At 68.2% G+C, this 56271-nt stretch carries 57 protein-coding genes and 2 pseudogenes (2 of these 59 running past the window's edge); 32 read left to right on the top strand and 27 right to left on the bottom strand.

Annotated elements, in window-relative coordinates; all coding sequences use genetic code 11:
• Positions 1 to 414 carry the 3' end of a polyprenyl synthetase family protein gene (locus M8H82_RS18660; RefSeq protein ID WP_250075492.1) on the top strand. The gene continues 675 nt to the left of window position 1, outside the view, so only the last 414 of its 1089 coding nucleotides appear in the window; its start codon lies off the left edge, out of view; the stop codon is at positions 412 to 414.
• Here the strand turns inward: M8H82_RS18660 and M8H82_RS18665 are convergent, their stop codons facing one another.
• The 5 genes from M8H82_RS18665 to M8H82_RS18685 form a co-directional block, all read right to left on the bottom strand.
• Positions 415 to 729, bottom strand: a complete 315-nt coding sequence (locus M8H82_RS18665) for a hypothetical protein (RefSeq protein WP_250075493.1) — start codon at positions 727 to 729, stop codon at positions 415 to 417.
• Positions 730 to 796: 67 nt separating this feature from the next.
• On the bottom strand, positions 797 to 1747 hold the full coding sequence (locus M8H82_RS18670; protein WP_250075495.1) for a wax ester/triacylglycerol synthase domain-containing protein: 951 nt from the start codon (positions 1745 to 1747) through the stop codon (positions 797 to 799).
• A complete protein-coding gene (locus M8H82_RS18675; protein WP_250075497.1) occupies positions 1744 to 2409 on the bottom strand; it encodes a hypothetical protein in 666 nt (221 codons plus the stop codon). The genes M8H82_RS18670 and M8H82_RS18675 overlap by 4 nt, the downstream gene beginning before the upstream one ends.
• A gap of 72 nt (positions 2410 to 2481) precedes the next feature.
• Entirely contained in the window at positions 2482 to 3255 is a 774-nt protein-coding gene (locus tag M8H82_RS18680) for an ABC transporter permease (RefSeq protein WP_250075500.1), read from the bottom strand.
• A gap of 29 nt (positions 3256 to 3284) precedes the next feature.
• Positions 3285 to 3923 carry an ABC transporter ATP-binding protein gene (locus M8H82_RS18685; RefSeq protein ID WP_250075501.1) on the bottom strand — a complete coding sequence of 213 codons (639 nt, stop codon included), beginning with the start codon at positions 3921 to 3923 and terminating at the stop codon, positions 3285 to 3287.
• Positions 3924 to 4352: 429 nt separating this feature from the next.
• Between M8H82_RS18685 and M8H82_RS18690 the strand changes: the two genes are divergently transcribed.
• Together M8H82_RS18690 and M8H82_RS18695 are read left to right on the top strand one after the other, a co-directional pair.
• Positions 4353 to 5099: a hypothetical protein gene (locus M8H82_RS18690; RefSeq protein WP_250075503.1), complete on the top strand. Its 747-nt coding sequence runs from the start codon at positions 4353 to 4355 to the stop codon at positions 5097 to 5099.
• Positions 5100 to 5292: 193 nt separating this feature from the next.
• A complete protein-coding gene (locus M8H82_RS18695; protein WP_250075506.1) occupies positions 5293 to 6063 on the top strand; it encodes a hypothetical protein in 771 nt (256 codons plus the stop codon).
• Positions 6064 to 6322: 259 nt separating this feature from the next.
• On the opposite strand, the gene M8H82_RS18700 is transcribed toward M8H82_RS18695, so the two are convergent.
• Together M8H82_RS18700 and M8H82_RS18705 are read right to left on the bottom strand one after the other, a co-directional pair.
• Positions 6323 to 7426 carry a nitronate monooxygenase gene (locus tag M8H82_RS18700; RefSeq protein WP_250075508.1) on the bottom strand — a complete coding sequence of 368 codons (1104 nt, stop codon included), beginning with the start codon at positions 7424 to 7426 and terminating at the stop codon, positions 6323 to 6325.
• The gene (locus M8H82_RS18705; RefSeq protein WP_250075510.1) at positions 7423 to 8037 is read right to left on the bottom strand and encodes a flavodoxin family protein; all 615 of its coding nucleotides are present in this window, start codon (positions 8035 to 8037) and stop codon (positions 7423 to 7425) included. The genes M8H82_RS18700 and M8H82_RS18705 overlap by 4 nt, the downstream gene beginning before the upstream one ends.
• Positions 8038 to 8157: 120 nt before the next feature.
• On the opposite strand from M8H82_RS18705, the gene M8H82_RS18710 reads away from it, so the two are divergent.
• On the top strand, positions 8158 to 8757 hold the full coding sequence (locus tag M8H82_RS18710) for a TetR/AcrR family transcriptional regulator (protein WP_250075512.1): 600 nt from the start codon (positions 8158 to 8160) through the stop codon (positions 8755 to 8757).
• 55 nt (positions 8758 to 8812) lie between these two features.
• On the opposite strand, the gene M8H82_RS18715 is transcribed toward M8H82_RS18710, so the two are convergent.
• Positions 8813 to 9781: a hypothetical protein gene (locus M8H82_RS18715; protein WP_250075732.1), complete on the bottom strand. Its 969-nt coding sequence runs from the start codon at positions 9779 to 9781 to the stop codon at positions 8813 to 8815.
• Between the two features lie 127 nt (positions 9782 to 9908).
• Between M8H82_RS18715 and M8H82_RS18720 the strand changes: the two genes are divergently transcribed.
• The gene (locus M8H82_RS18720; protein ID WP_250075515.1) at positions 9909 to 10202 is read left to right on the top strand and encodes a hypothetical protein; all 294 of its coding nucleotides are present in this window, start codon (positions 9909 to 9911) and stop codon (positions 10200 to 10202) included.
• A gap of 292 nt (positions 10203 to 10494) precedes the next feature.
• Entirely contained in the window at positions 10495 to 10623 is a 129-nt protein-coding gene (locus M8H82_RS36465; RefSeq protein WP_284049096.1) for a hypothetical protein, read from the top strand.
• Positions 10624 to 10705: 82 nt separating this feature from the next.
• On the opposite strand, the pseudogene M8H82_RS36470 reads toward M8H82_RS36465, so the two are convergent.
• Positions 10706 to 11120 (bottom strand): annotated as a pseudogene (locus tag M8H82_RS36470) (DUF6207 family protein); the annotation flags it as partial.
• A complete protein-coding gene (locus tag M8H82_RS18725; RefSeq protein WP_250075517.1) occupies positions 11008 to 11280 on the bottom strand; it encodes a hypothetical protein in 273 nt (90 codons plus the stop codon). The gene M8H82_RS18725 and the pseudogene M8H82_RS36470, both read right to left, overlap by 113 nt.
• A 148-nt stretch (positions 11281 to 11428) precedes the next feature.
• Here M8H82_RS18725 and M8H82_RS18730 point away from each other — a divergent pair, with 148 nt between their 5' ends.
• Together M8H82_RS18730 and M8H82_RS18735 are read left to right on the top strand one after the other, a co-directional pair.
• Entirely contained in the window at positions 11429 to 11584 is a 156-nt protein-coding gene (locus tag M8H82_RS18730) for a hypothetical protein (RefSeq protein WP_250075520.1), read from the top strand.
• Between the two features lie 89 nt (positions 11585 to 11673).
• Entirely contained in the window at positions 11674 to 12909 is a 1236-nt protein-coding gene (locus M8H82_RS18735; protein WP_374211675.1) for a PP2C family protein-serine/threonine phosphatase, read from the top strand.
• 139 nt (positions 12910 to 13048) lie between these two features.
• Here the strand turns inward: M8H82_RS18735 and M8H82_RS18740 are convergent, their stop codons facing one another.
• From M8H82_RS18740 to M8H82_RS18755, 4 genes are all read right to left on the bottom strand, one after another.
• Entirely contained in the window at positions 13049 to 13468 is a 420-nt protein-coding gene (locus tag M8H82_RS18740; protein ID WP_250075521.1) for a hypothetical protein, read from the bottom strand.
• Positions 13469 to 13798: 330 nt separating this feature from the next.
• A complete protein-coding gene (locus M8H82_RS18745) occupies positions 13799 to 14002 on the bottom strand; it encodes a cold-shock protein (protein ID WP_055711351.1) in 204 nt (67 codons plus the stop codon).
• Between the two features lie 152 nt (positions 14003 to 14154).
• Positions 14155 to 15171, bottom strand: coding sequence for a hemolysin family protein (locus tag M8H82_RS18750; RefSeq protein WP_250075523.1), 1017 nt, complete (start codon positions 15169 to 15171; stop codon positions 14155 to 14157).
• Positions 15168 to 16502, bottom strand: a complete 1335-nt coding sequence (locus tag M8H82_RS18755) for a hemolysin family protein (protein ID WP_250075525.1) — start codon at positions 16500 to 16502, stop codon at positions 15168 to 15170. The genes M8H82_RS18750 and M8H82_RS18755 overlap by 4 nt, the downstream gene beginning before the upstream one ends.
• 812 nt (positions 16503 to 17314) lie before the next feature.
• On the opposite strand from M8H82_RS18755, the gene M8H82_RS18760 reads away from it, so the two are divergent.
• The 12 genes and pseudogenes from M8H82_RS18760 (at position 17315) to M8H82_RS18815 (ending at position 31329) form a co-directional block, all read left to right on the top strand.
• Complete coding sequence (locus M8H82_RS18760; protein ID WP_250075527.1) at positions 17315 to 17743, top strand: META domain-containing protein; 429 nt, start codon at positions 17315 to 17317, stop codon at positions 17741 to 17743.
• A gap of 200 nt (positions 17744 to 17943) precedes the next feature.
• Positions 17944 to 18150, top strand: a pseudogene (locus M8H82_RS18765) (FAD-dependent oxidoreductase); the annotation flags it as partial.
• A gap of 966 nt (positions 18151 to 19116) precedes the next feature.
• A complete protein-coding gene (locus tag M8H82_RS18770; RefSeq protein WP_250075529.1) occupies positions 19117 to 19650 on the top strand; it encodes a hypothetical protein in 534 nt (177 codons plus the stop codon).
• A 22-nt stretch (positions 19651 to 19672) separates the two neighbouring features.
• Positions 19673 to 20584, top strand: coding sequence for a hypothetical protein (locus M8H82_RS18775; protein WP_250075531.1), 912 nt, complete (start codon positions 19673 to 19675; stop codon positions 20582 to 20584).
• 71 nt (positions 20585 to 20655) lie between these two features.
• Positions 20656 to 22140: a peptidoglycan-binding protein gene (locus M8H82_RS18780; protein ID WP_250075532.1), complete on the top strand. Its 1485-nt coding sequence runs from the start codon at positions 20656 to 20658 to the stop codon at positions 22138 to 22140.
• Positions 22137 to 22961 (top strand): ABC transporter ATP-binding protein, encoded by an 825-nt coding sequence (locus M8H82_RS18785; RefSeq protein ID WP_250075534.1) that lies wholly within the window; start codon positions 22137 to 22139, stop codon positions 22959 to 22961. The genes M8H82_RS18780 and M8H82_RS18785 overlap by 4 nt, the downstream gene beginning before the upstream one ends.
• The gene (locus tag M8H82_RS18790) at positions 22958 to 24229 is read left to right on the top strand and encodes an ABC transporter permease (RefSeq protein WP_250075535.1); all 1272 of its coding nucleotides are present in this window, start codon (positions 22958 to 22960) and stop codon (positions 24227 to 24229) included. Before M8H82_RS18785 ends, M8H82_RS18790 begins: the two co-directional genes overlap by 4 nt.
• Before the next feature lie 159 nt (positions 24230 to 24388).
• Positions 24389 to 24811, top strand: a complete 423-nt coding sequence (locus tag M8H82_RS18795; RefSeq protein ID WP_250075537.1) for a hypothetical protein — start codon at positions 24389 to 24391, stop codon at positions 24809 to 24811.
• Between the two features lie 125 nt (positions 24812 to 24936).
• The gene (locus tag M8H82_RS18800; RefSeq protein ID WP_250075539.1) at positions 24937 to 25929 is read left to right on the top strand and encodes a hypothetical protein; all 993 of its coding nucleotides are present in this window, start codon (positions 24937 to 24939) and stop codon (positions 25927 to 25929) included.
• Between the two features lie 387 nt (positions 25930 to 26316).
• On the top strand, positions 26317 to 26460 hold the full coding sequence (locus M8H82_RS18805) for a hypothetical protein (protein WP_250075541.1): 144 nt from the start codon (positions 26317 to 26319) through the stop codon (positions 26458 to 26460).
• A gap of 152 nt (positions 26461 to 26612) precedes the next feature.
• Positions 26613 to 26852: a hypothetical protein gene (locus tag M8H82_RS18810; RefSeq protein WP_250075542.1), complete on the top strand. Its 240-nt coding sequence runs from the start codon at positions 26613 to 26615 to the stop codon at positions 26850 to 26852.
• Positions 26853 to 26883: 31 nt separating this feature from the next.
• Positions 26884 to 31329 carry a hypothetical protein gene (locus tag M8H82_RS18815; protein WP_250075544.1) on the top strand — a complete coding sequence of 1482 codons (4446 nt, stop codon included), beginning with the start codon at positions 26884 to 26886 and terminating at the stop codon, positions 31327 to 31329.
• A 57-nt stretch (positions 31330 to 31386) separates the two neighbouring features.
• Here M8H82_RS18815 and M8H82_RS18820 read toward each other — a convergent pair whose 3' ends face one another.
• Positions 31387 to 32004, bottom strand: a complete 618-nt coding sequence (locus tag M8H82_RS18820) for an SMI1/KNR4 family protein (RefSeq protein ID WP_250075546.1) — start codon at positions 32002 to 32004, stop codon at positions 31387 to 31389.
• A gap of 552 nt (positions 32005 to 32556) precedes the next feature.
• On the bottom strand, positions 32557 to 33660 hold the full coding sequence (locus M8H82_RS18825; RefSeq protein ID WP_250075548.1) for a M48 family metallopeptidase: 1104 nt from the start codon (positions 33658 to 33660) through the stop codon (positions 32557 to 32559).
• A 398-nt stretch (positions 33661 to 34058) separates the two neighbouring features.
• Between M8H82_RS18825 and M8H82_RS18830 the strand changes: the two genes are divergently transcribed.
• Complete coding sequence (locus tag M8H82_RS18830) at positions 34059 to 34472, top strand: VOC family protein (protein ID WP_250075736.1); 414 nt, start codon at positions 34059 to 34061, stop codon at positions 34470 to 34472.
• A gap of 263 nt (positions 34473 to 34735) precedes the next feature.
• Here the strand turns inward: M8H82_RS18830 and M8H82_RS18835 are convergent, their stop codons facing one another.
• The 3 genes from M8H82_RS18835 to M8H82_RS18845 all read right to left on the bottom strand — a co-directional run bounded on the left by M8H82_RS18835 (position 34736) and on the right by M8H82_RS18845 (position 38184).
• Positions 34736 to 34879: a hypothetical protein gene (locus M8H82_RS18835; RefSeq protein WP_250075550.1), complete on the bottom strand. Its 144-nt coding sequence runs from the start codon at positions 34877 to 34879 to the stop codon at positions 34736 to 34738.
• Positions 34880 to 34947: 68 nt separating this feature from the next.
• Positions 34948 to 36936 (bottom strand): amino acid transporter, encoded by a 1989-nt coding sequence (locus M8H82_RS18840; protein ID WP_250075551.1) that lies wholly within the window; start codon positions 36934 to 36936, stop codon positions 34948 to 34950.
• Positions 36937 to 37803: 867 nt separating this feature from the next.
• Entirely contained in the window at positions 37804 to 38184 is a 381-nt protein-coding gene (locus M8H82_RS18845) for a hypothetical protein (RefSeq protein WP_250075553.1), read from the bottom strand.
• A gap of 245 nt (positions 38185 to 38429) precedes the next feature.
• Here M8H82_RS18845 and M8H82_RS18850 point away from each other — a divergent pair, with 245 nt between their 5' ends.
• Together M8H82_RS18850 and M8H82_RS18855 are read left to right on the top strand one after the other, a co-directional pair.
• The gene (locus M8H82_RS18850; protein ID WP_250075555.1) at positions 38430 to 38879 is read left to right on the top strand and encodes a hypothetical protein; all 450 of its coding nucleotides are present in this window, start codon (positions 38430 to 38432) and stop codon (positions 38877 to 38879) included.
• Positions 38880 to 39411: 532 nt separating this feature from the next.
• A complete protein-coding gene (locus tag M8H82_RS18855) occupies positions 39412 to 40509 on the top strand; it encodes a MerR family transcriptional regulator (RefSeq protein ID WP_250075738.1) in 1098 nt (365 codons plus the stop codon).
• Between the two features lie 417 nt (positions 40510 to 40926).
• On the opposite strand, the gene M8H82_RS18860 is transcribed toward M8H82_RS18855, so the two are convergent.
• Positions 40927 to 41310, bottom strand: a complete 384-nt coding sequence (locus M8H82_RS18860) for a hypothetical protein (protein ID WP_250075557.1) — start codon at positions 41308 to 41310, stop codon at positions 40927 to 40929.
• A gap of 232 nt (positions 41311 to 41542) precedes the next feature.
• On the opposite strand from M8H82_RS18860, the gene M8H82_RS18865 reads away from it, so the two are divergent.
• The 4 genes from M8H82_RS18865 (at position 41543) to M8H82_RS18880 (ending at position 46659) form a co-directional block, all read left to right on the top strand.
• A complete protein-coding gene (locus M8H82_RS18865; protein WP_250075559.1) occupies positions 41543 to 42529 on the top strand; it encodes a helix-turn-helix transcriptional regulator in 987 nt (328 codons plus the stop codon).
• Between the two features lie 1336 nt (positions 42530 to 43865).
• On the top strand, positions 43866 to 45116 hold the full coding sequence (locus M8H82_RS18870; RefSeq protein WP_250075740.1) for a PP2C family protein-serine/threonine phosphatase: 1251 nt from the start codon (positions 43866 to 43868) through the stop codon (positions 45114 to 45116).
• Positions 45117 to 45393: 277 nt separating this feature from the next.
• On the top strand, positions 45394 to 45570 hold the full coding sequence (locus M8H82_RS18875; protein ID WP_250075561.1) for a hypothetical protein: 177 nt from the start codon (positions 45394 to 45396) through the stop codon (positions 45568 to 45570).
• A 159-nt stretch (positions 45571 to 45729) separates the two neighbouring features.
• A complete protein-coding gene (locus M8H82_RS18880; RefSeq protein ID WP_250075563.1) occupies positions 45730 to 46659 on the top strand; it encodes an ADP-ribosylglycohydrolase family protein in 930 nt (309 codons plus the stop codon).
• 55 nt (positions 46660 to 46714) lie between these two features.
• Here the strand turns inward: M8H82_RS18880 and M8H82_RS18885 are convergent, their stop codons facing one another.
• Together M8H82_RS18885 and M8H82_RS18890 are read right to left on the bottom strand one after the other, a co-directional pair.
• Positions 46715 to 47149 carry a hypothetical protein gene (locus M8H82_RS18885; RefSeq protein WP_250075742.1) on the bottom strand — a complete coding sequence of 145 codons (435 nt, stop codon included), beginning with the start codon at positions 47147 to 47149 and terminating at the stop codon, positions 46715 to 46717.
• 163 nt (positions 47150 to 47312) lie between these two features.
• Positions 47313 to 47906 carry a DUF4291 domain-containing protein gene (locus M8H82_RS18890; RefSeq protein WP_250075565.1) on the bottom strand — a complete coding sequence of 198 codons (594 nt, stop codon included), beginning with the start codon at positions 47904 to 47906 and terminating at the stop codon, positions 47313 to 47315.
• 166 nt (positions 47907 to 48072) lie between these two features.
• Between M8H82_RS18890 and M8H82_RS18895 the strand changes: the two genes are divergently transcribed.
• Positions 48073 to 48408 carry a metalloregulator ArsR/SmtB family transcription factor gene (locus M8H82_RS18895; protein WP_250075567.1) on the top strand — a complete coding sequence of 112 codons (336 nt, stop codon included), beginning with the start codon at positions 48073 to 48075 and terminating at the stop codon, positions 48406 to 48408.
• Positions 48408 to 49127, top strand: a complete 720-nt coding sequence (locus M8H82_RS18900) for a cation transporter (protein WP_250075569.1) — start codon at positions 48408 to 48410, stop codon at positions 49125 to 49127. The genes M8H82_RS18895 and M8H82_RS18900 overlap by 1 nt, the downstream gene beginning before the upstream one ends.
• Before the next feature lie 170 nt (positions 49128 to 49297).
• Here the strand turns inward: M8H82_RS18900 and M8H82_RS18905 are convergent, their stop codons facing one another.
• On the bottom strand, positions 49298 to 50017 hold the full coding sequence (locus tag M8H82_RS18905; RefSeq protein WP_250075571.1) for a hypothetical protein: 720 nt from the start codon (positions 50015 to 50017) through the stop codon (positions 49298 to 49300).
• A gap of 819 nt (positions 50018 to 50836) precedes the next feature.
• Between M8H82_RS18905 and M8H82_RS18910 the strand changes: the two genes are divergently transcribed.
• Entirely contained in the window at positions 50837 to 51277 is a 441-nt protein-coding gene (locus M8H82_RS18910; protein ID WP_250075573.1) for a nuclear transport factor 2 family protein, read from the top strand.
• Positions 51278 to 51347: 70 nt separating this feature from the next.
• Here the strand turns inward: M8H82_RS18910 and M8H82_RS18915 are convergent, their stop codons facing one another.
• A complete protein-coding gene (locus M8H82_RS18915) occupies positions 51348 to 51797 on the bottom strand; it encodes a hypothetical protein (protein WP_250075575.1) in 450 nt (149 codons plus the stop codon).
• 195 nt (positions 51798 to 51992) lie between these two features.
• Positions 51993 to 52463 carry a hypothetical protein gene (locus tag M8H82_RS18920; RefSeq protein WP_250075576.1) on the bottom strand — a complete coding sequence of 157 codons (471 nt, stop codon included), beginning with the start codon at positions 52461 to 52463 and terminating at the stop codon, positions 51993 to 51995.
• A 180-nt stretch (positions 52464 to 52643) separates the two neighbouring features.
• On the opposite strand from M8H82_RS18920, the gene M8H82_RS18925 reads away from it, so the two are divergent.
• Positions 52644 to 53249 (top strand): dihydrofolate reductase family protein, encoded by a 606-nt coding sequence (locus tag M8H82_RS18925; RefSeq protein WP_250075578.1) that lies wholly within the window; start codon positions 52644 to 52646, stop codon positions 53247 to 53249.
• A 300-nt stretch (positions 53250 to 53549) separates the two neighbouring features.
• Here M8H82_RS18925 and M8H82_RS18930 read toward each other — a convergent pair whose 3' ends face one another.
• Both M8H82_RS18930 and M8H82_RS18935 read right to left on the bottom strand, forming a co-directional pair.
• The gene (locus M8H82_RS18930) at positions 53550 to 54668 is read right to left on the bottom strand and encodes an acyl-CoA desaturase (protein WP_250075580.1); all 1119 of its coding nucleotides are present in this window, start codon (positions 54666 to 54668) and stop codon (positions 53550 to 53552) included.
• A 7-nt stretch (positions 54669 to 54675) separates the two neighbouring features.
• Positions 54676 to 55731 carry a ferredoxin reductase gene (locus M8H82_RS18935; protein WP_250075581.1) on the bottom strand — a complete coding sequence of 352 codons (1056 nt, stop codon included), beginning with the start codon at positions 55729 to 55731 and terminating at the stop codon, positions 54676 to 54678.
• A gap of 87 nt (positions 55732 to 55818) precedes the next feature.
• Between M8H82_RS18935 and M8H82_RS18940 the strand changes: the two genes are divergently transcribed.
• Positions 55819 to 56271, top strand: partial view of a helix-turn-helix domain-containing protein gene (locus M8H82_RS18940; RefSeq protein WP_250075583.1) — the 5' portion only. Its footprint extends 687 nt past the window's final position; only the first 453 of its 1140 coding nucleotides appear in the window; the start codon lies at positions 55819 to 55821; the stop codon falls past the right edge of the window.

Genomic DNA, 56271 nt, shown 5'->3' on the forward strand with positions numbered 1-56271 from the left:
CGCTTCGATGCGGAACTGCGTCGCTACGCATGGCTCGTTGGCATTTACGAGACGATGCGAGACGACTACCTCGATCTGTTCGGCGATGCGCAGACCATGGGCAAAACCATCGGCCGCGACCTGCGCGACGGCAAGCGCAGCTACACCGTCAGCGCGCTGCTGCAAGCCGTGAGCGGCCCGGAGCAGGCGGTGGTGGATGCCGCCTTCGGTGACTCCTGCTGCACCCCGGAAACGGTGGCCGCCGTCCGGGAGATCGCCACGCGGCACGGCGTCGAGCAAAAGCTGCGGGCGGACATGCAGCGTTATGCGGAGCTGGCCTCGGCGGAAGCAGCCGGCTGGCGGCCGCGCTGGCGCGAGGAAGCCGTCACCCTCTTCGAGCACCTGCCGCTGTGGAGCGTGGAACGGGCTCTGTGATCATTTTGCGGACGGCCCTGGGGCGGCTGCGGCCGCTGGCGGTCCGGCCGACGGCCGGTCGCCGGCTGCCGTGAGGTCTTCCAGAGCCTGCTGCCACCGTGTGGGCAGGCTCTCGGCGCCGGGCAGAGCTTCGTCGATGCGGAAGCAGGCGCTCACATGGTCCGCGTAGACGACCACGGCGACCGCCAGGGGCGCGCCGGGCGGGCAGCACATGAGGGGATCGATCCGGTCCACGACAGCGTCGCCGTAGCCAAGACGGGAGCGCATGACCAGATACGAAGCGGCGAGAGTGAGCCGGCCCGGGGCGGTACTCACGGCCACGAGGTACTGAAGAAGCCCGACAGGCAGTCGGGTAAGAGCCGCGCGGAGTACAGCTCGGTGTTCAGGGGACTTCAAAACCGCGGTGACCGTACGGGTACGGGCAAGCCGCTGGGTGAGGGGGAGGCAGTCGGCCGGGAGGTCGACGCGGGTCAGGAAGAGGCGGTTTCCGGGGTCCCCGACTTCGTCGGGTGTGCGCAGACTGACGGGGATCATGACGGGGATCGGAGCCTCGGCGGCGCGGCCAGGCGGTGCTCGCCCATTGCGTGATCGCGTGGCCCAGGGCAGTGAGGAAGACGTCGTTCATGCTGGCGCCGCTGGCACGGGCCGCCACCCTCGGCACCGCCGCGGGCACTTGGGCCCACAACGTACGGCGGCGGCTCGACAACGGCTGCGAAGGCGAGGTCCACAGATGGTGTTTCCTGAGGTGCCGCACCAGCACGGCGGTGCTACGAAGCACCTGCAGCAGCCGGGGTCGTGGCCCGGCAGGAATGCTCCGCAGCACCGTCGTCGACGGCTCGGCCGGCCTGTCCGGCCCGAAGAGAGCTTCCAGGACCATGGCGACGGTGCCGCCGTCCTGGACGGCGTGATGGGTCAGGTACAGCAGCGCGAACCCGTCGGCAACGTGCCCGTGCAGCAGAACCAGGCGCCAGGCCGGGACGTTCTCGAGCCAGGGCTCTCGCGCCAGCTCAAGCACCGCGGTCTCAAGAGCTTGTGGACCCTTGCCCACGCGACGTGCGCTGACATGATGCGCTGGGTCGGGAACAGCGTGCACCCACTGCGCCTGCTTGCCATCACCGTGCAGGAGGTGCTCCATGCAGGGAAGGCGGAACAGGCGGGCGGCCACATGCTGTTGGAGATCCGACAGCTGGGGCACGGCGCCGGTCACATGTAGCACGGCACCGATGGTCGAGGAGGCATCGGGGTGCTCCGCGCGCCGCTCGATGTCGCGCAGGAAGACATCGGCGGCGCTGGGCGCCTTGAGAAGCGTTCGCGGCTCCGGCATCTCTGTCATCGCAGGAGATCGAACGTCGTGCCGGCGACGACCGCGCCCACGCCCGCCCCGACCATGACCTGGGCGATGGTGTGGCATCGCAGCCGGACCCGCGACCAACCGATCAACACCACCAGCGGCGCCGACAGTGCCCACGCCGGTCCGTACAGCGAGGCGAGAACTGCGAGGGCGCCGGCCGCGACCGCGCAGTGCACCGACACCTTCCAGAAAAAGGTGATCGCCATGAGGGCGATCAGCACGGTCAGCATCGCCGCTACCAGCGCGCACACGACGCGCGCACCTCCCAGCCCGTACAGCAGCCCCGTACCGGCACATACCGACGCCAGGACGACGGGGCCGGCCACCAGACGTTCCTGGCGCTGCCGTACGTGCCGGTCGCTCCAGTAGCTGCGGCGCTCACCCAGGCTGAGGATCACCGACGGCAGTACGCTGGTGAACACAGCGGCGAACAGGCCCCACTGGGCTCCCGTGGCCCCCTCCGCGTGCCATCCGAGCAGCGGCGCCAAGGCCAGCATCCAGTTCCTGGGCTCGAAGCCGTCGCTGACGAGCCATGCAAAGCGCGCGTCGCCCCGGTCTGGCACGCCGGGATGTTGCCCGCCGGGGGGAAGCAGGCTGGGACCGTCATCCCGCTCTGGCACCACCGCAGCTACTTGCTCGGACATTCAAGCCTCCTGCTGTCGCGCCACGTGACGAGCGGATACGTCCACCGGCACAACGACACCGAACAGCCCTGGTCACGGCGCCGAAGCGGTCTCCTGGACACCCGGCACCGATACTCCGGCCGGCCGGTGAGTGCGAGTGCGTAGGGCGAAGGCGGCCATTCCGAGTCCCGCCATACCCAACGCCCATGCGAAGCCCTGGAGCAGACAGCTCCAGGGCATCACGTGCAGACCGGCGGCCGTTACGACGCTCTGCACAGCGCCGTGGGCAGGCAGGTAGCGCACCAGGGCGCTGTCCGCCTGCGGGTTGATCAGCGGGTTCTGCAGCAGCAGATCGATGGAGCTGATCATGATGGCCAGGAACATGCCGGCCAGCTCACTGCGCACCACTGCCGCGAGCACGATGCCGATGCTGCCGTAGATCAGCGCCCCGGTGAACATTCCGGCGGCGAGGAGCACCGGTTGTGTCGGTCGCCAGAACAGGTGCATCCACGCGGTGACATAGACGGCGACCGCGGCCGCCACCAGCACGAGTGAGGCGCATTTCGCCGCGGCCAGACAGGATCGCGGAAAACCGGAGCGCACCAGACGTCGGTCGAAGTGCGCGGAGCGGGCCGTAGCGACGAACATCATGAAAGCGACGACCAGTGCGAGAGCCTGGAGCGCCCCGACGATCTGGGTCAGCACGTTCCCTTCCAGCACCATGAAGCGGCTGACCGGACGGACGTAGAACCGCAGCGGTGCCTGCGCCACCACCTCGAAGGCGAGTGTCGTCCACAGCGGCACGAACAGGAGCACGATGAGCAACGCCAGGCGGTTACGGGCCTGTTCGATCAGCGCGAAGCGCATCGCCGTGCCGAAGCAGCCCCACCAACGCTTCACGAGCCCACCCCGACCGTGCCGGTCCGCTCGGCCTCCCGCAGCACCCCACCATCCAGGCGGTACAGAGTGTCCAGACGGGAGGCGTCGTAGGCCAGATGGGACACCACCAGCACCGCGCAGCCCCGCTCCCGCAAAGCCGCTGCCAGATCCCAGAACCGCAGATATGTCTCCCAGTCGAAGCCCTGATACGGCTCGTCCAGGAGCAGCACCTGCGGATCATGCATCAAGGCAAGGACCAGGTTGAGCTTCTGGCGCGTGCCGCCGCTGAGTGTCTCCACTCGCTCGTTGCGGTGGCTGGTGAAGTTCAGTTGCTCCAGCAACTCGAATGCCGGCGTCAGACAGCCGAGTCCGAAAGCGGCCTGGAAGAACCGCAGGTGCTGCTCGACGGTGAAAGCCGGGTGGAGCACTGTCTCCTGAGGGCAGCAGCCCAGCAGGCCCACCTTCTGCACCACACCACTGTCCGCGTTGAGATCCCCGGCCAGGATCCGCAGCAGAGTACTCTTGCCGGCCCCGTTCTCACCGACGATGCCCACCAACTGGCCCGCGTGGAGATCCAGTGACACCCCACGCAGGACCGGACGGCTTCGGTAGCTCTTGCACACACCCCGCACGCGCAGTACCGGCTCACTCACCATCACGACCTCCCCATCACAGCATTCACGCGGGGAGAACCAACTCTCTGTACGAAGGCCACCATTCCGTCCCGGCTCACACGACGAACGACAAGGTCCCCAACGACTGTGAGCGGCCCAGGTGACGGGCCGGAAGGAGCCCGTCCGGATCTGCGAGCCACCTGCACGCGCACGCCCAGGCCGAGGTAACGGCGGAGCCTTCCGCCCTTCCATCGTTGTGGTGCAGGCGATTTCCGCGGGTTCTGCTCCCCTTGGGGTGCCGCGTCTGCCGGTGAGTACTCCCTGCCCAACGGCGACATCCATGCAACTGTCCGGAGTGAACTTGCGGGCAGCGGCCTCCGGGCCCGTGCAGGCGCCGCCGGTCGTTCCGCACGGGTCCGTGAGCGACCACGGGTCTTGCGGGCGGTGGGCGCCCTCCCCGATCGTCGTCCCATGGGGATACTGACGACCTGCCTGGTCTCATTGGCGGCCGTGAACGTCGCGATGTGGCTGATCCGGCTTTGGCGGCGCTCGGTCGAGGCCCGAGCGGTCCGGCAGGTGCGGGCCTGGCCGGGGCTCGACATCTATCACGCGGAGCTGCTGAGCGCCGGCGAACGGTTGTGCTCCACCGACCACCAGCCCAGCGACCTGGAACGCAACTCCTACCGTGCGGCCGAGGCGGCCGTCCGCCTGCTGCGACAGGACGGCCTGATCGACGGCTCCACCATCAAAGTGGTCCGGGACGCGGCCGAACCAACCCACCCGGTCACCGCGGCCGCATTCCGTTACATCGACCGGTCCTTGATCATCCCCAGTGAGATGCGCACCGGAGACGTGGGCCGTGACCCCGAGTTCCAGGCCGCCGTCCGCGCGCACCTCAAGGAGCTCTTCGTTCACGCCCCCGCCACCCGCCGCCACCCGGCCACGACGACCGTGCAGGCGGCCCTTTGGACCTACGGCCTCGGCGCGGCAGCGCCAGCCGTGCACACGTACCTCCTGCTGACCGGTTCCGCCCCCGGCGACCCATACACCGCCCAGGGCTCGTTCGTGCTGGCCTTCCTCGTTTTCGTGGCGGCCCTGATCGTCCTCACCGCCCAAGCCGGCAACACCTGGCACCCCCTGGAAGACACCGGCGTACCCCCCGGACTCCGAGACCTGTCCCCGCCCCGCCAGAACGATGATCTACCGACAGCGGGGTGAAGCAGCGCGGCAAGTACCCCTCGTCACTGGTCCGGGGGGCACTGGTCCTCGCGGCCGAGCGGATGCCCCCAGAGCAGCCTTCCGGCCGCCGAAGCGCAGATGCCCCTCCCATGGTGCAAGGACCAGCCTCTCCTCATGCGCCGCGGCGTTGGCCCGTGTCAGCTAGAAGCAGTACACCGATCCAAGGAGCGACATGGGTGCACTGCGTCTGAAGAACGGCCACACAACAATCGATCCGCGCCTCGACCGAGTCGAGCAGTTCGACGAGCGCAGCAAGGAGTATCCGATTCGGACACTGGTCACTGAGCGAGCGCCGTTGCGCTCGGCCGGGTGGGCCTGTCCGGGCTGGCTCGACCAGGGCCGCGAGGGTGCATGCGTCGGCTTCGCCTGGTCGCATGAGCTGATCGCTACCCCGGTGCAGGTGCCTGGCGTAGACGACAGTTTTGCCCGCGAGGTATACCGGGAAGCGCAGCGCCTCGATGAGTGGCCCGGCGAGAACTACGACGGTACGTCAGTGTTGGCAGGAGCCAAGGCGATCGTTGCGCGGGGATACATGGAGGAGTACCGCTGGGCGTTCGGTGTCGACGACGTGCTGCGCACACTGGGGTATTTCGGCCCCGTCGTCATTGGCGTCAAGTGGCACGACTCGATGATGGAGCCAGCCCCGAACGGACTGCTCGAGGTGTCGGAGGGTGGCTCCGGAGGCCACGCGATCCTCGTTCGTGGCGTCTCGCTCAGGGCGCGTCTGGGCGGACACAACGGCACGATGCCCGTTGTACGGCTGCGCAACTCCTGGGGGCGTGACTGGGGTGTCGACGGTGACTGCTATCTCCGCGTCACGGACCTGGAGAAGCTGCTCAAGGAGGCGGGGGAGGCGTGTGTCCCGGTCACGCGCAATTCCACCCTGTTGAGGGCCCCGGAAGCGGATCCCGACCTTCTTCGTCAGACCGGTGAGATCGAATAGCCGCCCCTCCAGGTCCTCCCAGTATCACCAGGATGCGCTCCGGGAGGACCTTCGTGTTGAAACCCCTCTGCGGGGGCGGGGGTTTGCTTGGGCTGGCGGGATCCCGATCGCGGACGAGTCCGTCATGATCACATCTACATCGGTTGATGCCCGGGCACGGAACGCGGCGTGACTCCAAGGCCTTGATCGAGTGCTGGCGCCATGGCGTCGGCACTCGATCAAGGTGGCAGGTGGCCACACTCCACCATGCGGGCGTTGCTCAAGAGGCGGGGGATGATGGGAAGGGCACGTCCTGACGTGTGAGTTCCTCGACCAGGTGGGCCAGGTACTCCCTCGCCCCCAGGCCCTCGTGGGCCAGCGCCGCCGCCTGCCCGGCCCACAGATTCACGTACTCCGGCCTTCCCTGGGCGGCGGCGGCCCGGCGGATGGGCTGCATCAGGGCGTTCTGGACGGGGTAGGGGGGCACGGCGTCCTCGTAGGCCGCCATGTCGTGGACGAACCGGTTGGGTATGCCGCGGGCGGTGCGGCCGGAGAAGAGCCGGGTGAGGACGGTCGTACGGGCTGCCGGGGTTCCGAGCCGGCGCTTGTGGACGTCACTCGCGCCGGATTCCCGGGTGGCGAGGAACGCGGTGCCGATCTGCACGGCGTCGGCGCCCAGGGTGAGGGCGGCCCGGATGCCGCGGCCGTCGGCGATGCCACCCGCGGCGATGACGGGCGCGGTCACGGCGTCGACGATCTGCGGCACCAGCGAGAAGGTGCCGACCAGCGATTCCCGTAGGGGCGCGAGGAACGCCCCTCGGTGTCCGCCCGCGTCGCTGCCCGAGGCCACAATCGCGTCGAGGCCGGTGTCCTCGAGGGCGAGGGCCTCGTCCACCGTCGTGGCCGTACCGATCAGGGCGATGCCCCGGCGGCGTGCCTCGTCGACGACGCGGCGGGGCGGAATGCCCATGACGAAGCTGATGACGGGCGGTGCGGCGGCGAGGAGCGCGTCGATCTGGGCGTCGAAGTCGGGTAGGGCTTCGACGTCCTCGAAGGTGGGAGCGGCGACGCCGAGTTCGTCGTAGTAGGGGCGCAGCCGCTCGGTGTGGGCGGTGAATGCGGCGTTGTCCGGCAGTGCGGAGCGCTCGCCTGCCAGCGGCACCCAGAGGTTCACGGCGAACGGCCGGCTCGTGGCGGCCTTCAAGTCGGTGACGAGCCCGGTGATCGCGTCGGGGGTGAGGATGTGCGCGCCGTAGGAGCCGAGGCCGCCGCCCTCACTGACTGCTGCGGCGAGGGCGACGGAGGAGAGTCCGCCGCCGAAGGGGCCCTGGACGATGGGGTGGTCGATGCCCAGAAGGTCGCCGAGCCGGCCCCGGCCGCTCACGCGGTCACCGCCGGGGCGGCGGCCTGGCGGCCATGGGCGAACTGGAGCGCGGTGCGGGCGACGCGGGCCCCGAGGTGGTGAGCCGTGCGCAGGTCCGAGTCGGTGGGGGCTTGGTCGGGGTCGAGGTCGGAGGAGGACTGGGCCATGGCGCCGACGAAGCCGCCGAGACGGTTGAGGTCGTCCGGGCTGCCGGTGGAGGTGTAGGCCCAGCCGGGGAGCAGGCCGAGCGGAACCCAGGTCATGCCGTGCTGTGCGGCGAAAACGGCCAGGGAGAGCAGGGCGTTGTCCTTGTTGCCGTTGATGCCGGCGGAGTTGGTGAAACCGGCCGCGAGCTTGCCCTGCCAGCCCTGCTTGGCCCATATCTTGCCGCTGGCCTCAGCGAACTGCTGAAAGACGGCGGAGGTGGACCCCATGTAGGTGGGCGAGCCGAAGATGATCGCCTCGGCGTCCTCGAGAGCCGCCCAGAGGCCGTCGTCCAACGTGGCGACGTCCCGCAGATCGGCGCACACGCCGGGGACCGAATCGACGCCGGCCGCGACGGCGGCGGCCTGGCGCCGCGTATGGCCGTAGCCGCTGTGATGGGCGATGACGATGGAAAGTGGTGCGGACATGGATGTCCCCTCGTTTTCGGTTAACGCGGTCAATGGATCGACGAACCCGACACTAGACGCCCGGTCAACTATGCGCCATCCCGCCAGGTGAATAGTTGACCGGGCGTATACTCACCCGTCATGGGACGCACCAGCACCTCACGCGACCGCCTCATCGACGCCGCCGGTGAACTGATGCGCAGCCGCGGCTACAGCAGCCTCGGCGTTGCCGAAATCTGCGCCAGGGCGGAGGTGAAGAAGGGCAGCTTCTACCACTTCTTCGCCTCCAAACAGGCGCTGACCGTCGAGGCCGTCAACGCCCACTGGGACGCCGAGCGCACCTGCTGGACCACCGAGCTGGCCACCACCGGCCCCGCCCTCGACCGTCTGCGGCGGCTTCTGGACACCATGGTGCAGCTCCAGCACCGGATGAAGGAGAGCTCAGGGGCAGTCGACGGCTGCCTCCTCGGCAACCTCGCACTGGAGCTGTCCACCCAGGAGCCCGCCGTGCGGGCCCGCCTGGAAGAGATCTTCGACGAACAGATCGCACTCGTCGCCGCCACCCTCGACGACGCCGCCGAGGAGGGGACCATTCCCCGCGAGCGCGCCACAGCGGCCACCGCGCGAGCCGTAGTCGCCCACCTCGAAGGCCTGGTCATGTTCGCCAAACTCAAGAACGACCCCACCGTCCTCGACGACCTGTGGCCGCACACACTGCTGCTGCTCGGAGCCGCGGGCTAGAGACGTCCGCGCTGGCCTGTCTCGGTACTGTCATCCGTTTCTGTGAGCGACAGGGTCAGCTGGCGCGGCGGTACGTGGTGGCCGGGCCGATGACGCCCGGGCCGAACTTGTCGCGAACGCGGTCGATGGCTGTTTCGGCGACCAGTCGTGCTTCGCGGGCGTCGTCGAAGCTGATCTGCTGGGCGACCTGATTGGCGTCGATGAGGTCCTCACCCTTGAGGGCGAGGGCGGTCAGGCGGCCGCGTTGCAGACCGGCGGCGTCCATCAACTGGTAGGCGAGCAGGCGCAGGTCGTCGTCGTGTGCGGACGGCTCGGTCAGGCGGCGGGTCCTGGTCCAGCTGGCGTTGCCGGCGAAGGTCAGGGTGAGGGTGAGCGCACGGGCCGCCTGCTGTCGGCGGCGCAGTAGGTGCCCGAGGCGGACGACCAGGTCGAGGAGGGCGGCGCGGACAGTAGCGCCGTCCAGGGTGTGCTGGGGGAAGGCGTGGCGCACGGTCGCGGCGGCGGGCAGGGCGCGAGGGATGACGGCGCGCGGGTCGATCCCGCGGGCCCGGTCGGCTGCCGTGCGGCCGGCGCGCCCGCCCAGCAGGCGCTGAACGGTGGCGTGCGGGACGGTCGCGAGCAGGCCGACTGAGTGGATGCCGTAGTCGCGCAGCACGGCGGCTTGGTGTGCTCCGATGCCGTACAGCGCCTCAACCGGCAGGCCGGCCAACCATGGGAGGGCTTGGTCGGGGTCGAGAGCCAGGACGCCGCCGGGCTCGCCGATCTGCGCGGAGGCGGTGGCCGCGACGGTGACCGAGGGCCCGATGCCGACGCGTACGTCGACACCCAGGCGGGACAGCGTGCGCACACGCAGGATCTCGCCCAGGTGGCGGGGGCCGGTGCCGTGGTAGCGCAGGGCGCCCTTCAGTTCCACCAGGGCTGCGGTGGGCGGGAGCGCCTGCACGACCGGGGAGAGCTCCGCCAGCAGCTCCAGCACCTGCCGGTAGGCCTCCTCGGACAGGCGGTCCGGGCAGCGCACATGCATCACCGTCGACCTCTGGCCTGCCGGTACGTCCGCAGTCACGACATCCACCTCCCACCCCTACGTTATCGAACATAAAATCGAACACGCGAGGGCGCGACCGGTGGATCATGAGCATAGAATCAAAAATGTGTTCGACGACCTGCCGCCCGACCTGGACCGCCTGCAGACCCTGCGGGTCTGGCACGCCCTGTGGGTGGACCGCATCGACGCAAGGATCGCAGCCCTCCGGCAACGGCAGGCCGAGGAGGCACGGGGCAGGCAGAGGCGCCCGGCACCACCGGACTGGGTCGCCGAACTCGGCATCGGGTTCCATCGCGACGGGCCTGCGGGCATGCCTCCACTGCCAGCCCGACACCCGGCTGGGCATCCTCGACTTAGCCGCAGCAGCGACCTGCGACGGGTGCCGCTGCATTGCTGGTGAGCGCGCCCTGGCACCCGGGTCCCGACCACTGCCCCACCGCCGCACCCCCCTCCCCTGCCGCGCGCCTGCGCGAGAGCAGGCACCAAGGCTCGAAGGGCGAAACCCCATCCGTCCGGCCATCCAACTCAGGCGCGCAGTCTGAACTTTTGTGTCATTTTGGCCGTTATTCTGCTGCCACGGTGACCGATATTCACCACCCAGAACAGGACCTGCCATGTCGACTCCGACTCCCCCACCCCCGATCTCGGAGCCGGATCCGTCCGCACTGACATGCCCGGGTGACCGTGTCGGATTGTGCGCCGCCTGCCAGCGCAAGACCCACCGGTACGGCACCGGCGGCAGCCCGCTCTGCCAGTGGTGCATGGCACTCGTGCAGGAGAAGTGGGGCACCACCGTGCGCTACAACAACACGCGCACGTAGGCCGACCACTCTGAGACTCAGGGCCGGGCCGCGGGCGGCTCCACGGTCGGGTCGACCACCTCGGCAGGGTTAGCTGCTGGCGCAGGTCCAGGTAGCAGCGCAGCCGGACACCGGGCTGACAGACGTCCTGCGTCGTCAGCGGCCGCGATGTCGACGACGGCCAAGCCCGGCTCGCTCACGTGCGTCTCGCGAGTCAGGCATGTACGGCGCTGTGCCCCGGCGGTCCGATCGAGGTGTGCCGCTGCGGTGGCTTCATCAGACCAAGTGGCGGGCCTCCAAGGACTGTCGCCACGCCAGTCCCCCCATCGGGCCGGATCCGCTGGCCTGGCATGGTCGGTCTCATGGTCGAGTTCGTGGCCATGCGCGGCATGGGCTGCGGAGCCGTCAAGGGCTGTCGCCGATCCAGTCGAAGCGGCGCGAGTCGCCTGGGCGCGGGTTGTATATTGCACGGCCGTCGGCACCGAATTGCCCGAGCTCGGTCCGCAGCGAGACACCATTGCTGATCTCCTCCTGTGTCCAGCCGGTGATGTCCATCAGGAGCCCGTCCAGCGGCCCGCCGACCAGTTCGGCGTACGTCCGGCCCGGACGGGGGCCGGCATGGTCGGGGTCGGTGCCGTACACCCGGCCGCGCAGCAGCCGCTCGTCATCGTCATTCATGCCGCTGAGCCTGCCAGCCACCACCGACAACGCGGCCGCCCCCAGGGGCGCCGTGGGCATGCCCGCGTGGTCGGTTACCGCCGCTGGCCCCGTCGGGTGCGGAAGCGGGAGAAGCCGCCGCCAACCTTCTGTGCGGCCTGCTCGGCAGTTGCTGGGAACCGAGCGCGGTGTCGTCGGCGGCGGCCCCGACACCCCCTCGGTCACGGGGCGCTTCTCGATCGTGCCGTCGTCCCTGACGGCGAACGCCGCAGTGCCGACCGCCACGGTGACCGTCACACCCTTGATCCACAACTACGTGCTGTAACTGCTCTCACTCTGCGTGGCCGTCCGCGGTTGACGTGCTACGCGGCGACTCCGATCCTGGTCATAGGGGTGCTGGAAGGGGCCGCGGTCGTGCGTGGTAGGCAGAGTGGTCTTCCCCGGGTGCTGACGGCGGCCGAGGCGGCGGCGCCGGTGGACGCCGTTGACGTGGTCGCGGAAGACCTGCGGCGGCGGTTCAACGCCCATGAGGTGTCTTTCCTCATTGTGGATCTGACGGGGAAGGCGGTGGCGCGGCTGTCCACCGTCCCCGCGGACGGTGACCGGGAGGCGGAGCGAATCCCCCTGTTCGGCAGCGTCTACGAGGAAGTGGTCCGTACCCAGCGGTTGCTTCTTCGGGCGACAGGCCACGGACATCGGGTGATCATGCCGGTCACCAACCGGGGGGATGCCATCGGGCTGCTGGAACTGCTTCTGCCGGCCGACCCCGGTGAGGACGTCCTTGACGCGGTCGGGGAAGCCGCCCACCTCCTGGCGTACATCGTGATCGCCAACGGGCGCTTCACCGACCTCTACACCTGGGGCAAGCGCTCCGTACCTCCAAGTCTGGCCGCAGAGATCCAGTACCAGCTGCTGCCCCCATCACTGTCGTGCGAGGCCGCGCAATTCACGCTGTGCGGGAGTCTGGAGCCCTCCGAAGGCCTCAGCGGCGACACGTTCGACTACAGCGTGGACCGCGACACCCTGCATCTGTCGGTGACCGACCCCATGGGACACGACATCGACGCCGCCCTGGCCGCCACGGTCCTGGTCAGTGCCCTGCGCGGCGCCCGCCGCGCAGGAACGGCCCTGGCCGAACAGGCACACCGGGCCGACCAGGCCCTGATCCACCACGGCCGCGGGCACGCCACCGGCCAGCTGCTGCGTGTCCATCTGCGTACCGGTCGGGCCCAGCTCGTCAATGCCGGCCATCCCTGGCCCCTGCGCATGCGCGAGGGGACCGCGGAGGTGATTCCCTGCCAGGTGGACCATCCCTTCGGGCTGTCGGAGCTCACGCCCCACCCCTACCGCGTGCAGGACCTCGACCTGCGTCCCGGCGACCGCCTGCTCATGATCACCGACGGCATGCTCGAACGGCACGGCGAGAAGGTCGACCTGCTCGCCCTGCTGGAGCACACCCGCGACCTACACCCGCGGGAGACCGCATTGGCGCTGACATCCGCCGTTCGGGACGCCGCCGACGGCCTGCTCGAAGACGACGCCACCGCCATGTGCCTGGACTGGCACGGACCCCAGGAAACCCAGCGGCACGTCAACTCCGGCGCGGACACAAGTCAAGCGTCAGCCGCCCGACCTCAGCAGCACCCATGAACAGGTAGTTCTCAGGGTCTTGTGACGCGTACGTGCCGCCGACCGCGCTGTCTGCGCCGGTGGCGGGCGCCAGTGGCACTCCCCCACCGGCGGGCATCGGGCTGTCCCGCATGTCACAGCCGTCGCAAGGCGGCTGAGGTCAACGGACTCGGCCGATTTGTGCGAGGACCTCCTGAAGTCGGCGGACGGCATCCTCCGCCTCCGTGTATTCCTCTGGGCTCGGCAGGACGGTGCCGAAGGTGCCGCCACCATCAGCGGACATGGCACGCCAACGCAGGACCGGTTCGAGCGCGTTGAGAGCACCGGAGAGAAACCAGGCCAGTCGGCCATGAGTATGGGCGAGGGAAATCGCCAGGACGGCAAGCGTTTCCCGCAGGTGTTCCAGCCGCTCGATCTGCGGCATGGCTTCCTGGACGTCCGGCGGGCCGACAGCGTCACGCAGGCCCGCTTCGGTATCAAGAGCGAGTGCGCGGTCGTCCGGTGCCACTTTCCACACGTGGTCTCGGATCTGCTGTTCAGCTTCCTCGGCCAGCACGGCGACAATCCTCCGCATGTCCATGCGGATCACTCTAATTGCTGGGCTGGGCCCCACCCGACGCGGCTTGCTCGATTCTTACCTGGCCCAACGATGCACCAAGGATGCGAAACAGGTACCACCCGGCGTGGGTTCGACCGCGCGTCTTTCTGGACCCCTACCCTCCGGCGACTGGGTGGCTGACCAACGACGAAGCCGGGGATCACCCCCTCGTTCGCCCCCGGCACACCAGCGCGGCAATCGTCCACATGCGCCGCCACCGAGTTGTGTGCCGGGCGTCGTTGCACGAGATGCTCACCAGAGAGAGGCGACTGCACACCGGGCAGTCGCCTCTCTCTACAACCTCATGTCCTGTCAGCCCCGGACGATGTTCTGGGCCTGCGGACCCTTCTGCCCTTGGCCGATGTCAAAGGTGACGTGCTCGCCCTCGGTCAGCTCACGGTATCCGCTGCCCTTGATCTCGGAGTAATGCGCGAAGACGTCCGGTCCCCCACCGTCCTGCTCGATGAAGCCGAAGCCCTTCTCGGCGTTGAACCACTTCACGGTGCCGCTGGCCATACGGGTCAATCCTTCGTTCTTGTCCCGGAACATCCCTTCACCGGGCATGTTCCGGCTCGGTGCAGTCGCACGAGCCAAGAGCCGTTGTACCCCGGAAAGCGGCGCTCACCCCGACCGCGACACAGTTCTTCCGCTTCGACGGCTCAGAGCGGTCATGCGGCCGTCGAACCGACGAGTTCGGACAGGACGTCTTCCATGGTGACGAAGCCGATCACGGTGCCCTTGTCGCCGGTGACAGCGGCGAGGTGGGTGCCGTTGACCCGCATGGCGGTGAGGGCGTCGTCGAGGGGGGTGTCGATCTGTACCCGAGTCACCGGATGCAGGGCAGCCTGCGGAAAGGGCTTGTGCCGTTCGGCAACACCGATGGCGTCCTTGATGTGCAGATAGCCCATGATCGTGCCGCCGGGTCCCACGACAGGCATCCGGGAGTAGCCGGCGCTTGTCGCCGCCTTCTCCAGTTGGGCCGGCGTGACGCGGTGGTCGACCGTGCTCATGTTCGCCAGCGGCACCAGGACCTCCCCGACCGGGCGCGTGCCGAGCTCCAGGGCATCGCGCAGCCGCTCGCCGTCGGCAGGGTCGAGCAGTCCGGCCTGGCTGGAGTCGGCGACCAGGCGAGCGAGTTCGTCGTCGGTGAAGACCGCCTCGACTTCGTCCTTGGGCTCGACGTTCAGCAGGCGCAGCAGGGCGTTGGCGAAGGCGTTGATGCCGAAGATGACGGGGCGCAGGGCGCGGGTGAGCGCGACCAGCGGCGGGCCCAGGAACAGCGCGGTGGGCACCGGGGCGGCCAGGGCGATGTTCTTGGGCACCATCTCGCCAAAGAGCATGTGCAGGTAGGTCGCGAGCGTCAGGGCGATGACGAAGGCGATCGGGTGGGTGAGCCCGTCGGGCACGCCGATGGCGTGGAAGGGGGCCTCCAGCAGGTGGGCGATGGCCGGCTCGGCCACGGCGCCGAGCACGAGGGAGGAGACGGTGATGCCGAGCTGGGCGGTGGCCATCATGGCCGACAGGTGCTCGATCCCCCACAGGGTGGTCCGGGCGCGCTTGTTGCCTGCCTGCGCCTTGGGTTCGATCTGGCTGCGGCGTACCGAGATCAGGGCGAATTCGGCGCCGACGAAGAAGGCGTTGGTGAGCAGGGTCAGGGCGCCGATGAGCAGCTGGATGGTGGTCATCGGGTGATCTCCTGCCCGGCGCGTTCCGCCGCTACGGGGGCGGTGAGGGTGAGGCGGTCGGCGCGGTGGTGGTCGACGTCGAGGACGGTGATGTCCCAACCGTCGAGATGCACGGTGTCTCCAGGCTTCGGGATGCGTTCGAGAAGGGTGGCGGTCAGGCCGGCGAGGGTTTCGTACGGGCCGTCTTCGGCGCTCAGGCCGATCTCCGCGAGTTCATCGGTGCGGACGCTGCCGTGGGCCTCCCAGACCCGCCGGCCGCCGTCCGTCGCAGGCCTCGGGAGGAGGTCGGGGGTCTCTTGGGGGTCGTGTTCGTCACGGACTTCGCCAATGACCTCTTCGATGATGTCCTCGACGGTGGCGACGCCGGCGGTGCCGCCGTATTCGTCGATGACCACGGCCATGGTGCGCTCGCTGCGCATCCGGGCGAGGAGGGTGTCGACGGGCAGGCTGTCGGGCACCAGCAGTGCAGCGGTGATCAGGTCGGTGACCTGCGTGGCGGCGCGCTTGTCCTCGTCCAGGGCGAGGACGTCGCGGATGTGCAGGGTGCCGATGATCTCGTCCAGGCTGTCACGGTAGACGGGGAAGCGGGACAGGCCCGTGACGTGGGTGAGGTTGACCGCGTCCGCCGCGCTGGCCTGGGCTTCGAGGGCCTGCACATCCACCCGCGGGGTCATGACGTTCTCAGCCGTCAGCTCAGCCAGGTGCAAGGTCTTGACGAACAGCTCGGCGGAGTCCTTCTCCAGCGCGCCCTGTGCGGCCGAGTGCCGGGCGAGGGCCACGAGCTCCTCGGGACTGCGCGCGTGGGCGAGTTCTTCGGCCGGCTCCAGTCCGAAGCGCCGCACGAACCGGTTGGCGGTGCTGTTCAGGTGCTCGATGAAGGGGCCGAAGGCGGCGGTGAAGCCGCGCTGCGGGGTGGCGACGACCTTGGCCACGGCCAGCGGCCGGGAGATGGCCCAGTTCTTCGGCACCAGCTCACCGACCACCATCAGCACCACCGTGGACACGGCCACGCCCAGGATGGTCGCGATCGTCGACGCCGCTCCTCCCAGGCCGATCGCGATCAGCGGGCCGCGGAGCAGCACGGAGAGGGACGGCTCGGCGAGCATGCCGATCACCAGCGACGTCACCGTGATGCCCAGCTGAGCACCGGAAAGCTGGAAGGTCAGCCGCCTGACGGCCTTCAGAGCGCTGTCGGCACCGCGCTCACCGGCCTCAACTGCACGCTCGAGGTCAGCGCGCTCAACCGTGGTCAGGGAAAACTCGGCCGCGACGAACACCGCGCACGCAAGAGTCAGCGCCAGAGCGAGCAGGAGCAGCAGCAACTCGGTCACCGTGCCACCCCCGATTCGCAGCGTCTTGTCGGGCGGGGTGTGACACGGCTCGTACTGGGAGGTTCACCCATTGCGGGTCTGCTGCTCCTTCATCTCTCAGCCGCCCCGGGCGGGGGCGGAACATCGTCCTGGCGGAAGAAAGATTGTCCCTCATCTCAAGGTAAAAGACCAGTAAAGCCGCCTTCGGACGGCCGGTCACTGGGCGCTGCCACGATTGACGCCTGGAGGGCCCGAGGACTGCCGGCGGGTTGTTATCAGCCCGTCGAACCCAGCCGGTCCAGCCTGGTCTGGAGGGGCGGTCAACGAGAACGGGACGCCGTCCTGGCGAAGCCAGAGCGGGTGACGCGTGGCCGGAGAGTGCGGAAGGGACGCGTGTGCGGCTGACCACTGATACGCGGAGCAACACGTACGAGCGGGCCATCGCATCCGTGCAGGCCGCGTAGGGACTCAACCCTGCCGCGGCGGCGAGCGGGTGATCGGAGCTCCCAGTGCCGGTGGCCCGGCCGGGACTGGAGACGCTGGCCAGCGAAGACGTCTGACAGGGCTGGACCGAGCGAGTACTGTTCAACACTCTCGCCCGCCCCTTGGAAGGCCGCACCGTTACCGTGATGGGCCTCGCGAGCCCCACGAGCGATCCGCCCCGACACCGCCTGACAGTCAGGGAGTTGGTGACACCCAACTCCTTGGACAGGCGCGGGTGTCACGCTCCCGGACAGCGGCTGCTGACACCTCCGGACGCGTGTCCAAGCAGTGTGGCTCGCGCCCCGGAACCGTTCTCCTTGCCGCCACGTCACAAGGTCATGAAGCGGACCTTGCTCCTCGCCTCCACGGCCCTTGCCACTGCTGCCCTCACGGTCACATCCTTCGCTCAGTCCGGAAACGACAGCCCGCGCACCGCGCCGCCCACCCTCACCGGCGTGCAATGGCACGCCCACACCATCACCGCCGACGGCGTCACCCACTCCGTGCCGAAGGGGTCCCCCGCACGGCTAGTGTTCGACGCCGACAAGCACACCCTCACCGGACACGACGGCTGCAACCACATCCGCGGCAAGGCAGTCGTCAATGCCGACCAATCCACGATCACCTTCGACAGCGAATATGCGTCGACGCTGATCGCCTGCTACCAGCCCGACCGCGTCGACGTCATACCCCCCGCCGGCACCTACAAGACCCACGTAACCGCCCACACCCTCACCCTCACGGGCCCCAACGGCCACGCCATTACCCTGAAGCGGTAACACTCAACCTCAGGCCTTCCGGCGCGGCCGACGCTCCTCTGGTAGGGGCTGGGTTCGGTGTTGTGCCAGTTCAGGCGCTGGGGGCGGCGAGGGAAGGCGCCCTGAAAGGCCAACGGCGAGCGGGGCGGCACCTGGTGGTGGGCAGAGCTGAGACATGGTGCAGGCCGAGAAACCGGCCGTGGCGTCGGCGTCTTCGCTCCGAGATACGGCACCGCGTCACCAAGGACACCCACCGCATCCCGGTCGGCACCGTCGTCGCCGCGCTCGGCTTCCTGGCCGACCTCGGCCCACAGCAGCACTGGGGCCTGAACCTCAACGCCCGGAAGATCGCCGTCGACACCCACATGGCGACCAACCTGCCCCAGGTGTTCGCCGCGGGCGACATCACGGACTACCCCGGCAAGGTATGGAGCAGACGGGAGTGGTCGGCGGTCATGGCGCGCACGATCTGGGCCGGTGTGATCACCTCGGTGGTGGTTGGCGTGCCGGTCGGCCTGTCCACCGCGATCGACGGCGAGATCACTGGGAGAGCGACGGCGTCGGCAGGAACACCCCCGGCGGGTCAACAGGGTGCCGTGTTCGTCGGAACACACCGCTGAGGACTCCCCTGCACCAACCGCGTCTACGGTGCTGCCAGAACGGCTGGCCAGAGGCCCGTCAACCAGGAGCGCCACGTGTCCACTGTCGCGATTGGAGAACTGGAAGATCCTGCGGGACCGCCGACTCAAGGGCGACGGAGTTCACCAGGCCACGGCAGGGTGCGGTATCGCGGCCGACACCGGTTCCTGCCTCGGCCCACGCCGTGGCGACCATGTCGAGTGGCAACGGGTCTGAGACGCCGCCTGCCAGTTGATGTCGGTATGCGATGCGCGCGACGAGGGTGCGCGCCACGTGGCGGTCACGATCGAGGCCGTGGAGCGCGACGACCACCAACAACTCGGGCATGGATACGCATACGCCTGGGACGGTGCGTCACCGGAGCAGGGTTCCGCCGCCCCCGGCGCGGGGACGGCCCGGCTATCGGTGCGCGGCCGGGCTGCGCGCGGCGCGGCCTCGTTGGGCTGCGCCGTGATCACCGGGCCTGGTCCCGCGGCCGGAAGTTTTTGGCAGACAGTTGCGTAATATTCTCGTGATTGTAAGGTGATCTATCTGTGATGGTTTAGAAGTGATCACTTGTCCGTTTAAGGGCGATGTGAATCTGCTCTAATGAAGATCACATCCCGGGGGGGAACCCGCGACGCACGGAGCATGGATTCGATACCCGATCGCTTCTGCTGCAATTCCTGCATGCTCGAATGTTCAGCGACATGCGGGAACGCCTGAACAGCCTGCGTTCCACTCCTCTCAAGGGTTTCTCTTTCTTAGGAGTAGGAATGAAGATGTTCAACAAGCGCGTCAGCGCCGTGTTCGTCACCACCGCTGCCACTGCCGCCGCCCTGCTTGTCACCGCGCCGACCGCGAATGCGGCCACGTACAACGTGGACAACAACTGCGGCTACAAGGTCTGCGGCATTGAGAACGCGGGCGGCCAGCTCAACGTGCACTACAACTCGATCGCGAACGACGGCTACTACTCGGGTAGGGCCCACTTCTACGGAAACGTCTACAACTACGCGGGCGAGACCGTGTCGGCCAACGGGGCCACCTCGCAGACGTACAACTTCGTGTTCGGTAAGAACAATGTGGGCAACACCGCGCCCGGCACGGGGCAGGCCGTGAAGAACAACGCGGCCTCCGTCGAGAACTGCGGCCCGTACGACGCGTACCGGATCTACTACAACTCCGGTTACCAGGGCAGCTCGCAGTACTTCGCGCACACCAACGGCAGCCAGTACTGCGCCGGCGGCAAGATTGTCGACCTGAACTCCACGCTGAAGAACAACAATGCCTCGCAGCACTTCGCGTAACCGACGCTACGCGCTGCTCGCCGTGTCCGTGCTGGTCAGCACGGTCACGGCGGGCTGCGCCGCCGAGCAGGAGCGTGATCCGGCGGCTGCCGCTGCGCAGAATCTGAAGAACGTCGACCGGTCCAAGTGGCCTCCGGCCACACCGGAGAGCGGCCTGGCCAAAGGGCTGACCCTGCCGCTCGAGCAGTACATGCAGACGTATGAGCAGAACGTGGTCATCGATCAGGCGACACGCAATCTGCAGTCCGAATGCATGGCGGGTTTCGGCTTCGATTTCCGCCCGCCGCCCGCCGGTACCACGCCGCCGCCGAATTCCAATGATGCGAACATGGAACGGCGCTACGGCATCACCGACCGCAAGGTGGCGGAGAAGCACGGGTACGGGCTCGACGAAAAGGGCCCGGAAACCGGGGCGCAAGCGCCTGCCCTGACCGAGTCGGCGGAGATGGTGCTGAGCGGCGGGCTCCGCAAGGGTGACAGTGTCACCCCGGCCCCGGACTCCTACGAGGGGAAGAAAATCCCCAAGGGCGGTTGCACGGGGTGGGCCCAGAACAAGGTCGGATCCGCCGGACTTGATTTCTCGCTGGTGAGCCGCCTGAACTACGAGAGCCTGATGCGGTCCCAGGACGCTCCGAAAGTGCGGGAAGCCACGGAAAAATGGTCGTCCTGCATGAAGGGGAAGGGATATGAAGTCACCGGTCCCTTCGAGGCCATCGACCTGAACAAGGGGCAGCCGCTCGACAGCGAGCGGGCGGTGAGTGTCGCACTGGCGGATATTGACTGCAAGAAGTCCGTCGACTTGGTGGACATTTGGTTCGAGGCCGACTCCGAGATTCAGCGCAAGCAGATCGAGGAGCACCAACTCGCTCTTGACGAGGCGAGGAAGCAGAACGAAGCCGCGGTGAAGGCCGCGGAGCAGGTGCTGCGCGGCTGACCGCGCCGCCGTCCGGTCCGTACGAGCGCACCGGGCAAGGCCACGAATAGATCCGGGGAAAGGGAACCGCCATGTCCGATGGCGAGGTGCACACAGGTGCCGCAGGGCTGCCCCGAAAGCGCCGGTGGGCCGTGGGGATCGCCACGGGAGCGGTAGTGCTCTCCGGCGCCGGCATGGCGGCCACCCAGTTCATCAAGTCGCCCGCGCAGGCCGCGGCCGACTCCGAAGCGCCCCCGCCGACGGTGCTCACCGCCCCGGTCGAGCACCGGGTCCTGGAGGACTCGGTCATCGTCCGCGGCACGGTCACCGCGGCCCAGACCGTCGAGGTCAGCCCTTCGGCGGGCGGCCCCGACGGAGGCGCGCCCGTTGTCACCAAGCTGCCGGTCAAGGACGGTCAGCGAATCGAGGCCGGCCAGCGGCTCCTTGAGGTCTCCGGCCGTCCGGTGTTCGCCCTGCGGGGCGAACTGCCTGTCTTCCGGGACCTGAAGCCCGGGGCGCAGGGGGATGACGTCGCCCAGCTCCAGGACGCGCTGACCGCGCTCGGGCACAGCACGGTCGGTGACCGCGAGGGGTACTTCGGGCCGCGGACGAAGGCCGCGCTCACCGGGTTCTACGACCGCATCGGTTACACACCGCAGACTGCCCAGGAAGACGGCGACAACGCGGTGCACAACGCCGAGGCCGCGGTGACCCTGGCCGAACGAGCGCTGGAGGACGCCCGCCTGGGCGCGGCGTCCGGCACCAGCTCCGGCACCCACGCCGCAGAGGCGGGCACCGACGCGGACGGCAAGGGCGTGGGCGACCCTCTCGGCACCGACGGCAAGGGTGCGGGCGGAAGCACCGCGCGCCAGGTCGAGCGAGCACAGGAGGACCTGGCCACGGCGCGCGACGAGCTGGCCCGCGTGCGGGCGACGACCGGACCCATGCTGCCCGCCTCCGAAGTCGTCTTCCTGTCCCGCTTCCCCGCCCGCGTGGACGCGGTGCACGCGCGGGTCGGCGAGGAGGTGTCCGGCCCGGTCCTCACCGTGTCGGCCGGCGCCCTGGTCGTCCAGGGCTACCTCCAGCAGCACGAGAAGGGCCTGGTCAGGTCCGGTCAGCGGGTGGAAATCCTGTCCGAGGTGACCGGCCGCACCGCAACCGCGAAGGTCGTGTCGGTCGCGGACACCGTCGGTCAGGAGCAGACCGCCGCGAGCGGAGGAGAGGACAAGGAGCAGGCCACCGGCGCCCAGGGCTACCTGATGCTCGTACGCCCGGACAAGCCGCTGCCGCCGGACCTCACCGGACAGGACGTTCGCCTGACCGTGCGCGCTGCGGCCACCAAGGGTGCGAGCCTGGTCGTGCCGTTGTCGGCGGTGTCGGCGGGCGCGGACGGCACGACGACGGTGACCGTCGTGGAGAAGGGCGACGGCCGACGCAAGGTGGCGGTGGTCACCGGGACCACGGGGGACGGCAGCGTGCAAGTACGCCCGCGGACCCCGGGCGTGCTCACCGAAGGGGACAAGGTTCTCGTCGGCGTGCGCCCGAACCCCGCGAACGCGGCGGGAGCGGGTTCATGACCGCCGTGGCCGAACCCCCGGTCATCGAACTCCCGGTCATCGAACTGCGGCAGGTGGGCCTCACCTACCCGGGGCCGCCGCCTGTACAGGCACTCGCTCCCTGTGACCTGCGCGTCGAGCGCGGCGAGTTCGTGACCGTGGTCGGTCCCTCCGGGGCTGGTAAGTCGACGTTCCTGAACATCGTGGGGCTGCTCGACTCACCGACGACGGGTGCATACCTGCTCGACGGTGTCGACACCGGCTCGCTGGCGGACGCGGACCGCACGGCCCTGCGCGGAGAGCGCATCGGATTCGTGTTCCAGGCGTTCCACCTCATGCCGCACCGCAGCGCCCTGGAGAACGTGGCGCTCAGCCTCGTCTACGACGGCACTCCGCGCCGGGATCGCGCGGCACGCGCCCGTGCCGCCCTCGAACAGGTGGGGCTCGGCCACCGCGTGCAATCCCTGCCCACCCAGCTCTCCGGTGGAGAGCGCCAACGCGTCGCTATCGCCCGAGCGTTGGTGGGACGGCCGTCGCTGCTGTTGTGCGACGAGCCGACCGGCAACCTCGACACCGCGACCGCTGAGGCCATCCTCGGACTACTGGACGCGGTGCACCGCAGCGGTATGACAGTGGTCGTCATCACCCACGACCCGGCGGTGGCGGCCCGCGGTCGCCGCACCGTGACCATTCGGGACGGCGCCCTGTCGGAAACCTCAGTTGCGCCGCACCTCGAGCCGAACGCCCGGCCGCACGACCCGACGGCACTCCGGCCCGAGCCCGCGTCCGACTGGCCGGACTCCCCGACCCTCGACGTCCTGCGGTCAGGCAGGTCCGTATGAGGCGTCTTCCGTTCTCTCTGCCGGGGCTCCGCGGACGCGCGGCCAGCCGGGCCTCTGGCGTGGTCCGGCACCGGCTCGCGGCGCGGGACCTGGTCTCCGAGGCTCTCGCCGGCGTGCTCCAGCGCCCTGCCCGTTCCGTGCTGACCTCGCTCGGGACGGTGCTGGGAGTCGGCACGTTCGTCGCCATCCTCGGCCTGACCGCAACCGCCTCCTCGCAGATCGACGACCGGTTCAACGCGCTGAGCGCCACCGAAGTGACCGTCGACGACGTCTCCCGCGAGCAGGGCGCCCTCGGCACCATCGGTTTCCCGGCCGACGCGGACCAGCGGGTGGAGCGGCTCAACGGCGTACGGGACGCAGGCGTCTACTGGTCCGTCGACCTGGCTCCCGAGGAACAGGTCCGATCGGCTCCGGTGGGCCCCGACCGCGGCAACAGCCGGATCCAGGTGGTGGCCGCCTCCTCAGGCGTACTGCGAGCAGCGCACCCCACCCTCGCCCAGGGCCGGCTCTACGACCCCTGGCACGACCGCACGGAGCAGCGGGTCGCCGTCGTCGGCGCGGGCCTTGCCGCCCGCCTCGGCATCACGACCCTGGAGACCGCGCCGGCCGTGTTCATCGGTGACGAGGCCTTCAGCGTCGTGGGCATCGTGGACGACGTCGAGCGCCAGGCCGACCTGCTGCTCTCCGTCGTGGTGCCCCGGTCCACCGCGCAGCAGATCTGGGGTGCGCCGAAGAACGCGCCCAAGATGCTCGTGTCCACCCGCCTGGGTGCCGCCACGCAGGTGGCCGCCGAGGTACCGCTGTCGCTCGATCCCGCACACCCGGAGCACTTCAGGTCCGTGCCACCGCCCGACCCCAGATCGCTGCGAGCCGGAGTGGGAGGTGATCTCAACCAGCTGTTCCTGGTGCTCGCCGCGATCTGTCTGTTCATCGGGACCCTGGGCATCGCCAATACCACGCTGGTCGCTGTTCTGGAGCGCACCGGTGAGATCGGATTGCGCCGCGCGCTGGGTGCCCGCGGACGGCACATCACGGCCCAGTTCCTCACCGAGTCGGGCGCGCTCGGCACGCTCGGCGGCCTGGTCGGCGCGTCACTCGGCATCATCACCGTCGTGGGCGTCGCTCTGGCCAGGGACTGGACACCCGTGATCCATCCGCAGGTCGCCGTCGCGGCACCCGGCATCGGATTGCTCACCGGTCTCCTGGCGGGTCTCTACCCCGCATGGAGGGCGAGCCGGGTGCAGCCGGTCGAGGCACTGCGCCGGTAGCCGCGACCCGCCCGCTCACGCGGCCGGCCCTGTGGGAAGACCCGGACTCCGCGATGGCATTCGGCCCACCACCGGCCGAACGACGACACCGTCCCCACCCTCACACAGGCGAGGAAAAACGTGCACGTCCTCATGCGAGCGACCACCGATGCGGCTGTCATGCCCGTGGCAATATCGCTCGGTGCGTGCCCGCCGGTCCGGGGACCGGCCCCTCGACCGGTCCCCGGACCGGCGAAGGAGCACGCCCCGGACTACCGGAGCAACTGGCCCGCGAAGACGCCCTCTTCCGGACTGCCCAAGGGCCAGGAACTGCCGGGTAAGGTCCCCAGGCTGCCGTTCCAGTCGTCGCGCGCCTACTTCTCACCCGGTCACGGCCAGGTCCATGAGGCGGCGTTCACCCGGCCCAGCCACGGCGGTGAGGAGAAGCGGCAGACCCCAGACCGCCGGATCACCGTCGACGCGGCAACCGGCAAGGAGTCCAGCCTGGCCACGCTCGCCGGCGGGGCCACCTCGGCCATCCCCGCCAACGCAGGCATGGTCGCCGCTTCATCGGCCGCGAGATGGACAGGCAGGCGTCCATGACGCCGACCGGTCGGGCCAACGATTGCGGCGGCTGGGGCTGCAGCCGCGTCGACCTCATCTCCGCCCTCAAGAACAACAACGCCCGCCAGCGCTTCGCCTGAACCACCCGAACAGGAGCCACCCGCATGGACACCACCCGCAAGGCGCTCGCCGCCACCACCCTCATAGCAACCAGCTTCCTCAGCGCCTGCACCGCCGGCGACGACAAGCCCAGCCCGGCCGCCGCCAACCAGCCCGTCGTCAACAAGGACAAGTGGCCCAACCCCACCCCCACCGCCGGACTGGCCAAGGGAATCAGTCTTCCGCTGGAGCCCTACATGGTGTCCTACGCCGATCGCGTCACCATCGAAGCCGCCGAGAACACCCTGACCTCGTCGTGCATGAAGGAGTACGGCTTCACCGTCACCCTCCCCAAGCCCGGCGCCAATCCCCCGCCGTCCGACAACGACGCCAACATCGAGCGCCGGTACGGCATCACCGACCGCGACCAGGCCACCAAGCACGGCTACGACTTCGCCCCCATCCTCGAAGAGCACGTCGAGCAGAACATGCCCGAACTCACCGACGTCCAGGTTGAAGTCCTCACTGGCCATACCAAGCCCGAGAAGCCCGAACCGCCGAAGGGCACCAAGGCAGGCGAGCCGTACTTCGCCGCCCCGGTCAGCAAGCCCGCCCGCGCCGAGCACAACGGCATCAAGCTCAAGGAAGGAGGCTGCACCGGCTGGGCGAAGAAGCAGGCCGGCATGAATGAGCAGGACGTCTACTTCGTCTCGGACCTCAACGGCCAAAGCCTCGCCGCCTCCCAGGACGCGACCGCCGTCAAGAACGCCGTCAGCGACTGGTCCGCCTGCATGAAGAAGGCCGGGCATGATGTCGCCACCCCGTGGAAGGCCATGGAGCAGGGCGCTACACAGGACAACAAGCCCACCAAGGACACCATCGCTCTCGCGCTCGCGGACATCGACTGCAAGGAGCAGACGAACCTCATCCGCATGTGGGCCGCCGAAGAGACCAAGATCCAGAACAAGCAGATCGCCGCCAACAAGGCCAAGCTCGACGGCATCAAGAAGGACCTCGGCGAGCGAATCACGGCCGCCAAGAGGATCAGCACGCAATAAAGACCTCAGTGTGCACACTCATTCGCTTCGCCAAGTTCGCGCGCGCCACCCGTCCGACGATCAAAAAAAGGGGAAACCCGCATGAAGTTGCCTACCCCTCTCGCGCCCGCTCCCCTCGTCAGTGCCGCCATCACCGCCCCAGCGTTCCCTGCGCCGCAGCGGGATCGCCGCCTGCAAAAGGGTGAGACGGTCACCGGCATCGACAAACAGGCCAACGCACCACCCGGCAGATGATGGACGCCAACCCGGAGGTCGCAGCCGCCACCTGCCAACGGGCGCGGTCCCGGACACACCACCTCCACCGGCGCCGCGTCCTCGGGAACCTACGGCTCCATCTACACCTGGTGGAACGGCCAGGCATCCGTCTCCTCCTCCTACGCCCAGCCCATGTACGCCGTGCTCTTCAACGACACCGGCTGCACCCGCTACATGGGCATCCGTCTCACCGTCAGAAGCTGCAACCAGCGTGCCACCGTGACGTTGGCCGTAGCCGTCACCGCTTTGGCAGCAGCTACCGCCTGCACCGGCTGAACCACCGAGGTCAGCAGAACCCCGGTACCCGCGGTCGCCACCAGTACGGCCTTCACAACTCTCCGCCTTCACCGTGAAGTTGGAAGCGGAGCACACACCGTCATTCTCTCCAGGAAGGCTCCACCCGCGTCCTGACCTCCAGGAACGTCACCGTGGACGCCATCACTGGAGACGGCGGCGTGTTCACCACCGTCACCGCCCGCAACACCACCGACAACGTGCAGAACTACGGAGTCGAGGTCAGCAACGGCGACGGCCAAGGCTGGGTCGCCAACACCTATCGCCTCTATTGGTCCCCGCCCAAGGGACCAAAGCCGAGGCATTCACCGATGGCGGCACCCGCCTCGGACCCATGCCCGAACAGCCGCCGAAGATCTGCATCGACCGGCTGACCACCTACGAGAAACAGGAACACCAGCTCACGTGAAGCAAACCCGCAGAGGCTGGCGGATATCCGTCGTGGTCGCCACAGCGACCGCGCTGGCCATACCGCTCACCATGCCCGCAAAGGCCGACACACCCACCCCGCCCAAGGGTGCGGCCAACGGCTGGAACACCACCAAGAAGACCACCCCGCGCCCGACCGCGATCCCAGCCAAGGACCGCATCAAGACGCTCGGCACCGGCTACAGCAAGTCCCAGGACACCGCGTTCACCACTTCTGGGGATGCGACCGGCTTCCACCTCCTCACCGCCGGCGAAGCGGACGGCTACGGGTGGAAGACCGCCGCGAGTCTGCGTGAGGACGGCTTCGACGCCGACAGCTGGATCGGTAACGCCTGCCTCACCGAATCCGGAAGGTACGCGGCCGTCGCCTACGCACCGCGTACCTTCACCAACCGGCCCGAGCTGATGGTGCGCGGCGCGTTCGCCGCCATCGTCAACCTCAAGACCGGCGCGGTGAACAAGCTGCCCTTCAACGCCTCCCTCGCCTACTTCAGCCCCGGCTGCGGCAACGGCGACCAGGTCGTGTTCACGCAGCTCTCCCACGACGGCGACAAGAAGCAGAACACGCGCCTCATCACCGTCAACGCTGCCACCGGCAAGCCAACCACGTCGGCCGAGTTCCCCGGGCAGGTCACCTCAGCCGTTCCCACGAAGAACGGCATCGTCGCCGCCCACGGCAACAAGCTGGTACGCCTGAACGGCAAGAAGGAGACGGTTCTCCTCACCACCAGGACCGTCCCGTTCCAGCTCACCGCCGACAAGGACGGCGGTGTCACCTTCATCGACCGTGACATCGACCGCAAGGCCGGTGCCACGGTCAACGCCCGCGCCCGCCACCTCACGCCGGTACAAGCCCGTACGGGCAAGGCGAACGCAGCCGTGGTCGCCTCGGGCAAGCTCACCGACTGGGACCTGACCCGCACCTCCAACGGTCGCGTCTACATCACCGGTAAGGCGGCCAACAAGACTCAGCTGCCCACCCAGGTCGCCAACCCTGGTGGCATTGCCAAGGGTGCACGCCTGTCCAGCCACGGCCATGCCGCCGTGACAACCATGTGGGCCGACGGCAAAACCAGCCTCATCACCCCCGACAAGGCCAACCAGGCCCGGGCCGCACGGAACACGGTGAAGGTCCTCGCCACCGGCACGACCATCACCCTCGACGCAACGCCTCGCCTGAGTGAAAAGCTCACCCAGGCGGGCAGCGCCATGTCCCCGGCCATCGGAACCCCGAAGCCGACGAAGAAGAGCGCGGTGGGCACGACGGACGAGGGTGGCATGTCCACTCAGACCGTGCGCACCCAAGCCCTCGCCGCATCCCCCACGGGGCCGTCCGAGGGCACAGATGAGCGCTACTGCGCCGTCACGCGGAACGACTCCAAGAAGGCCGCGTTCCAGCCCACCCCCCGCCAGGTGGAATGGGCCGTGGACCAGGCCGTTGTAGGCAAGCTCGACTTCTACCGGAACTCGGACTGGAAGAACACCGGCACAGGCGGCTACCAGCCGCAGGGCCTCTTCCCGCCGCTGCTCCTAGCGGGTGACCCCAACGGCACCCTCGACACCGAGGACGCCACCAACGACAAGTGGCACGTTCCCGCACAGGTCATGCTCGGCATCACCGCGCAGGAATCCAACATGTGGCAGGCCACCCGCTTCGCTGTCCCCGGCGTCACCGCCAACAGCCTCATCGGCAACTACTACGGCGTTCAATACACCGCCGAAGGCACCCAGGCCGATCCGTGGCGCATCAACTGGTCGGAGGCCGACTGCGGCTACGGCATCACCCAGGTGACCGACGGCATGCGCCTTGCGGGTAAGACGAAGCCGGGTGAGACCGCCCTGTCGACCCTCACCCAGGAAGCCGCCGCCCTCGACTACACCGCGAACATCGCCTACGGCGTGCGCATCCTCTCCGACAAGTGGAACCAGGTCCACCGCATGGGGATGAAGGTCAACGACGGCCACCCCAAGTGGATCGAGAACTGGTTCTACGCCCTGTGGGCGTACAACTCCGGTTTCTACGAGAGCGCCGACAGCGCAGGCCACAGGGGCCTCGGCTGGACGAACAACCCGGCCAACCCGCTGTGGAAGGCCAACCGAGTCATGTTCCTCCAGCACGACACCAACAGTGCGCTGGACGACTACTCGGATGCCGCCCACCCCCAGGACTGGCCGTATGAGGAAAAGGTCATCGGCTGGGCCGCACGACCCATCTCCGCGATGTTCGCCCCCGGCGACTTCCAGGCCGGATACCGGGCCTCATGGTGGAACTCCAACCTCGACCGCGCCCAGGCCAAGCCGCCGGTCGACCTGTTCTGCAACGCCTCCAACGACTGCGTCCCGTCCAAGATCGGCGACAACGACTCCAACGACCCCGGCCTCGGCGCCTGCCAGCTCGATGCCGGCGACTCGGACACCAACGACCACTGGCTGCACTGCTGGTGGGATTCGGACGCCACATGGAAGAACTGCAACACCGGCGCCCAGTGCGGTAACGGCGTCCACCGCTTCAACACCACCTACGGGGAACAAGCGGACGCCGCCTCCTACCCGCCGAACTGCACCAGCACCCTGCCGACGAACGCCCTGATCGTGGACGACCTCCCGAACGGGCTCACCCCAGCAGGGTCCGATACCAGAGGGTGCGGGCCGGTGAAGTCAGCCGGAACGTTCAACCTCACCTATCAGCCATCGAATATCATCGACGCCGAAACCGGGCAGACCGTCACCACCTACCCGGGCAAGATGGACACCCACCAGATCGGCGCCGGATGGGGCAACCACTTCTGGTTCACCCACACCCGCTCGCCTGAGTCGTTCCCGGCGCCCGGTGACCGGATGAAGGTCACCGGCACCTGGAAGCTGAACGCCCCACTGACCAACTCCACCCGCCAGGCGAAGATCTTCGCCCACATCCCCGACCACGGAGCACAGACCTCCAACGCCGTCTACCGAATCCAGACCCCCGAAGGCGAAATGGAGGCACCCACATCCCAGAAGGCCAACCAGGCCAACAAGTGGGTAAGCCTCGGCGCCTACTACTTCGGAGACCAGATCCCCGAAGTGAACCTCGACAACTTCAACGGCGGTGACGGTGCCGCCGACATCGCCTACGACGCCATCGCCTTCGTGCCGGGCACCTACAACGGCCTGAACCTGGGCTCCTTCCCCAGCCCGAACCCCAACGCCGCAGAGCCCGCCCCGGTGGAGCCCGCAGCCCACATCGACGGCCGCTTCTTCTCACTCGGAGCCACCAGCGCCCTGAGCGCCCCCACCGAGTCCAGCAAGTCCGCCATGACCGCGCAGACAGCTTCCGCCTCCTCCGTGGGCGGCATGTCCTGCTCGTCCATGACCCTGTCGATGGACTTCGACCGCACCGAAGCGTGCATCATCGACGAGATCTACATCAACCAGGCAGCGGACAGTAACAGCCCGGCCAAATCGGCCAAGTTCCGCTACATCCACGAAATCCACACCAACAACCGCACCAAAACCATCACGCAGGAGATGTACATCAGCCTGCAGAGCCTCACCGGCGCCACCCGGACATCGTTCGACGTCACCTCCCTGTGCCGGGGCAACTGCACCATGGCGCCGAAGAACACCAACGGCTCCAGCGGGTCCTTCACTGTGGGCGACGGCCACGTCTACCACATCACCCAGACCATGACGTGGAACGGCACCGGCAGGGACGTCATCCTCCCGCACTGGAGCTACGAAGGAACCCTCGACGGCGTGCGCACCAAGTCCACGCCCACCGCCGAGAAGGACAACCTCACCATCCGCTGCGACACCGTGGTCACCACCGCCGGCGGATGCGTCTTCTCCTGGTACAAGCCCACCTACGTCATGAACTCCAAGAAGTTCCCGGGCGCCGCCGCCCACATCGCCCTGATGTGGAAGAAGACCAACGTCGACTGGGGCAACAGCAATGGTGGCAAGCCCCTGACGTACCTGGCGCAGAAGCTGAGCCCGACCAGCACCTCGGGCGAAACCCAGGCGGACGAGAACCGCAGGTTCATCTGCGGCCGCAAGTGGCGCAAGTTCTCGGGTACCGGTGACTTCAGTGACCTATGGACCATCGAGGCCCAAGCACCGCGCACAGACGGAATCAGTTGTGACGAGTTCGCCTTCGCCAACGCAAAGGAGAGCGCCGGAAACCCCTCCGGACCCAACCCCGTCACCTACAGCGGCGCCGAATGCGTCCAGACGTACATCAAGCGCAACACGGATGGAACGTCCTCCATCCATCTCCGTCCGGACTACCCGGACCCCACGTGGAACGAGCCCTGCGGCCGGTCCTCCATGTCGACGTGGCAGAACACACAGTCGATGCAGCCGTTCGGCGGGTTCATCTCCAACCAGCGTCTCCTGGAAGACGACCAGTACTGGGTTGACCTCGACGGGTTCACCCTTCCGTAGGTAGGCAACTGAACAAACACGAACCCCCCACGGGAAGCCGTGGGGGGTTCGTGCTTGTCAGTCCCATTCGATGACGCCGTCCGTGATGCATCCCGGAGGGTCATCAGCCGTACGCGCACTGAGCGGCTTGATCTCGTAGTGCTCGCCCTCCGGGACAAGTCTCCTCATGAGCTGGAGCTGATGATCGAAGAAAGCGGGCAGGTCGGGGAAGGCGTGCTCGCGGACCTCGCCGTAGTCGCTCCACGTGCCGACGGCGGCGGTGCGGGAGTCGATGAACAGGCCGCTGAGCCAGTCCGCGTCGACGGCGAAGGGAATCCACCCGGGCTGCCAGTAGTCGTCGTTGCCGCCTTCGGTGCCGCGCTGCCTCTGGTAGGCGTACACCTCGGGGATGAGCGTGGTGGAGAGCAGGTGCCGGTCGCTGTGCAGGAAGAGACCTTCAGTGGCTGCCCCGGCACGGGTTTCGCGTGGCGGGCCGGGGTTTACGCCGTTGGTGAGGCCAAGGAGAGTGGCGAGGGCCGGGGGGAAAGCGCGGCCGATGGCTTGCTCAGCGATGGCAATGTCGTTGGGGTGGGCGCCTGGGGCGAGTGCGCCCGCATTGTTGGGGGCGTTTTCTGTGAGCCAGGTGATCAACTGGCTCCACACCTGGTGCACTTGCTGGGCATCGTTGAGGTTCACAGGCGTGAAGTATGCCGCACACCCCTCCTGAACGCTTCTCATCCTGTGGTTCGCGGGTGATGACGGCCGGTGGTCGGGGCCGTGACGCGGCAGGGCTCCTGGTCGTCTCGGCTGGTGATCTGAACCGTTCCGACTTCTCTGCCTGTGTCTTGTTGGCCGGTGATCAATCGGCTCAACGTCGTGAACAAAGCCAGTATCGAGGGGAGTTACAAGAGGGAGTCACTCACGGCTACGCCGCCTGCCGCAGTATGGGCACCGTACGGGCCATGCTCTTTGGTGCCGAGGAAGCGTTCGAGCACCTCGTCGACTGCCTGCCGAACTCCCATCAGGTCGCGCGCCTCGGGGAGCACGGCAGCAGGTCGGGGAACGGTAGGGCGGAGCGTGGAAGTCATGGACCGTGTAGGCGCCATCGAGCCTGACGGCGTGCGGCCAGTTCCTGTCATGCCCCACTAACGACCCTCGGTCACAGATGTTCCGTCGGCCTGCCCGAAGTCTCACGCCCCCCGAGTTCCTTACGGTCCTCAAGGCGCTGCGACAGGGCAGCAGCGCGTGTCAGCGGACCAGGGCGGTGCTGTCCCGGATGAACCGCTGCGCGACGGCCCGTTTGCCAGGTTCCAGCTCTCGCTCCACCCCTTCTGCGGCGCTGCGGTCGAGCGTCACCATGGCCGGATACTGCGGGGCCGCGCTGAGCATGCCGATCCGCCCCTGCGGGACATCGGGCGGGAACGTATCGCCAGAGACCTCTCCGGCGTAGGCGGCGAGCTTTTGCCACAGCCCTTCAGCCGCATGCGGGCGGTCGAAGGTCCGCGCCTCGACGGCCAACCGGCGCAACTCGGCGCCCATCACACCCGACAGGCCACGGCACTGCAGTGCCTGTACGGCTGCCTCCGTGGACGCCACCTGGGCGGCAAGCCTGTCCGAGCGGTACTCGACCTCCTCGGCCACGGACGCCGCAAGGCCTTGGACCAGGCGGGCCATCTGCTTGTGCGGCCAGGTGGCGAGCCATATAGCCCAGCCCGACAGGGCGCTGTCCACCCGGAAGCGAGCAGCGGCATGAGCCATTTCGTCCGCACGCCGGCTCACGGGAGATGCGGCCAATGCCTGTTCTCGCATGGTGGCCGCCGACGATTCGGACGGCGCAGCGGCGCTGTGCAGGAGGGGAAGCACGGTGCGCACCATCATGTGGTGCCTTACGTCACCGGTGGCGAAATGCCCAAGTTCATGAGCCAGGCAGGCAATGCGCTGCTGCGGCGTGAGCAACTCCCACAGGGCGAGGCCGATTTCGAGGCGTCTCCCGCGCATGCCGAATGGCACGGCGCGGATCTCAAAGCGGTGGGTGCACTGGATGACATCGACGGTGCGAGTGCCCAGCACGTGTGCGACTTCGTCGACCAGCGCGAACAACTGGGGTGCATCGGCTCGCCGTAGGGGCCGCTCACCGTCCACCGTGCTGCGGCGGGGCCGCAGTTGTACGGCCAGGCAGATCAGGAGCAGCCCGAGGACGGGCTGGATGATCGTTGCCCACCCGAAGATGATCAACAGCGTGCCACCCACGACCAGTGCACCGGTCAGCAGATGCATTAGTGCCGAAACCGCCACGGCCATTGCGGCCTTCACCCGATGGCCACGGGCGGGAGGCACGCCGTGGTTGATCACTCGCTGACCGGCCGTCCCACCTTCTCTGACTAGGCGCACCTGCCCTGACCCCCGTTCCCCGATGCCGCACCCACGTGCGGTCCACCGATCTTGGCAGGACGCGTCGACGGACACATTGCCCGAGACCGGCAATATTGCAGCCGAGTTCATGCCTGCCCCTGGCACCCGGACGCCCCGGCTTGAGCCGCTGCGCCGCCGTCACCGGCCTGCTCTCCCCGCCCCCGCACGCCCCCCTCGCCAGGCCGATCGCCGACGCCCTCGACTACCCGGACCTCGCACAGCAGGCGCGCGAGGGCCTGATCCGGCCGTTCGTCGAGGACTTCGAGTGCACATGCGGCATGCCACAGCGCCGGCTCCACCCGGTGTCGGGCTCATCAGACGTATGGCAAGATCACCGGATGCTACGACTCACCGACTTCATCATCGACTGCCCGGACGCGATGAAGCTGGCGGCCTTCTATTCCGAGGTGACAGGGCTCCCGGTCAAGGACGGCAGCAATGAGCACTGGGCCGGGATCCAGCTCGGCGACATCGAGTTGGCCTTCACCCCGGTAGAGGACTACCGCCCCCCGCAGTGGCCCGGCAGCGAGCACCCCAAGCAGTTCCACCTCGACTTCGAAGTCGACGACATCGAAGCCGAACAGCGCCGCGTCCTGGCCCTCGGCGCGACCCTGCACCGGGACATCACCGACCCCGACGGCTACGGCTTCCGCGTCTACACCGACCCCACCGGCCACCCCTTCTGCCTCTGCCGCAACAAGGGTGTCACCTGGACCGAACAGGGCCCCGTGTGGCCCCAGCGCGACCAGTAGGGCCAGGCATCGAAGCAGGCGCCGCCCCGTCAACGGCAGTGACGCGGGCGGCGGCCAGTCGACGGAGGGCGAGCCGGCCGAACCGACAGGCCGCCGCATGATGGCGTAACGGTCTGCCTGTCGCCGTCAGCGGCGCCAAGTTCGCCGACTTCTCGACCGGCTGACCCACCCGCCTGCCAGGGGGTGGGGAACGCGGCATGCGGCCCTGCACCGTCGAGCCAATTCACCTGCCCGCGTCCCCCCTCAACTGCGGGCGGGAGAGGTCAGGGGCGGTAGATCATTTCCAGGAGGCCGGCGGTGATGAGCATCCATGCACCAATGCCCATGAGCCACCACCAGTCCATAAGGGCCCCTGTCGTGACGAGGACGACGGCTCCGATCATCAGGCTGATGATGGTGAACCGCATTCCGTATTCCCCAACAGCTCGCATGTTCCGTCGTCCTGTCAGCGGCCCACGCTGTGGTGGACTGCGGGTCATCCGCCGACATGGATGCCGGGGCGGCGTGAAGGGTCGGGTTCGTTCTTGCGGATGATCTCTCGGGTGACCGGGGCCGTGTCCCCGCGGCCGAGGAGGAAGTAGCGGAACATGTGCACCAGGGGGCTGCCCTCGGCCCAGGCGAAGTGGCAGTGCGGCTGGACGCCGGTGGCGTTGCGCAGGGCCAGGAGGATCGCGGCGATGGCGTTGGGCGCCGCTGGGGCCTGAGCGCGCAGGATGCGGTATCCGTCGATTTCCACCCCGTGGACGGTGAGGGCTTCGCTGAAGTCGGAAGGGTCGACGACGTCGATCTCCAGGAACAACACGTCGGCCCGGCCGGGGACGGGGTTGATGTGGCGCTGTTCGTCTTCCTTGGCGGCGTATTCGGCGGCGTCTCCGGCCTGGCGTCGGTTGGCGATGATGTTGATGGACTCGTCGTGGGCGAGGGTGTCGGTGATGAACTCGCGTGCGACCTCGTCGAAGACAATGCGGTCGGCGCGGAGTTCGGTGGTGCGCGAGACGCGGGAGATGAGTGACACGGCGATGATGCCGGCGATGAACACGCCCGAGATGGCGATACCGTCGGGCTTGTCGACGATGTTCGCCAGCAGGGCGTAGAACAGGATCGCGGTCAACGCCGCGAAGCCGGTACCGGCCAGGCGCCGTCCGCGGCGGATGACAGAGACGGTGACGGCGAACGCGCCGGAGACCATCATGGCCAGGATGCCGGTGGCGTAGGCGCCGGCTTGCTTGTCGACGTCGGCGTCGAAAGCGATGGTGATGCCGATGGACACGGCCGTGTACACGATGACGACGGGCCGTACCGCACGCCCCCATTCCGGGGCCATGCCGTAGTCGGGGAGATAGCGGGGCACGATGTTGATCAGCCCGGCCATCGCGGAGGCGCCGGCGAACCACAGGATGAGGATGGTGCTGATGTCGTAGAGAGTGCCGAACGCCTCGCCGACGTGTTCATGGGCCAGCCACGCCAGCGCACGGCCGTTGGCGGCACCGCCCGCCTCGAACTCCTCCTCGGGGATGAGGACGGTGGTGACGAAGCTGGCAGCCAGCAGGTAGACGCTCATGATCAGGGCGGCGGCGGTGAGCAGCTTGCGGGTATTGCGGATCCGGGACCGCAGGCGCTGTTCGGGATCGGCGCCCTCCGCTGCGACCAGCGGCATCATGCTCACACCGGTCTCGAAGCCCGACAAGCCCAGGACCAGCAGCGGAAATGCCAGCAGGGCGGGCCCGGCCAGATCCCCGAAGCCACCCATCTCCCCGAGGGCGTCGGTCCAGGCGGAGAACGCCCCCGGGGTGCTGATCACGTGGGCCAGCCCGACGGCGATGATGACGGCGTTGAGCGCCAGGAACACCGCCACCAGGGGAATGGCCACCTTGACCGCCTCGCTGAAGCCGAGGAGGAACACTCCGCCGAGGATCAGCAGCAGTCCTACAGTGAGGGCTACTTCATGGCCGTGAAGCACCGCGGGGAAGAAGGGGTTCTCCACGACGTGGACAGAGGCGTCGGCGGTGGACAACGTGATGGTGATGATCCAGGAGGTGGCGACGAAGCCGAGCAGAACGAGCACGAACAGCTTGCCCCACCAAAACGGCAGCAGGTCCTCCAGCATGGCCACCGACCCGGCGCCGTGCGGGCTCTCCTTCGCCACCCTGCGGTACATCGGCAGCATCCCCAGCAACGTCAGCGCAACGATCAGCAAGGTCGCCAGCGGAGAGACCGCCCCGGCAGCGAGCGCCGCGATCGCCGGGACGTAGGCGAGGCTGGAGAAGTAATCGACGCCGGTCAGGCACATCACCTTCCACCACGCCTGGGGCTGCGCATGTCCTTCCCCTGCGGCCGGCCCCACCGGCTGCACTTGGTGGCGCAACAGCCACCGCGCGGATGCACTGGTGGGCTGGGCCCGCACCGCCGGACTGTCCACGACCTCCGGTACAGCCAGACCTTGCGTGTCCTTCGACATTCCCATCGCTTTCTCCTACGGCCCCGAGGGACCGCTCCTCCGGCAGCACCACAGCGCTTCAAAAACGGTCATCACGTCTGCGGTCCGCCCACAACACCTCCGGCCACCAGCCCGGAACTTGCTGCTGGCAGTGATGATCACCGCGACCGACAACACCGACGCAGGCCGCCTCAGGCCGCCCCGTACGGATCCCTCGCAGTGCCCAAGGGCATGTCATAAGGCCTGGGGTGCGCCGGCTCCTCGTACCGCGTCCTTGATCACACTGCTCTCCCGACATATTCCTGTCCGTCGGGCGCCCGTGGGGTGGAGGAGGTGAACGCGCGCAGGCCGCGCAGACGACGCTCAAACATGAAGAGGACGCCCTCCAGGGGCAGATCGGGACGTGAGCCGCAGCATTGGCATGCCACTGGGAGCCTCACCGCTCATCGCGGGCTTGAGCAGCGTAATCCGCACCATGGACCGCCAGGACCGTCCCGGCAACTCCTTAACGCAATCTGTACGCGCGAGTGCCGACGGACCTCCGGACACGGTTGTGTCCCTCGCCGCGTCGAAGGTGACACTGGATGACGGAAGCTTGAGCGCCGGGCAGCAGTCTGTGATGTCACGCCCTCGACCTTGGGAAGCCGCGCCCCTTCAATGCCGGTTCCGGACGCTGAGCTCAGTGAACGGCACGGGCCATGCGGGGCGGTGTGGGCGGCACCGGCCGGAGGTCCAGGCGTGCCGCGCCCCTGGACGGGGCTGCAACCCCACGCGCTGACGACGTCGCCATGGCCGTCTCCAGATCGGCAGGTCCGCGGACGGACGAAATGCCACGCACCCCCGCAACCCTTCACGGGTTACAGGGGGCGCGGTCTTGGCGGGCGCAAGGCGCGGTCAGAAGCAGGGGTCGACGGAGTCGGCGGGGTCGGTGCCGACGTTGACGTTGCCGCCCCAGACGTAGTAGCCGTTGTACTGGCCGCCTTGACTGTCGTAGATGTTGCCGGCGTACCAGACGGCGGTGGTGTATCCACCCGCCGTCACCGTCTCGCCGTACACGTAACAGATGCCGTACATCTCGAACCGGTCCACGGTGGGACCGGTGTTGACGCGGACCTGGCTCTGGGTGTTGGGGGCGGTCCGGACGTTGCTGTTGGGCTGCAACGAGACGTGGAACGCGTCAGGGCGGGCCTCGGCCGCTGTGGCGGAAGCGAGCAGGGTGAAAGCGGCGCCAGCGGCGATGCCGACGGCGGCGACACGGGTGCTGAGCAGGGACATCGTCAAGCTCTCCGTCAGATGCAGGGACCCCACAGGGGGGCGTGGTCGGCCCGGGGCGGCATGGCGCCGTCCCGTCTCAGGGACTGGTGCGAGAGGGGAGCCGTATGAGCGCTGCGGCGGACGCTTTTCCTCCGGGCGGGTCTCATACGGGACGGGCTTCGATCCCGTCTTCTGAGTGCTGACGTTCACTCCCCGCCGACCCGATCCGGTCGGCGCACACGTCAGCCCGTCGAAGGGAAACCCACATGACAACGGCACTGCGCCGTGTCGCCCGCCTGGGCGGCAGCGCGGCTCTGCTCGGCACTCTGCTCCTCGGCGCCGGCACCGCATCCGCCCAAACGTCCCCCTCCACCGCCCCGGCACGGCAGGCGGTCTCCAGCGAGCAAGCCGCGGGCTCGCTGTTCACGACCTGGGCGACCGACGTAAACCTGCGCAACGACCTCAAACGCGTGAACGGGTGGGCCTGCGGGGAAAGTCCCTCCACTACCAACTGCCCCGACGTCACCGGCCAGGCGCAGCCGGGCGACCAACTCGAAGTCCACTGCCAGACACTGGGACAGACCATCGGCTCCAACCCCTACTGGGTCTTCGTCGACAACCACACCCGCGGCACCTACGGCTGGATGGCCAGCTACTTCATCGCGCACCCGGACAACAAGCTGCCCGGTGTCCCCTCCCCGTGCATGGGGCCCTGAGCCGCCACATCCAGCTCTCCGCCGGACCGTCAGCAGATCAACACGACTCCTTCGCGCGCTGCGACCCTCATGACTGACGGGCCTTCTCCGCTCCTGTACGGACGTCGAAGTGGTACGGCGGCGAGGTGGGAATCACATCGACTTCCGTGACGGTGTCCTTCACCGGCCCCAGCACGGGCAGGCGAACATCACGCCTCCCCCCGGGGCGCACCGACCTGCGGCAGTGTGGCCACATCAGGTGGGAGTGATCCCGCCGCGGCCAGCTGTTTGAAGACCCAGGGCAGGCCGGCAAGTCGGACCCGCTGGTGTGGATCACCGGGGGCCGGCCGCCGTGCCTGCCCTTGCGCAGCAGGCGGCGGCACCGAGCCCTCCTCGCAGGGGTGGCTGAGGGGAAGCTCCACCGACTCGCTCCACGTCGGCGCACCACCTCCCTGTCCCGACCTGCGCTACGGCACCTGCTGCCCTGCGCGCGGTTGTTGACCCTCACGTGACGTCAGACTGCATAGTCGAAGCCGTGGCAGATCACTGGACCGTGGGACGCGTGGCCGAACTCGCCGGCGTGAGCGTCCGCACACTGCATCACTACGACGCGATCGGGCTCGTGCACCCCTCAGCGCGGACGCCAGCCGGATACCGGGCCTACGCCGCAGGCGACGTGCAGCGGCTCAGGCAAGTACTGGCCTACCGGCAACTGGGCTTCGGCCTGCGGGAGATCGCGCACCTGGTCAACGACCCCACCGCCGACACTGTCGCGCACCTGCACCACTTGCGCGGCCTGCTCCTGCAGCAGCGTGCGCACACCGACGCCATGGTCGCAGCCATCGACAGGGAACTTGACGCACGGGCCAAGGGAGTAACGGTGACACCGCAAGAGCAACTGCACCTGCTGGGTGCACAGTTGTACGACGCCATCGGCGGCGCCTACACCGCCACCCGGCGCAGCGATCCCCGGATCGCCGCACAGATCCTGGACGCGCTCGGGGACGCGCAAACCGTACTCAACGTCGGGGCCGGCACTGGCAATTACGAACCCGTCGGCCGCGACGTGACCGCAGTGGAACCCTCCGCACTCATGCGGGCACAACGGCCCGCCGGCTCAGCCCCGTGCATAGCCGCCACTGCCGAACACCTGCCCTTCAAAGACCACTCCTTCGACGTCGCCATGGCCGTCTCCACGGTCCACCACTGGCACGACCCCATAGCCGGGCTGCGCGAAATGCGGCGCGTGGCCCGCCGCACTGTCGTCCTCACCTTCGACACCGACGAACCCGGATGGCAGAACCGGTTCTGGCTGACCCGCGACTACCTGCCAGAATTCGCCACCCTCCTCACCCCATTCCCCTCCCTCACCGCCATGGCCGACGCCACCGGCGCCCGCACCGAACCAGTGCCCGTCCCATGGGACTGCGCCGACGGACTGTTCGAGGCCTACTGGCGCCGCCCCGAGGCGTACCTGACCGACCACGTGCGCCGGGCGATGTCGGTATGGACAAAGGTCGGGCCGAAAGCCGAGCAGCGGGCCGTACGACACCTCAGCGACGACCTCAACTCCGGCCGATGGGCCGAACGCAACCACCACCTCACCAACCAACACACGGCAGACCTCGGCCTACGCCTGCTCGTGTCCTGAGACACTCGCCTGCCAAAGTCTTTTGAGTTCACCGGCAGCGGCCCCGGCTCGCACCATGATTCTTACGGTTGACAGCAGCGCCCCGGGAAGCGGATCGGAAGCGGTAAGGCCCGGGGCGCACACCTCGCCTCGCGGACCCGTTGCGGTGGAGGATGCCGAGCACGTCGAGGAAGCACCTGCTGCCGCGTGCCAGGCGGAACATCCGGCGATGAAAACGGGGTGGCCGGGCGCATCGTCTCGTCGCTCACCGCTGCACCATGGGGCCAGCGGGCTGGTGGGCGGGCCCGAACCGGACAGCCCTGCCCGCCGGGCTGATCACCACACGTCGGGCACCGGTGCGCTCACCGGCCGGTCGCTGATGGCCCGCGAAAGCGGGGAGGGCCGCTCCCGCGGTGAGTTGCGGGAGCGGCCGTCGGGTCACCAGCAGAGGGAGCTGACGTTGCCCACCTCGTTGCCCTTGAGCAAGCCGCCCCAGATGTACTTGTTGTCCGAGAGGTACACCCACTTGTTGTGGGTGTAGCCGTTGGCGGAGACGGTGCCGCCCTCGAGCCAGCACACGGCGGTGAGGTTCTGGTTCGCCGCGACGGTGTAAGCGATGGAGTAATCCGTCGACGGCCCAGTCCGCACATTGCCCTGGACCCACGTGGTGACCGTCTCCCACTGGGCGCCCATGTGCGTCCGCTCGGCCTGCGGAGCTTCTGCTGCGGAGGCCGGAGCCGCCATACCGGTGGCGGCCATCACACCCACCGCTGCCGTCATCATGATCTTGGCCAGCGGGCGGGAACTCGTCCTGTGCATCATCTGATTCCCCCTGATGGATTCCGGGAAGCCCCGGTGCGGGCGGCGTCCCTCGTGCGGCCAGCGTCACCCGCGGTTCGGCGCCGTACAAGCTTTTCGAACATCCCCGAAACGTCGCCGCGCCCCTCCCCCACGGTGGCCAGAAACCGACGTCCCGGGGAAGGACATCCCGCCGCACGGTGTTGTGCCGGTCGGAGCACGAATAACGCTTCATCGTCACGACGGGGATTCTCTGTTGACCGGTAGTCGTCTTTTACTGGGCCCACTGGACGAGGTGCACGTGGAGGTGGCCCGGACCCCCGGCGCCACCCTCTTCCCCGTGCTGCACGAGGTGCTGGGAGGTGCGCGGCACGGGGTGCCGGGGCGGTGGCGGAGCACGGTCGCATCCGCCCTGCCCGCCTCGGCCGACGTGATCCGCCCCCTGTTCGGGCCCGGACACGGCTGGCTGCCCGACGTCCTGGCGCTGACCGGCGACGTGCGTGCCACCCGTATGGGGACCGTGCTGTCCCAGCTGCGGGAGGCCGACCCCGACGACCTCGCGGCCGAGGTGCGCGGGCAGTTCGGTGACGCGGTGCCTGCAAGCTGGCAGCGGGTCCTGGACGATCCCGCCCGTTTCCTCGCTGCGTACCACGAGGTGGCCGACGCTGTCTGGCGGCGCCTGGAGCCGCTGTGGGCGCGGACGGACGCCCTGCTGGGCAAGGAGACCGAGCGGGTGGGCTCCGCCGTCGTCAGCCGCAACCTCGGCGCGGTGCTGACCGCTCTGAGCCCTCGGGTGCGTTACGTGGACGGGGCGCTCGAGCTGCCACAGTGCACGACGGAAGTCTTCGAACTCGCCGGCCGCCGCCTGGTGCTGGTCCCCGTCGTCTCCGCTACGGCCGTCTCGATGCACAGTCTCGACCGCGACGACGTGGTCTGGTTCAGCTACCCGCTGCCGGGACTGAGGCGTCTGGACCCATCGCAACACCAGCCCACGCGCGAGGACGGTCTCACTCAGCTGCTGGGACCCGTCAGGGCAGGCGTCCTCCGATCCGTGCAACCCCCCGCAACCGTCAGTGAACTGGCCCGCACACTGAACACCGGGGTCAGCACCATCACCTACCACTGCGAGTACCTCAAAGCGGCAGGCCTGCTCCAACGAGAGCGCTACGGCCGCGAAGTGCGCCAGCGACTGACCGGCCGCGGCGCCGAACTGGTGGAGCTGCTCACGGGACCGCCGCGATAGCCCCGGCCGCGAGCCGCTGAACAGACACCGCGTGAACTCCACGCCCACCTGACGCCGTACTCCCCTGCCCGACCCGCACTATGAATGCCAGTCCCCAGCGGGTCGGTGCCCGGCCCTGGAGCGGCCAGGCGGAAGCGAGGGCGCAGGCGCAGGCGCAGGCGCAGGCAGCCTCATCGACCGTGCAGGACCCACCCGCGGAGAGGTCTTCGAGGGTACCCAGTGCGGGCGCGGCGGCGTCGCGGACATTGGGTTGACCCCGAGGAACGGCTGCCAAAGCAGTTGGCGGAAGTTCGGGCCGACCGGGACGGCCTTGCTTTCGCAGCAGCTGTCCCGGAGCAGGTCGGCAGACAGATCGCTGATGGATTCGGCTTGGCCTCGCCGGTGCCCGCGCAGATTGGCGGCGGTCATGCTGATCCCACACCGCACCTCGATGCGGAAGAGAGCGTGCCTGCGCTGGACTGCCAGCTCAGTGAGCTCTTACATTCGTCCGGTTCATCCCCCGCTCGGTTGCAGTTCGTCGGCTACGCAACTCGCTGGTTCGCGACGCCTCTTCGCCCCTGCCGAGTAAGGGCGTCAGCCGACGAAGGTCGAAGGAGCGGGCATGAGGAGGTACCTGTGGTCGCTGGCCCCACATGTTCGGGACACCATTGACTTCGAGTCCCTGAATGGTGGCGATCCCCGGCGAGCGTCCGCCGCCACCGCCCACGAGTGCCGGCCCGCTGCTGGTGACCCAGCAGCTTCACTACGACCTGGTGCATCCCCTGTGCTCCATCCTGACCACGGCCCGTCGCCGCGGGCCGAGGCCGGACCGCCGAGGTCCACCTGCCGGCACAGGAAGAGCCGCCGTTCCCGGACCGCGACGACACGGACAGCGAACTGGAGGGCCGCTCCAGGCCGCCCTTCCGGAGACGGTGTTCCTCCAGCTGAATGCTCGGGGACAACCACGCGCTGCTCCAGGCCGGCACTGCCCGCAACTTCGTCTGACTGCCCCGGCGGGGAGGCCGCCACCCGTGAAGGCTCGCACCCGGAATTCGACTGCCGAGTGGCCCGACATCGACATCGGCGCGCTCGACAACAGCGTGCGGCGCTGCCGATACCCGTTCCGCCTCTGGACGATCCGAGAGAGACGCGGTGGGCATGGCCAAACCGCCCGGGACCCCAGATCCGCATGGTGCAATGGGCCCAGCCGGTGCCGCCCCCGGCGCGGACCTTCGCGTATCCGGGCCGAATATTCCGGGTCGGCATCGAGCAACAAGGGGTCGCTGTGACCGCAGGAGAGTCGGACGCTGGGTGGGCCTCTCGTCCTCTCGCGGGCGAGAGCCTCAGGGGGAGGGCGCTGACGTTGGCGGGAGTGTTGGAGGCGGCGGAGGCCGCGGCGCCCGTAGAGTCGCTCGACGTGGTCGCGCGCATGCTCAAGGACCACCTCGGAGCGGCGTCGGTGTCGTTTCTGATCACAGACTTCACCGGCAGCTCAGTCGTGCGGCTGGGGGCGGCGGACAGTGTCGAGACCGATGAGCCGGCCCAACGCATCCCGCTGCGCGGCACCCTGTATGACGATGTGATCCGCAGCCAACAGCCACAGGTGCAGCACCGAGGCGAGAGCCGACTGGTGCGAGTCGTCGCCCCGGTGACCAACCGCGGAGACGCCATCGGACTTCTGGAACTGTTTCTTCCCGCGCCGCCGGGGGCGGAGGTGATGCGAGAGATCGCCGAAACCGCGCACGCGCTGGCGTACATCGTCATCGCCAACCGGTCCCACACAGACGTGTACCAATGGGGCCGGCGCACCAAGCCGCTGAACCTGGCAGCCGAGATCCAACACCGCCTGCTCCCGGCGTCGCTCGCCTGCGAGGCGGCACAGTTCGCGGTCGCCGGGGCCCTGGAGCCCGCCGACCACGTTGGAGGTGACACCTTCGACTACGTGATCGACCGGGATACGGTCCAGCTGTCGGTGACCGACGCCATGGGCCACGACGTCGACGCGGCTCTGCTCGCCACCCTGGTGGTGGGCGCCCTACGGCGAGCTCGGAGGGAGGGCGCCGACCTCGCCGAACAGGCGCGCCAGGCCGACCGAGCCATGCGCGACCACGGCCGCAGCGGTTACGTCACCGGCCAACTGCTGCGCATCAGCTTGATCCACGGCGAGACGGAGTTCCTCAACGCAGGGCATCCGTGGCCGCTGCGGATGCGCGACGGAGAAGTCCAGGAGATCCACCCGAAAGTCGATCTCCCTTTCGGCGTCAGTCTCTACGCATCGCAGGCCAACACCTACCGCGTGCAGAAGCTGGACCTCCGCCCGGGTGACCGGCTGGTCATGCTGACCGACGGCATGCTCGAGCGCAACGCCGAGGACCTCGACCTGTCGGACCTGATCACCCGCACCCGCGCACTGCACCCCCGCGAAGCCGCCCGCACTCTCATCAAAGCGATCGTCGACGCCAGCCACGGCCACCTCGACGACGACGCGACCGTCATGTGCCTGGACTGGCGCGGCGTCGCCACCTCCGAGCGCGACGCCGCTCACGGCGCCGACCTCACCGACGCCTCACAACCGTCAAGGACAGGGCCACCTGCTCCCGGACGATGACTGCAGGGAAGCGACGCAGGGGAGCTCCCCTCAGGCGCTCTGGTCTCGGGTCGTACAGGGCTGCGGGCGCCGGGCCTCCGGGAAAGCTCGGTAGTCGGCGCGCCGCTCTCGTCGACTTCGTCCGGCCAGCCGTGGATGTACAGCTGCAGTCTGTTCCACAGCGGACTGCCGGCCAGTTCGGCGCAGGTTCGATGGGTGAGCGAACCGGGGCTGGTCATCGTGGTCGTGGCGCTGGACCCGGCCGCGGAGCAGCTGCTCGTCACCGCCGACAGAACTCGTGCCCGTCGACGTATCCGTCCACGACCCGTCCGGCGCGTACGTCGGCGAGATCCTCGTATGGACGGACCGCGGAGCCACGCTCGCGGCCCTGGAGTGCACCTGGTTCACCGACAAGATGCCCACGTCTCTTCCGGCCGTTGCGGACGGCCGGCTCATCTGGCCATCGTGCAGCTGAACAGGGCCAGGGCCTCAATCGTCAGTCCAGTGCTGGCAGCCGCCTTCTGCGTCGGCAAAGGCCGGTATGTCGAGCCACGTCTATCCAGCGCACCCCAGCCTTGAGCGTGCTGCACGGTGGCGAGGCGTGCCTGGTAACGAGCGCAGATAGCCTGCACGGATGAAGCGGATTCAGCGGGCCGCCGGCGCGGTCGTCGGTTCAGCGGTGGGTGATGCCCTGGGCGGCCCGTTCGAGTTCGGTCCGCCGGGAACGTTCTCCGCGCGGTTTCCCGCGCATGGCGCCGGCGGCGAGATGTGCGGAGGCGGTGGCTGGGACCCTGGTGAGGCGACCGATGACACGCAAATGGCCGTCCTGGTCGCGCAATCCCTCCTGGAGCGGAGCGGACTGGATCTACCGGACATCTTCGCCCGCTTCCAGCGGTGGGCTACGTCAGAGCCCAAGGACATCGGCCTGCAGACCGAAGACGTCCTGACCAACGGAATGCCCTGGGACCTCGCCGCCGCCATCCACTTCCAGGTCAACCAACGTGCAGCGGGAAACGGCTCCCTGATGCGGGCCTCGACCTCCGCGGTCTACTTCGCGGCCGCCGGCCAGGAAGCCACCATGGACGCGGCCCGCCGCATCGCCGCGCTCACCCACGGAGACCGCGCGGCCTGGGAAGGCACCGCAATCTTCCACGAACTCATCCGCCTCATGCTCGCAGACACCGACCCCCTCACCGCGCTCCCCGACATCCTGGCCCTCGTTCACCCCGAGCACCGCAACCGCTACGCCACCGTCCTCACGCCCGACTGGCACCCCGATCAGGCGACCGAGTTCAACGGGGCCGTCTGGCCCTGCCTGGGCTCCGCCGTCTGGGCGCTGCGCACCACCACCAGCTTCGAGGACGCGATACGCGCGGCAATCGACCTCGGCGGCGACACGGACACCGTCGCCGCGGTCACCGGCGGTCTGGCGGGGGCGTACTACGGGCTGGACGCGATCCCCGCCCGCTGGACCCAGCCACTCCACGTCCCCCTCCCCGGCTCCAACGGACGGGTACTGCGCCTGGCCGACCTGCTTCACCTCGCACACCGCCTCGCAGGCTGAAACGGCTGCTGCTCCACGATGCCCCTCTCCCCCGGACTTCCTCCCTCACCAGGAGTCACCTGGCCAGCGGCTCCGCCAGGAGAACGACTCGATCAGCTGCGACGTCGAATCCGAGCACCGGATGACCATCGGCGCCCTCCGGATGCATCAGCACCGGCTTACCCAACCGCCGCCCGATCTCCCGCAGGAAACTGCAGAACACATCCAGTCGCTCCTGCCCCTGCAACTCGCGCAGATCAACGTCGAAATCGATCGCCTCGTCCGAGTAGAAGCGGAAGATCGCCAGCACGTCAGCGGTCAGCCACACACGCAGGTTCGGGCACTCAGCATCCGCCGGTCGAGACAGCGCAGCCTCCGCGCGAGGCAGGGCAAGCACCCTCTCTCCCTCGGAGTACTGGCACCTCCAACCCCTCTCGACGACGAGATCCAGCAGGTCCTGCCAGTCGCGCCCCGAGGCATCAGGGACACTTACATCCGGCAGTGGTCCCATCAGATGCGGATCGAAGAACCACTTCACGTCGTCCCACAGCAGATCAGCCGCACCGTCATACTGCCCGGCACCCAGGCTGAAAGCAGCCCAGTCGGCGTCGGCGTTCCGCAAGCTGAACGCGTGAATGAGGTTGGCGCGACGGTCGCCTGATAGTGGTGCTGACCTATCGGTGCAGGTGCGCCAGAGCTTCGTCGCTCACCGGGTAGGGACGTTCAGGCGGCAGGAGCTGCCGCGCGATGTCCAGCTCTCCGTCTCGTACATGGCTGTGGATCCTGCGCGCCAGCGGTGTGACATCCGCAATGGAGACGATCCACTCGTCGGCATAGAGATGTGCGGCTTCGCCGGTGAGGCCGAGCTGGAGTGATCGGTGCGCAAGCGGCTGAAGGTGCAAGTCACGTTCAGGATCCCACTGCACCCGGGCGGGAGCTCGCCTCAACTGGCGCTTCCACTCAGCGCGGTCGGTGTGGAGGCCGTGCTCGTAGTGCGACAGGCAGGCGTGTCGTAGTGCCCATTCAAAGCCCTCCCGGGTGATCTCGATGGCTAGGACACTCTCCTGGCCTTCCTTGCTGCCCCACCCGCAGCGGTACATCATCCACAGGAACGACGGTTTGATCCACGTCATCCGATCCCGCTGCCACTCCGCCGGGAAACAGCCGTCTCGGACCGCCGGAAGGCCGATCACCGGCGAGTACGCCTGGTAGACGGTGATCGAACGGTCTGTGTGCAGGGCTCGGATCTGATGCTTCGGAACTGTCATTGGATCAGAGTGATCACACGTCTTCGCACACGCCATCGAATTACCGTGGTGAAAGGCCACCGATTCTGCGGGAGCGGATGAGGGTGCAGGCGATGCTCGTGTGGCGAGAAGACCGAATCGACAGTTCAGGCTTTCCTGAATTCAGGATGTGCTGTACTGTCGCCGTGTGCTGACCGTTGCCTCCGACATCGACGTGCTGGCCCGCTTCGGCCGCGCGCTCGCCGACCCGATCCGCTGCCGGATCCTGCTCGCCCTGCGCCAAGCACCGGCGTTCCCGGCCGACCTCGCCGACGCCCTCGGCATCTCCCGGCCTCGGCTTTCGAACCATCTGGCCTGCCTGCGCGACTGCGGCCTCGTCATCACCGCGCCCGACGGGCGCCGCACCCGCTACGAGATCGCCGACGAACGACTCGGCCATGCAATGGACCATCTGCTCGCCGCCGTGGTCGCGATCGAGTCCGACCGGACATGCCCGGACGCAGCCACGAAGGACTGCTGCTGATGACCGCCCTACCCCTGGGGCCCTCTGCGGCCCGCCGCGACGCGCTCGCCCAGCGCATACGCCTGCTGGTCGCGGTAACCATCACCTTCAACGTCATCGAAGCGAGCGTCGCGATCACCGCCGGAACCATCGCTTCCTCGGCCGCGCTGGTCGGCTTCGGCCTCGACTCCGTGATCGAGGTGTCCTCAGCAGCGGCGGTCGCCTGGCAGTTCTCCGCCCGCGAACATGCCGTGCGCGAAGCCCGGGAGAAGACGACCCTGCGCATCATCGCCGTCTCCTTCTTCGCTCTCGCCGCCTACGTGAGCATCGACGCCGTCCGTGCACTGACCGGCACCGGCGAGGCTGAGCGCTCCCTCCCCGGCATCGTCATCGCCACCCTGTCCCTCGCCATCATGCCGTTCCTCTCCGCCGCCCAACGCCGCGCCGGCCGCGAACTCGGCTCCGCCTCCGCCGTGGCCGACTCCCAGCAGACTCTGCTGTGCACCTACCTCTCCGCCGTCCTCCTCGTCGGCCTCATCCTCAACGCCACCCTCGGCTGGTCCTGGGCCGACCCCATCGCCGCCCTCGTCATCGCCGCCATCGCCACCAAAGAGGGCCGCGACGCCTGGAAAGGCAAGGGCTGCTGCGCCCCCGCTGCCCGGCCCGCTCCCCACAACCCGACCACCACGCCCCCGCAGGACAACTGCGACTGCCACCCCAGGTGCTCCTGCTGCTCATGAAGGCCGCCCGCAAGTGGCCCCTTTGGCTTTGACGCCGAGCGCATGGACGACTGGCCCGCAGATGAGCTGTGGTCACACCTGCGGGCGATGACGCCTGAACAGAAAGCAGTTGTCAGCCAGGAATTGTGGACTGAGCAACGCCAGCGGTGGCAGCGCCGGTCGCAGCCGGATCAGGCGCGCAGGACGACGCCGAAACGGGTCCTCATCCGCCGTAGTTCCCACAGCGAGACTGCCGTTACCGAGAGCGGCCCGCCCAGCAAGGAGCAGAACTGGACGACGGGCGGGCCTCCCGGCATGCCGTCGCCGAGCAGGTTGAAGCCCGCGAACACCCACACCAGCGCCAGGGTGAGGACGGGCGGCAGCATGGGGTGGACCTGGGCGCTGTTGAAGGCGCTGCGGGCCGAGTACAGCGACGCCATGAAGAAAAAGGGCAGACCCCACAGGACGACGATGAGCGCGGCGACGGCCAGTGCGTATTCCCACCAGCTCCTCCCGTCGCGTTCGTCGATCTGGGCCGTGAGAAGGAGAGTTCCGCTGATGACGACCAGCGTCAGCACGTACCAGCCGACCGCCTTGAGCGGAGCGCGCAGCCGGGTGCGCAGATGCGGTCGCAGGTGCGGGGGTGCGTAATAGATGAATCCGAGGATGACCAATGGCCCGGCGATGAGCAGCACGAACGGAGCGGCGATGAGGTTGGCGACACCGCCCCAGGCCGCGTCCTCCCAGCGGTCGCGGTCCACGTTGTAGGCGAGGATCAGGGCGATGGTGGCGGCAGCACCGAGCACCGTCCGGGCCAGCTGGACGCGGTCCACGACGCGGTCCACGATCCGGCCTTCACCCTCCTGTGCGAAGAGCCTGGTGGCGACGCGGTGCGCGGAGCGCAGGATCACCCCGACCAGCCCGAACAGCGAGAAGTAGGACAGGCAGCCACGGGAACGCCGGACGGCGGGCCCCGCGGGCTGGGGAGTGTAGGGGTAGGGAGGCTGGTGCGGGATCGGGCCCGGATGCGGTGGTGGCGGAGCATATGGGCCGCCCTGCGGTGGTCCGGGGGGAGCGCCCCAGCCGCCCATGCCCCCTGGTCCGTTGCCTCCGGCTTGACCGGGGGCGTTGCCCGGCCCCCATTCCCCCGTAGCCATACCGCTCCCCGTTCGTCTCAGCCATGTGCCGTGGCCGTCCTAGTAATGCCCCGCGCAGTGTAGTGACACAACCCGGGTCAGGGCCGCGCTCGTTGCCGATCACGCCGCATACGAACACGCCACCGCCACATCGACGCATGCGGACCAACCGGCCCGAACCCATCCGGGACTTGGCCCTCACTAATTCTGGCCGCGAAACGAGCAGCAACCCGCACCGTAGAAGAACCTCTACCTCACCTCCAGCAAGCCGCCCGCGCAGCACTTTTCGCGAACACCGGGGTCCATCCCCTGCCGTGACCGATCCGAGCGGTCGCGTCAGCGTTTGCGGTTCTTCGCCCTCACGATCAGCACTAGCACCGCGACGAACACGATGCCCAGGATGACGCTGATCACCGGACTGCCACTACTCGCCCCGCCCGCCGCAAAGGTCACAGTGCTGTCTCCTTGGCTCGTGATCAGTTCGTTGGCCCGTGCATGCCTTACTTCCGAGGTAATCGTCTCGGCGCGGCCGCGCTGGCAGGATCAGCGATCTCTCCGCGTCGGAGGACGCGGACCAAGACGGAGGGGTCAGCGATGCCCATAGCCACACCTACGAACACGCGCACTGTAGTTGAGGAGTTGCTGCGCAGAATTGGCGAGGGCGACCCCGAGCGCATCGCCGAACTGTATGCCGAGCAGGGCGATTGGAAGCTCGACTGGCCGGAGGCCGAGTACGGCCGTAGTGCTACGCCGTGGATCCGTCACCGGTCCACGCGGGCCGACGCGGCCGCTCACTATCGCGAGCTTGCCGCGTACCACGTGCCGGAATTGGTGGCGACCGAGGTCGAGTGCATCCTTGTCGACGGGAGCGACGCGGTCGTGCTGGGCGAAATCCGTCAGACCGCCCGGCCCACCGGACGTGCGTATCAGGCGCGGTTCGCTCTGCATCTCACCGTCGAAGATGGCCTGGTCACCCGGCACCATGTCTACGAGGACAGCCTGGCCGTCGCCCAGGCATTCGACGCTGAGAAGTGAAGGGCCATCGGGCCGATTGCGAAGATGCTGCTCACCGCCTCTCGATGACGGCCGCAGTGATCACGACTGCCTATGGCCCCGTCTTGCGCGTCATCACGTATGTGTTCCCGATGTCGGGATCGCCGTAGAAGAAGAACAGCCGCAACTCGTCGTGCTGATCGCGGTCCACGTAGAAGGACCATCTGTATGTCGCTGGGGGTTCGGGTGTCGAGGGGTCAGTGATCGTCGCAGAGGAACGGCTCTCCACTCGGGTCCGGGTTGTCAGCGCGAGTCGGACGACTTGCCCGCCGTCGTCATCATGCAGTCGCCAGGTTCCCGTACCGGAGAGGCGCCATCCGTCATCGAAGTCGAAGCCCTGCCCGTCGAGCTTTTCGATAAGAGCCGTTCCGTCTGCACGAAGCACGACGCGGGTGCCTTCGACGTTCTCCCAGTCCCCAGCGACTTCGGTCGCCGTGGTGTCGTGGATCCCCGTTCCCTCGTAGTACTGATAAGGGCCGGCACACGCCGTCAGAACAGCCACAACCAAAATCAAACCGCCGAGGGTCACCCCCCACGCACGCAACCTGCTTCCGCCCGCCACCACGCCCCCCGCCCTCAGCCTGCAACGGCCAACCGATAGGGGTGGACCGTGGAGAGCCACCTTGCCAAACCCGTTGAACGTGTTCAACTCTTCCCTGTGCACAGGTGCCAAGCGGGTTCACGAGCCATGCCCGTGTCATGCCGGGATGAAGCTCGGCCACCAGGGCGGGACGTTGCCCGGGCAAATGGGCGCGGGGTAGGAGTCCGGCATCCCGAGCCATGTGATGAGGAACCAGGTCAACCACATGGTGAAGACGAGCCCTGTCATCAGAGCTGTTCTGCGATGCCGTCTTCCGAGGGTGCTGTGCAGGATCACCCACGGAACCGCACCGGCGAGCCAGATGAGAGGCGCTAGAAACAGCAAAGTCAGGCTGTTGGCCGCTGCGTTGATGCCGATGTCACAGGCAGTCCACGCCCTCCCGATCGCAGCGACCGTCACCACTGCGGTCAGCCCAGCGAAGAGGACACCGAAACCAAGCCCGCTCAACCAGCGGCCAGGGGGACTCGGCAGTGCTGCTCCCACGTTCTTCTCCCCCGCTTCGCCTCGGATGCGGAGAATAGCAACGCGGTGAAGGGCCACACCGACCACACCGGTCACTCCGGTCACTCCGAGCGACCTGCATTTCCATCCCGTGGAGATCATTCCTCCAGGCCCTCCGGAGCAGCGCCGCGCCACCGATCTGATCGGCTGCAGTGTCACGGGTTTCGTCGTTTACACGGCGCGGCCGATGAGTTTGTGGCTCCCGGCAGGTCCAAGCTCGTGACACCTCAGGAAAGGAACACCGCCATGTCGGAGCTTCTCGTCGACTTCATCACCTCCCTCGACGGCTACGCGTCGGGAGAGGGGTGGCCCGGGTTCTGGGGGCTGGAGGGCCCGGAGTACCTCGCGTGGCTCGGAGAGCAGCCCGAGGCCACCTACCTGATGGGAGCGAACACCTACCGCCTGATGTCGGGCTTCGCCGCAGGTGAGGTCCCGGATGGCCAAGACGAGTTCAGGCCGGAAGAGGAGGCGTCCGTCGACGAGCTCACGCAAGCGTCCAAGGTGGTCTTCTCCTCCTCACTGGAGGAGCCGCTGACGTGGGCCAACTGCACGCTCGTCCGTGACGACGCCGTCAAGGCGGTCCGTGCCATGAAGTCGAGTGGCTCGGGGCTCCTCAGCACGATCGGCAGCCTCAGCCTGTGCCGGTCCCTGCTGCGAGCCGGACTCGTCGACCGCTTCCGGGTCGTGATGTTCCCGGTGATCACCGGTGCCACGGGCGAGGAGCGCATCTACGACGGCTATCCGGACGTTGCCCTCGAGATGATCGAGCACCGCACCTTCGACGGGCGCATCCAGTTGGTCGAGTACAAGCCGCGCGTGCTCGAGCACCCGCCGCTCGTTGTCCCCGCGTGACGCCCCCCTCCACCAGCCTGGACGACCACCAGGGCCGGCAGCGGCGAGGGCGGAGCCAGAACTGACAGGGGCGGACGGTCGACGTGAGGACACCCGGGCCAGAGTGTGGCGCGGGTGAGGGAGACATGGGCGCCTCCCTCACCCGGAGGCGACGCCGGGCCCGTACGCGGTCGGGAGACCAGCGATGGCCAGCCCACGTCGCCGGAGCCAAGCGCGCGCCTCCCTCCCGCTTCGGCCCACCCGCCGCCCCCGGCGTCAGCGCGGGGTCGGGCACAGGGGGCATCCACCGTCCGCACCGGATCAGGCCGCGACAAGCACCTGCTCGCGGTCCGGCGTCTTGACCTTGGGCTTCTTGTTCGGAAGCGAGAGCCGGACGACCTTGCGCCACGCGGAGAACACCTGCTTGGGCAGCGGCCCGGTCACGTACTCCAGCTCGTACTTCTCGAACAACGCGCGCACCTTCACCGCGACCTCGGCGTACCGGTTGCTCGGCAGGTCCGGGAACAGGTGGTGCTCGATCTGGTGCGAGAGGTTGCCGGTCATGAAGTGCATGGCCTTGCTGCCGCTGATGTTCGCCGAGCCCATCATCTGGCGCAGGTACCACTGTCCGCGCGTCTCGCCCTTGATCGACCGGCGCTCGAAGACCTGTACGCCTTCGGGGAAGTGCCCGCACATGATCACCGAGTGGGACCAGATGTTGCGGACCAGGTTCGCGGTGAACGTGGCGGCGAGCGTGCTGAGGAACGAGGGGCCCGACAGCGCCGGGTGGATCACGTAGTCCTTGAGCACCTGCTTGCGGATCTTGCGGCCCACGGCCCTGGCCCGCGCGCGGAACTCCGGGTCCTTGCGGCGCTGCTTGCTCAGGTTGTTGCCCAGTTCGAGGTCGTACGCCGCGATGCCGTACTCGAAGAAGCAGGCGTTGAGGAAGTTCCACAGCGGCTGGCCGAGGTGGAAGGGGTGCCACTTCTGGTCCTCGTCGACGCGCATGATGCCGTAGCCGAGGTCGTTGTCCTTGCCGAGCACGTTGGTGTACGTGTGGTGCAACTCGTTGTGCGAGTGCTTCCACTGCTCGGCCGGCGAGACGTGATCCCAGTCCCAGGTGGTGGAGTGGATCTTCGGGTCCCGCATCCAGTCCCACTGGCCGTGCAGGACGTTGTGACCGATCTCCATGTTGTCCATGATCTTCGCCACGGACAGCCCGGCGGTGCCGATCAGCCACGCGGGCGGGAAGAACGAGAACAGCAGTACGCCCCTGCTGGCCAGCTCGAGCTTGCGCTGCGCCGCGATGACCTTGCGGATGTAGGCGGCGTCTTTCTCGCCGCGGCTGGCGATCACCTCGTCGCGGATCGCATCCAGCTCGCGGCCGAGCTCCTCGATCTGCTCAGCGGTCAGGTGGGCGGTGGGGTCGATTGCGGTCAAGGTGTTCCTACCGTTCGATGTCGCAGGGGCCCGCGGCGGCGGACACGCAGGTCTGGATGAGGACGCCCGGTTCGGCCTCGGTGATGTCACCGGTGCGCAGGTCGCGGACGGCGCCCGCCTTGAGCGGCGTGACGCAGCCGAAGCAGATGCCCATACGGCACCCGGAGGGCATGAGCACGCCGGCCTCTTCGCCGACGTCCAGCAACGGCGTTGCGCCGTCGGCGTCGACGGTCTTGCCGGTGGCGCTGAACGTGACCTCGCCGCCGTCGCCGGCGACGACGATGCTGGGGCGGAAGCGCTCGGTGTGCAGGAGCTCCTGGACTCCGTGCTTCGTCCAGTGCTCCTCGGCGGCGTCGAGGAGGCCCGCGGGCCCGCAGGCCCAGGTCTCGCGCTCGGCCCAGTCGGGCACGAGTTCGTCGAGACGGGCGATGTCGAGCATGCCGTCCGTGTCGGTGTGCACCTCGGTGAGCTGCAGCTTCTTGTCCGCGGCCAGGTCGTGCAGTTCGTTGCGGAAGATCACGTCGTGCGGCTGGGGCGCGCAGTGGATCATGACGGCGTCGTCGAGTTCGGTGGCGCGCAGCATGCCCATGACGGGCGTGATGCCGCTGCCGGCCGTCAGGTAGAGCACCTTGGCGGGCTTGGCCTGCGGCAGTACGAAGTCACCGGTCGCCTGGTCGAGCTGGATCAGCGTGCCCGGTGTCGCTCTGCGGACCAGGTGGTTGCTGACCTTGCCGTCCGGGATCGCCTTCACGGTGATCGTGACGCGGCCGTCGTTGCGGCTGGGCGGTGAGGTGAGCGAGTAGGCACGCCACAGGCGTACCCCGTCGACGTCGACTCCTATCCGCACGTACTGACCGGCCGTGTGGCCGCGCCAGCCCTTTCCCGGTCTGATCACGATGGTCGCGGCGTCACGCGTCTCGGGGTGCACGGCCTCGATGCGCCCCCGCAGGTCCGCGCCCGCACGCAGCGGGCTGATCAGGTCGAGGTAGTCAGACGGCAGCAGCGGCGTCGTGACCATCTCCAGTAGCTTCCGCGCCCTGCTGCGCAAGGCTGTACTCGTCATGACTCCAGCTTGCTGCGCTTCAAGGCGTAAAGTCCTGACCGCAGGACGTAAATCTGGCTGGCAGAATTGTTCGCAGGGAATAGAAACGTGAGCCATGCAATCCAGAGGGCCAGCGAACTGGCCCTGGACGAGACGACGGTCACCGCACTGCGGGCCGCGCTGAAGACCACCGCCGACGAGGTCGTCCAGGCGATCATCGACGAGGTCCCTCCCTACGCCAACGCCCTCTCGGGCCACATGGGCGCCACCATCCGCCGAGCCGTCCGCACCGCCCTGGGACACTACCTGGACCTGGCGAGCGGGAAGGCCACGGGTGGCGATGGCGGCGACGCTGCCTACGAGCTGGGGCGCGGCGAGGTCCGCGACGGCCGTTCGATGGACGCCCTGCTCAGCGCCTACCGCGTCGGTGCCCGCGTGGCCTGGCGAGGCCTCGCAGCCGGCGCCGTACCAGCAGGTCTGCCCGCCGCCGAGGTCGCCAAGTTCGCCGAGCTGACCTTCGCCTACATCGACGAGCTCTCCGCCGCGAGCGCCGCGGGCCAC

Origin of the sequence: Streptomyces sp. YS415, from assembly GCF_023544665.1 — a bacterium.
Taxonomy (GTDB): Bacteria; Actinomycetota; Actinomycetes; order Streptomycetales; family Streptomycetaceae; genus Streptomyces.

Excerpts from the sequence above, each read along its gene's own strand:
- M8H82_RS18705 (WP_250075510.1), bottom strand. The coding sequence starts at position 8,037 with ATGTCCGCACCACTTTCCATCGTCATCGCCCATCACAGCGGCTACGGC.
- M8H82_RS18830 (WP_250075736.1), top strand. The coding sequence starts at position 34,059 with ATGCTACGACTCACCGACTTCATCATCGACTGCCCGGACGCGATGAAG.
- M8H82_RS18785 (WP_250075534.1), top strand. The coding sequence starts at position 22,137 with ATGACCGCCGTGGCCGAACCCCCGGTCATCGAACTCCCGGTCATCGAA.
- M8H82_RS18900 (WP_250075569.1), top strand. The coding sequence starts at position 48,408 with ATGACCGCCCTACCCCTGGGGCCCTCTGCGGCCCGCCGCGACGCGCTC.
- M8H82_RS18840 (WP_250075551.1), bottom strand. The coding sequence starts at position 36,936 with ATGGGAATGTCGAAGGACACGCAAGGTCTGGCTGTACCGGAGGTCGTG.
- M8H82_RS18885 (WP_250075742.1), bottom strand. The coding sequence starts at position 47,149 with ATGGGACCACTGCCGGATGTAAGTGTCCCTGATGCCTCGGGGCGCGAC.
- M8H82_RS18675 (WP_250075497.1), bottom strand. The coding sequence starts at position 2,409 with ATGTCCGAGCAAGTAGCTGCGGTGGTGCCAGAGCGGGATGACGGTCCC.
- M8H82_RS18790 (WP_250075535.1), top strand. The coding sequence starts at position 22,958 with ATGAGGCGTCTTCCGTTCTCTCTGCCGGGGCTCCGCGGACGCGCGGCC.
- M8H82_RS18685 (WP_250075501.1), bottom strand. The coding sequence starts at position 3,923 with ATGGTGAGTGAGCCGGTACTGCGCGTGCGGGGTGTGTGCAAGAGCTAC.
- M8H82_RS18880 (WP_250075563.1), top strand. The coding sequence starts at position 45,730 with ATGAAGCGGATTCAGCGGGCCGCCGGCGCGGTCGTCGGTTCAGCGGTG.
- M8H82_RS18770 (WP_250075529.1), top strand. The coding sequence starts at position 19,117 with ATGAAGATGTTCAACAAGCGCGTCAGCGCCGTGTTCGTCACCACCGCT.
- M8H82_RS18795 (WP_250075537.1), top strand. The coding sequence starts at position 24,389 with ATGCCCGTGGCAATATCGCTCGGTGCGTGCCCGCCGGTCCGGGGACCG.
- M8H82_RS18845 (WP_250075553.1), bottom strand. The coding sequence starts at position 38,184 with ATGTCCCTGCTCAGCACCCGTGTCGCCGCCGTCGGCATCGCCGCTGGC.
- M8H82_RS18710 (WP_250075512.1), top strand. The coding sequence starts at position 8,158 with ATGGGACGCACCAGCACCTCACGCGACCGCCTCATCGACGCCGCCGGT.
- M8H82_RS18680 (WP_250075500.1), bottom strand. The coding sequence starts at position 3,255 with ATGCGCTTCGCGCTGATCGAACAGGCCCGTAACCGCCTGGCGTTGCTC.
- M8H82_RS18850 (WP_250075555.1), top strand. The coding sequence starts at position 38,430 with ATGACAACGGCACTGCGCCGTGTCGCCCGCCTGGGCGGCAGCGCGGCT.
- M8H82_RS18725 (WP_250075517.1), bottom strand. The coding sequence starts at position 11,280 with ATGAATGACGATGACGAGCGGCTGCTGCGCGGCCGGGTGTACGGCACC.
- M8H82_RS18890 (WP_250075565.1), bottom strand. The coding sequence starts at position 47,906 with ATGACAGTTCCGAAGCATCAGATCCGAGCCCTGCACACAGACCGTTCG.
- M8H82_RS18715 (WP_250075732.1), bottom strand. The coding sequence starts at position 9,781 with ATGCATGTGCGCTGCCCGGACCGCCTGTCCGAGGAGGCCTACCGGCAG.
- M8H82_RS18805 (WP_250075541.1), top strand. The coding sequence starts at position 26,317 with ATGTACGCCGTGCTCTTCAACGACACCGGCTGCACCCGCTACATGGGC.
- M8H82_RS18780 (WP_250075532.1), top strand. The coding sequence starts at position 20,656 with ATGTCCGATGGCGAGGTGCACACAGGTGCCGCAGGGCTGCCCCGAAAG.
- M8H82_RS18800 (WP_250075539.1), top strand. The coding sequence starts at position 24,937 with ATGGACACCACCCGCAAGGCGCTCGCCGCCACCACCCTCATAGCAACC.
- M8H82_RS18935 (WP_250075581.1), bottom strand. The coding sequence starts at position 55,731 with ATGACGAGTACAGCCTTGCGCAGCAGGGCGCGGAAGCTACTGGAGATG.
- M8H82_RS18740 (WP_250075521.1), bottom strand. The coding sequence starts at position 13,468 with ATGGACATGCGGAGGATTGTCGCCGTGCTGGCCGAGGAAGCTGAACAG.
- M8H82_RS18860 (WP_250075557.1), bottom strand. The coding sequence starts at position 41,310 with ATGATGCACAGGACGAGTTCCCGCCCGCTGGCCAAGATCATGATGACG.
- M8H82_RS18910 (WP_250075573.1), top strand. The coding sequence starts at position 50,837 with ATGCCCATAGCCACACCTACGAACACGCGCACTGTAGTTGAGGAGTTG.
- M8H82_RS18835 (WP_250075550.1), bottom strand. The coding sequence starts at position 34,879 with ATGCGGTTCACCATCATCAGCCTGATGATCGGAGCCGTCGTCCTCGTC.
- M8H82_RS18695 (WP_250075506.1), top strand. The coding sequence starts at position 5,293 with ATGGGTGCACTGCGTCTGAAGAACGGCCACACAACAATCGATCCGCGC.
- M8H82_RS18925 (WP_250075578.1), top strand. The coding sequence starts at position 52,644 with ATGTCGGAGCTTCTCGTCGACTTCATCACCTCCCTCGACGGCTACGCG.
- M8H82_RS18690 (WP_250075503.1), top strand. The coding sequence starts at position 4,353 with ATGGGGATACTGACGACCTGCCTGGTCTCATTGGCGGCCGTGAACGTC.
- M8H82_RS18745 (WP_055711351.1), bottom strand. The coding sequence starts at position 14,002 with ATGGCCAGCGGCACCGTGAAGTGGTTCAACGCCGAGAAGGGCTTCGGC.
- M8H82_RS18750 (WP_250075523.1), bottom strand. The coding sequence starts at position 15,171 with ATGACCACCATCCAGCTGCTCATCGGCGCCCTGACCCTGCTCACCAAC.
- M8H82_RS18670 (WP_250075495.1), bottom strand. The coding sequence starts at position 1,747 with ATGACAGAGATGCCGGAGCCGCGAACGCTTCTCAAGGCGCCCAGCGCC.